This is a genomic window from Acidovorax sp. SUPP2825 (assembly GCF_030158995.1).
GTDB lineage: Bacteria > Pseudomonadota > Gammaproteobacteria > Burkholderiales > Burkholderiaceae_C > Paracidovorax.
Map to the genome: position 1 here is coordinate 1 of NZ_BQXK01000020.1, position 56,863 is coordinate 56,863.

General features: G+C 66.4%; 47 protein-coding genes and 3 tRNA genes (1 of these 50 cut by a window edge). 23 read left to right on the top strand and 27 right to left on the bottom strand.

Features of this window, described 5'->3' with window-relative positions:
- Positions 1-409 precede the first annotated feature (409 nt).
- On the top strand, positions 410-1,513 hold the full coding sequence (locus tag AVAK2825_RS20265) for a BMP family ABC transporter substrate-binding protein (RefSeq protein WP_284402267.1): 1,104 nt from the start codon (positions 410-412) through the stop codon (positions 1,511-1,513).
- A gap of 50 nt (positions 1,514-1,563) precedes the next feature.
- On the opposite strand, the gene AVAK2825_RS20270 is transcribed toward AVAK2825_RS20265, so the two are convergent.
- Positions 1,564-2,319, bottom strand: a complete 756-nt coding sequence (locus AVAK2825_RS20270; protein ID WP_272564920.1) for a sulfite exporter TauE/SafE family protein — start codon at positions 2,317-2,319, stop codon at positions 1,564-1,566.
- A gap of 153 nt (positions 2,320-2,472) precedes the next feature.
- Between AVAK2825_RS20270 and AVAK2825_RS20275 the strand changes: the two genes are divergently transcribed.
- From AVAK2825_RS20275 to AVAK2825_RS20315, 9 genes are all read left to right on the top strand, one after another.
- The gene (locus AVAK2825_RS20275; protein WP_284402268.1) at positions 2,473-3,444 is read left to right on the top strand and encodes a LysR substrate-binding domain-containing protein; all 972 of its coding nucleotides are present in this window, start codon (positions 2,473-2,475) and stop codon (positions 3,442-3,444) included.
- Between the two features lie 202 nt (positions 3,445-3,646).
- The gene (locus tag AVAK2825_RS20280) at positions 3,647-6,934 is read left to right on the top strand and encodes a 3-keto-5-aminohexanoate cleavage protein (protein ID WP_284402269.1); all 3,288 of its coding nucleotides are present in this window, start codon (positions 3,647-3,649) and stop codon (positions 6,932-6,934) included.
- Positions 6,935-6,971: 37 nt separating this feature from the next.
- The gene (locus AVAK2825_RS20285; protein WP_284402270.1) at positions 6,972-8,432 is read left to right on the top strand and encodes an FAD/NAD(P)-binding protein; all 1,461 of its coding nucleotides are present in this window, start codon (positions 6,972-6,974) and stop codon (positions 8,430-8,432) included.
- 68 nt (positions 8,433-8,500) lie between these two features.
- Positions 8,501-9,784: a guanine deaminase gene (guaD, locus tag AVAK2825_RS20290; RefSeq protein WP_284402271.1), complete on the top strand. Its 1,284-nt coding sequence runs from the start codon at positions 8,501-8,503 to the stop codon at positions 9,782-9,784.
- A 96-nt stretch (positions 9,785-9,880) separates the two neighbouring features.
- On the top strand, positions 9,881-10,447 hold the full coding sequence (gene dcd, locus AVAK2825_RS20295) for a dCTP deaminase (protein WP_272564912.1): 567 nt from the start codon (positions 9,881-9,883) through the stop codon (positions 10,445-10,447).
- A gap of 157 nt (positions 10,448-10,604) precedes the next feature.
- A complete protein-coding gene (locus AVAK2825_RS20300; protein ID WP_284402272.1) occupies positions 10,605-10,928 on the top strand; it encodes a hypothetical protein in 324 nt (107 codons plus the stop codon).
- A gap of 155 nt (positions 10,929-11,083) precedes the next feature.
- Complete coding sequence (locus AVAK2825_RS20305) at positions 11,084-11,317, top strand: hypothetical protein (RefSeq protein WP_284402274.1); 234 nt, start codon at positions 11,084-11,086, stop codon at positions 11,315-11,317.
- Positions 11,318-11,414: 97 nt separating this feature from the next.
- Positions 11,415-12,293 (top strand): KPN_02809 family neutral zinc metallopeptidase, encoded by an 879-nt coding sequence (gene ypfJ, locus AVAK2825_RS20310; RefSeq protein ID WP_284402275.1) that lies wholly within the window; start codon positions 11,415-11,417, stop codon positions 12,291-12,293.
- Positions 12,294-12,460: 167 nt separating this feature from the next.
- Positions 12,461-13,930, top strand: a complete 1,470-nt coding sequence (locus AVAK2825_RS20315) for a DEAD/DEAH box helicase (RefSeq protein WP_272564908.1) — start codon at positions 12,461-12,463, stop codon at positions 13,928-13,930.
- Between the two features lie 91 nt (positions 13,931-14,021).
- Here the strand turns inward: AVAK2825_RS20315 and AVAK2825_RS20320 are convergent, their stop codons facing one another.
- A complete protein-coding gene (locus tag AVAK2825_RS20320; RefSeq protein WP_284402276.1) occupies positions 14,022-14,867 on the bottom strand; it encodes a symmetrical bis(5'-nucleosyl)-tetraphosphatase in 846 nt (281 codons plus the stop codon).
- A 247-nt stretch (positions 14,868-15,114) separates the two neighbouring features.
- Between AVAK2825_RS20320 and AVAK2825_RS20325 the strand changes: the two genes are divergently transcribed.
- The 6 genes from AVAK2825_RS20325 to AVAK2825_RS20350 all read left to right on the top strand — a co-directional run bounded on the left by AVAK2825_RS20325 (position 15,115) and on the right by AVAK2825_RS20350 (position 26,608).
- Positions 15,115-15,405, top strand: coding sequence for an H-NS histone family protein (locus AVAK2825_RS20325; protein WP_272548868.1), 291 nt, complete (start codon positions 15,115-15,117; stop codon positions 15,403-15,405).
- A gap of 533 nt (positions 15,406-15,938) precedes the next feature.
- Positions 15,939-18,854, top strand: coding sequence for an aconitate hydratase (locus AVAK2825_RS20330; RefSeq protein ID WP_284402277.1), 2,916 nt, complete (start codon positions 15,939-15,941; stop codon positions 18,852-18,854).
- A gap of 74 nt (positions 18,855-18,928) precedes the next feature.
- Positions 18,929-22,267, top strand: a complete 3,339-nt coding sequence (locus AVAK2825_RS20335; RefSeq protein WP_272564902.1) for an EAL domain-containing protein — start codon at positions 18,929-18,931, stop codon at positions 22,265-22,267.
- Between the two features lie 77 nt (positions 22,268-22,344).
- Positions 22,345-24,867: a putative bifunctional diguanylate cyclase/phosphodiesterase gene (locus AVAK2825_RS20340; RefSeq protein WP_502870574.1), complete on the top strand. Its 2,523-nt coding sequence runs from the start codon at positions 22,345-22,347 to the stop codon at positions 24,865-24,867.
- A 101-nt stretch (positions 24,868-24,968) separates the two neighbouring features.
- Positions 24,969-26,180, top strand: a complete 1,212-nt coding sequence (locus AVAK2825_RS20345) for an FAD-dependent monooxygenase (protein ID WP_502870572.1) — start codon at positions 24,969-24,971, stop codon at positions 26,178-26,180.
- A 233-nt stretch (positions 26,181-26,413) separates the two neighbouring features.
- Positions 26,414-26,608 (top strand): hypothetical protein, encoded by a 195-nt coding sequence (locus AVAK2825_RS20350; RefSeq protein WP_284402280.1) that lies wholly within the window; start codon positions 26,414-26,416, stop codon positions 26,606-26,608.
- A gap of 129 nt (positions 26,609-26,737) precedes the next feature.
- On the opposite strand, the gene AVAK2825_RS20355 is transcribed toward AVAK2825_RS20350, so the two are convergent.
- From AVAK2825_RS20355 to AVAK2825_RS20390, 8 genes are all read right to left on the bottom strand, one after another.
- Positions 26,738-27,979 carry an MFS transporter gene (locus AVAK2825_RS20355; protein ID WP_284402283.1) on the bottom strand — a complete coding sequence of 414 codons (1,242 nt, stop codon included), beginning with the start codon at positions 27,977-27,979 and terminating at the stop codon, positions 26,738-26,740.
- A gap of 53 nt (positions 27,980-28,032) precedes the next feature.
- Positions 28,033-28,638, bottom strand: a complete 606-nt coding sequence (locus AVAK2825_RS20360) for a hypothetical protein (RefSeq protein ID WP_284402284.1) — start codon at positions 28,636-28,638, stop codon at positions 28,033-28,035.
- 101 nt (positions 28,639-28,739) lie between these two features.
- Positions 28,740-30,173, bottom strand: coding sequence for an amidase (locus AVAK2825_RS20365; RefSeq protein WP_284402285.1), 1,434 nt, complete (start codon positions 30,171-30,173; stop codon positions 28,740-28,742).
- A gap of 17 nt (positions 30,174-30,190) precedes the next feature.
- Positions 30,191-31,681 (bottom strand): ABC transporter substrate-binding protein, encoded by a 1,491-nt coding sequence (locus tag AVAK2825_RS20370; protein ID WP_284402286.1) that lies wholly within the window; start codon positions 31,679-31,681, stop codon positions 30,191-30,193.
- A gap of 125 nt (positions 31,682-31,806) precedes the next feature.
- Positions 31,807-32,745 (bottom strand): ATP-binding cassette domain-containing protein, encoded by a 939-nt coding sequence (locus tag AVAK2825_RS20375; RefSeq protein ID WP_284402287.1) that lies wholly within the window; start codon positions 32,743-32,745, stop codon positions 31,807-31,809.
- Positions 32,742-33,761, bottom strand: coding sequence for an ABC transporter ATP-binding protein (locus tag AVAK2825_RS20380; RefSeq protein WP_284402346.1), 1,020 nt, complete (start codon positions 33,759-33,761; stop codon positions 32,742-32,744). The genes AVAK2825_RS20375 and AVAK2825_RS20380 overlap by 4 nt, the downstream gene beginning before the upstream one ends.
- A 28-nt stretch (positions 33,762-33,789) precedes the next feature.
- Positions 33,790-34,677 (bottom strand): ABC transporter permease, encoded by an 888-nt coding sequence (locus AVAK2825_RS20385; protein WP_284402288.1) that lies wholly within the window; start codon positions 34,675-34,677, stop codon positions 33,790-33,792.
- Positions 34,677-35,639 (bottom strand): ABC transporter permease, encoded by a 963-nt coding sequence (locus tag AVAK2825_RS20390; RefSeq protein WP_272548856.1) that lies wholly within the window; start codon positions 35,637-35,639, stop codon positions 34,677-34,679. Before AVAK2825_RS20390 ends, AVAK2825_RS20385 begins: the two co-directional genes overlap by 1 nt.
- Before the next feature lie 300 nt (positions 35,640-35,939).
- Here AVAK2825_RS20390 and AVAK2825_RS20395 point away from each other — a divergent pair, with 300 nt between their 5' ends.
- The gene (locus tag AVAK2825_RS20395) at positions 35,940-36,209 is read left to right on the top strand and encodes a YfhL family 4Fe-4S dicluster ferredoxin (protein WP_272564890.1); all 270 of its coding nucleotides are present in this window, start codon (positions 35,940-35,942) and stop codon (positions 36,207-36,209) included.
- A gap of 60 nt (positions 36,210-36,269) precedes the next feature.
- Here the strand turns inward: AVAK2825_RS20395 and pth are convergent, their stop codons facing one another.
- From pth to AVAK2825_RS20430, 7 genes are all read right to left on the bottom strand, one after another.
- Complete coding sequence (gene pth, locus AVAK2825_RS20400) at positions 36,270-36,878, bottom strand: aminoacyl-tRNA hydrolase (protein WP_284402289.1); 609 nt, start codon at positions 36,876-36,878, stop codon at positions 36,270-36,272.
- A gap of 139 nt (positions 36,879-37,017) precedes the next feature.
- Positions 37,018-37,653, bottom strand: coding sequence for a 50S ribosomal protein L25/general stress protein Ctc (locus AVAK2825_RS20405; RefSeq protein WP_272564888.1), 636 nt, complete (start codon positions 37,651-37,653; stop codon positions 37,018-37,020).
- 147 nt (positions 37,654-37,800) lie between these two features.
- Positions 37,801-38,775: a ribose-phosphate pyrophosphokinase gene (locus AVAK2825_RS20410; RefSeq protein ID WP_272548852.1), complete on the bottom strand. Its 975-nt coding sequence runs from the start codon at positions 38,773-38,775 to the stop codon at positions 37,801-37,803.
- A gap of 44 nt (positions 38,776-38,819) precedes the next feature.
- Positions 38,820-38,896: transfer RNA gene (locus AVAK2825_RS20415), tRNA-Gln, on the bottom strand.
- 24 nt (positions 38,897-38,920) lie between these two features.
- Positions 38,921-39,784 carry a 4-(cytidine 5'-diphospho)-2-C-methyl-D-erythritol kinase gene (ispE, locus tag AVAK2825_RS20420; RefSeq protein ID WP_284402290.1) on the bottom strand — a complete coding sequence of 288 codons (864 nt, stop codon included), beginning with the start codon at positions 39,782-39,784 and terminating at the stop codon, positions 38,921-38,923.
- A gap of 5 nt (positions 39,785-39,789) precedes the next feature.
- Entirely contained in the window at positions 39,790-40,209 is a 420-nt protein-coding gene (locus AVAK2825_RS20425; protein WP_284402291.1) for a lipoprotein insertase outer membrane protein LolB, read from the bottom strand.
- Between the two features lie 119 nt (positions 40,210-40,328).
- Positions 40,329-42,119: a tetratricopeptide repeat protein gene (locus tag AVAK2825_RS20430; protein ID WP_284402292.1), complete on the bottom strand. Its 1,791-nt coding sequence runs from the start codon at positions 42,117-42,119 to the stop codon at positions 40,329-40,331.
- A 29-nt stretch (positions 42,120-42,148) separates the two neighbouring features.
- On the opposite strand from AVAK2825_RS20430, the gene mutM reads away from it, so the two are divergent.
- The 3 genes from mutM to mutY all read left to right on the top strand — a co-directional run bounded on the left by mutM (position 42,149) and on the right by mutY (position 46,072).
- The gene (mutM, locus tag AVAK2825_RS20435) at positions 42,149-42,964 is read left to right on the top strand and encodes a bifunctional DNA-formamidopyrimidine glycosylase/DNA-(apurinic or apyrimidinic site) lyase (protein WP_284402293.1); all 816 of its coding nucleotides are present in this window, start codon (positions 42,149-42,151) and stop codon (positions 42,962-42,964) included.
- Positions 42,965-43,073: 109 nt separating this feature from the next.
- Positions 43,074-45,035, top strand: a complete 1,962-nt coding sequence (locus AVAK2825_RS20440) for a dynamin family protein (protein WP_284402294.1) — start codon at positions 43,074-43,076, stop codon at positions 45,033-45,035.
- Positions 45,032-46,072, top strand: a complete 1,041-nt coding sequence (gene mutY / locus AVAK2825_RS20445; RefSeq protein WP_284402295.1) for an A/G-specific adenine glycosylase — start codon at positions 45,032-45,034, stop codon at positions 46,070-46,072. Before AVAK2825_RS20440 ends, mutY begins: the two co-directional genes overlap by 4 nt.
- A gap of 40 nt (positions 46,073-46,112) precedes the next feature.
- Here the strand turns inward: mutY and rapZ are convergent, their stop codons facing one another.
- From rapZ to AVAK2825_RS20460, 3 genes are read right to left on the bottom strand one after another with little or no spacing between them, the layout of a single operon-like run.
- A complete protein-coding gene (gene rapZ / locus AVAK2825_RS20450; RefSeq protein ID WP_284402296.1) occupies positions 46,113-46,976 on the bottom strand; it encodes an RNase adapter RapZ in 864 nt (287 codons plus the stop codon).
- 4 nt (positions 46,977-46,980) lie between these two features.
- Positions 46,981-48,648 carry a DNA repair protein RecN gene (gene recN, locus AVAK2825_RS20455; RefSeq protein ID WP_284402297.1) on the bottom strand — a complete coding sequence of 556 codons (1,668 nt, stop codon included), beginning with the start codon at positions 48,646-48,648 and terminating at the stop codon, positions 46,981-46,983.
- The gene (locus AVAK2825_RS20460) at positions 48,649-49,545 is read right to left on the bottom strand and encodes an NAD kinase (RefSeq protein ID WP_284402298.1); all 897 of its coding nucleotides are present in this window, start codon (positions 49,543-49,545) and stop codon (positions 48,649-48,651) included.
- 28 nt (positions 49,546-49,573) lie between these two features.
- Between AVAK2825_RS20460 and hrcA the strand changes: the two genes are divergently transcribed.
- The 3 genes from hrcA (at position 49,574) to AVAK2825_RS20475 (ending at position 50,984) form a co-directional block, all read left to right on the top strand.
- Positions 49,574-50,578 carry a heat-inducible transcriptional repressor HrcA gene (gene hrcA, locus AVAK2825_RS20465; protein WP_284402300.1) on the top strand — a complete coding sequence of 335 codons (1,005 nt, stop codon included), beginning with the start codon at positions 49,574-49,576 and terminating at the stop codon, positions 50,576-50,578.
- A 19-nt stretch (positions 50,579-50,597) separates the two neighbouring features.
- Positions 50,598-50,674 (top strand) — tRNA-Ile (locus AVAK2825_RS20470).
- A 233-nt stretch (positions 50,675-50,907) separates the two neighbouring features.
- Positions 50,908-50,984: transfer RNA gene (locus AVAK2825_RS20475), tRNA-Arg, on the top strand.
- A gap of 57 nt (positions 50,985-51,041) precedes the next feature.
- Here AVAK2825_RS20475 and AVAK2825_RS24830 read toward each other — a convergent pair.
- The 7 genes in view from AVAK2825_RS24830 to AVAK2825_RS20510 are tightly spaced (each overlapping or abutting the next) and all read right to left on the bottom strand, a layout consistent with a single transcriptional unit that may run on beyond the window.
- Positions 51,042-52,223 (bottom strand): tyrosine-type recombinase/integrase, encoded by a 1,182-nt coding sequence (locus AVAK2825_RS24830; protein ID WP_349817186.1) that lies wholly within the window; start codon positions 52,221-52,223, stop codon positions 51,042-51,044.
- On the bottom strand, positions 52,106-52,504 hold the full coding sequence (locus AVAK2825_RS20485) for a hypothetical protein (RefSeq protein WP_284402302.1): 399 nt from the start codon (positions 52,502-52,504) through the stop codon (positions 52,106-52,108). The genes AVAK2825_RS24830 and AVAK2825_RS20485 overlap by 118 nt, the downstream gene beginning before the upstream one ends.
- Positions 52,501-53,478, bottom strand: coding sequence for a phage Gp37/Gp68 family protein (locus AVAK2825_RS20490; RefSeq protein ID WP_284402303.1), 978 nt, complete (start codon positions 53,476-53,478; stop codon positions 52,501-52,503). The genes AVAK2825_RS20485 and AVAK2825_RS20490 overlap by 4 nt, the downstream gene beginning before the upstream one ends.
- Positions 53,475-53,867 (bottom strand): ASCH domain-containing protein, encoded by a 393-nt coding sequence (locus tag AVAK2825_RS20495; protein WP_284402304.1) that lies wholly within the window; start codon positions 53,865-53,867, stop codon positions 53,475-53,477. The genes AVAK2825_RS20490 and AVAK2825_RS20495 overlap by 4 nt, the downstream gene beginning before the upstream one ends.
- Positions 53,864-54,376, bottom strand: coding sequence for a hypothetical protein (locus AVAK2825_RS20500; protein WP_284402305.1), 513 nt, complete (start codon positions 54,374-54,376; stop codon positions 53,864-53,866). The genes AVAK2825_RS20495 and AVAK2825_RS20500 overlap by 4 nt, the downstream gene beginning before the upstream one ends.
- Complete coding sequence (locus AVAK2825_RS20505; RefSeq protein ID WP_284402306.1) at positions 54,373-55,437, bottom strand: hypothetical protein; 1,065 nt, start codon at positions 55,435-55,437, stop codon at positions 54,373-54,375. Before AVAK2825_RS20505 ends, AVAK2825_RS20500 begins: the two co-directional genes overlap by 4 nt.
- Positions 55,430-56,863, bottom strand: the 3' portion of a protein-coding gene (locus tag AVAK2825_RS20510; RefSeq protein ID WP_284402307.1) for a ParB/RepB/Spo0J family partition protein. Its footprint extends 735 nt past the window's final position; 1,434 of the gene's 2,169 nt are visible here — the last part of the coding sequence; its start codon lies beyond the right edge, outside the window — the gene reads right to left on this strand; it ends in the stop codon at positions 55,430-55,432. Before AVAK2825_RS20510 ends, AVAK2825_RS20505 begins: the two co-directional genes overlap by 8 nt.

Here is a 56,863-nt window from a genome sequence, read left to right on the forward strand (position 1 = left end):
CGGGCCTGCAAGGCCCCTCATGCACCCAGGCGCAGACCGCTGCTGGGCCTCATCACGCTCAAACGGCTACTGGCGCCCACTCCTCCCTATTCGGATTCGTCAAACATGGGGTTGTGAGAGGCTCCCATAACTGGGGCGTAGTGAGAAAAAGTGACATTCCCCGAAGTGAATTTGTGCTATTGAAAATATAGCGGTATGCCCTAGTTCCAATTGTGCTGGAGGCACTTTTTACCCCTGATCGGTGAAGGGTTGCCCGTCCATGCCTCGGCCCGGTGGCCGCAGGGGCGCCCGCCCGCATGGCCCTGCCGGCACGCGGGCCGGGCCGGCTGACTACAATCGCGCTCCCCGAAAGGCGGCTGTCCCGGCCGCCTTTTGCGTTTCCGTCCCCGGGACCATGTAGAGGACCACCATGTACAAAAACCTCGCAGCCACGCTCGTGGCCGCTTGCTGTTGGCTTTCCCCCGCCTTTTCCCAAACCAGCCACACCGCCCAGACCGCCCAGACCGTCCCCCCGGCCGTGGTGAAGGCCGGCTTCGTCTATGTCTCGCCCATCACCGAAGCGGGCTGGACGCGCCAGCACGACGAGGGCCGCAAGGCCGTCGAAGCCGCCATGGGCGACCGCGTGCGCACCACGTTCGTGGAGAACGTGGCCGAGGGCGCGGACGCCGAGCGCGTCATCCGCGACTTGGCCGCCACGGGGCACCAGATCATCTTCACCCCCAGCTTTGGCTACATGGAGCCCACGCTGCGGGTGGCGCGGGACTATCCCGGTGTGAAATTCGAATCCATCACCGGCTACCAGACCGCGCCCAACGTGGCCACGGCCAACGCCCGTTATTACGAGGGCCGCTACTTGGCCGGCGTCGCCGCCGGGCGCATGACGCGCACCAACGTGGCGGGCTACGTGGCCGGCTTTCCCATCCCCGAGGTGCTGCAGGGCATCAATGCGTTCACGCTGGGCCTGCGCTCGGTCAATCCCCAGGCCACGGTCAAGCTGGTGTGGCTGGACGTGTGGTTCGACCCGCCCAAGGAACGCGATGCGGCCATGGCGCTGTTCAACCAGAACGTGGACGTGGTGGCCTTCCACACCGGCTCCACGGCGGTGATGGCCGCGGCCCAGGAGCGTGGCAAGCTCGCGATCGGCTACCACTCGGACATGCGCCGCATGGGGCCGGATGCGCAGATCCTCGCCGTCACGCACCAGTGGGGCGGCTACTACACCGAACGCGTGCGCGCCGTGGCGCAGGGCACGTGGAAAAGCGGCAACCTCTGGGGCGGCGTGCGCGAGGGCATGATCCGCGTCGAGGGCTTCGGCAGCAAGGTGCCGCCGGCCGTGAAGGCCGAGGTGCTGGCTCGCCAGGACGACATCGCCAAGGGGCGCTTCCACCCGTTCCGCGCGGGGGCGACCCCTGTGCGCGACAACACCGGCCGCGAGGTCATCGCCGCGGGCCAGACCCTCGGCGATGCGCAGATATTGCAGATGAACTGGCTGGTCGAGGGCGTGCAGCGCTGAAAAGGGCGGGGAGGGGCCTTGGCGAGGCCCCGTCCTCTCTCTTTCGGCTGCTACAGGTGGCGCGCCACCAGCTGCGGCAGCGACGAGGCCAGCAGGGCCACGCCCGATGCCGTGAGCAGGCCCAGCACGATCTGCCGGAAGGCCACGTCGCTCAGCCCGATGTACAGCCGCGTGCCGAGCAGCGTGGGCACCAGCATCGCCGGCGCCACGATGGCGAAGAACGGCAGCATGTCACGCGTGACCATGCCGGTGCCCAGGTAGGTGCCCATGGTGACCAGCAGCATCGACAGGTTGAAGTTCTGGATCACGGCGCGCTGCTGGTCCTTCTCGTAGCCGCGCAGGGTGCACCACAGCGTGGGCAGCGTGCCGGTGAACCCGCCGATGCCGCCCATCACGCCGCCGGCCAGCCCCACGACGCCATCGGCCACGCGGCCTCCAGAGCGGATGCGCGGCAGGCGCTTGGCCATCAGCATGGTCGGGCACCACAGCACCAGCAGGGCGCCCAGCAGCGTCTTGAACCACACCATGTCCAGGCGCGGCAGCAAGGCCACGCCCAGCGGAATGCCCAGCAGCCCGCCCAGCACGAACGGCGCCAGCGTGCGCACGTCAAAGCCGCGGCGCACCGACACCGCCGCGACGATCTGCCCGGTGAGCGCCCCGAACACGGCCAGCGCCGCCGCCAGGCGCGGCTCCAGCGTCCAGGCCCAGAACGACATGGCCACCATGCCGAACGCGAACCCTGACAGCCCCTGCACGAACCCGGCCACCACCGCCCCGATGCCCACCACCCAGTAGATCGTTTCCATTGCGCGCTTCTCCCCCCATTTTTTTGATCGGAAGGCGTCCGGCCCCGCAGGGCCGCCGCCGCATGGGCTGCGATTGTGAGGGAGCCACATGAGCCAATCTTTCTCATTTAGTATTGCCCCATAAGCCAATGGATATGGCTCTGGGAACGTTCGATGACCCCTGCCGAGATGGAGGCCCGGCTCGCGTCGCGGCTCAAGATGCGCCACCTGGTGCTGCTACGCATGATTGCGGAACACGGGTCGCTGACCCGCGTTTCGCACCGCATGGCGACCAGCCAGCCGGCCGTCACGCACGCGCTGGCCGAGCTGGAATCCATGTTCGGCGGCGCGCTGTTCCACCGCTCCGCGCGCGGCATGGCGCCCACGGCGCTGGGAGAGCTGGTCATCGCCCGGGCCCGGGCGATGCTGGAGGACCTGGGCCATTGGGTGCGCGACATCGAGGCCGTTGGCCTGGGCCGCGCCGCGCACCTGCAGGTGGGCGTGATCCCTTTCGTGTCCGGGCGGCTGCTGGCGGCCGCTATCGGCCAGACGCGGCCGCAGGGCCTGCAGGTGACCGTGACCATCCACGAAGGCACCAGCGACCGCCTGCTGGAGCGCCTGCGCCAGCATGAACTGGACTGCGTGATCGGCCGTGCATCGGCCGTGCTCGACATGCAGGGGCTGGAGCATGAGGTGCTCTACCACCAGGCGCCCCGCCTCATCACCCACCGCCGCCTCGCCGCGCGGCTGGGGCGCCAGCCCCTGGCCTGGCAGGAGCTGGCCCGGCTGGAGTGGATTCTGGGCGCCCGCCAGACGCCCATGCGCGAGCAGATCACCGATTTCTTTCTGCGCGCAGGGGTGGCGCCGCCCGCGCCGTTCGTCGAGAGCCTGTCGTCCAAGCTCATCGGCGAGTTGATCGCGGCCAACGAAAAAGCGGTGTCCATCGTGCCCGCCGACATCGCGGAGGAACTGGCCCGCATCGCGGGCGTGGGCATCGTCGCCCACCGCTTCGGCTGGACGCTGCCGCCCATCACGCTGTTCCAGCGGACCGAGGGCGCGCGCTACGAAGAGCAATCGCTGTTCGTGGCGGCGCTGCGCGCGGTCTGCGCCCGGCAGGCGGCAGCGCAGGCCGGCGACGCCGCATAGCGCCAAGCGCGTCGTTCGCAGGGCTCCGCGCTGACCTGGAATGCATCTGCGCCGGTCTGGCAACTACCCGAAGGGATAGTTTCCGGGCGCCCCGGGCATTGCTGTAATGCCATCGACATGCCCGCCAGGCACGCGATGCGCTGGCCCGCGCGGCCCGCGGTGCGCCCGGCGGGTCCAGAAAAAAACCAAGGGGAGAAGGTCGATGCGAATGTTCATCACGGCGGCGCCTGTGGGCGCCGTTCCACAGCAAGCCCTGGCCCGGGAGCCGAAATTCCTGCCTGCCCGGTCGATCGAGGCCGCGGACGCCCAGGGCATGGGCCTGGCCCATCGGCTGGCCGCCGATGGCTGGGAGGCGGTGCCGGCCGGCGGCCTGGGGATCTGCGACAGCCTGGACGCCCTGCAGGTGGCCAGCGCGGCGGACGGGCACGAGGCGCCGGGCCGCCGCCTGGGCGACGTGGAGGCGCGCCGGCACCTGCCGGGTGAGGCCCTGCACCGCATCGCATCGGCAAAAACGGCGCGCGAGCTGGTGCTGACGCTCACCTCCCAGGGTTGGGACGTGGCGGGCGCCGGCGATCTGGCATGGCGCGCGGAAACGATCGAGACCTACCTGCCGCCCGCATTGGTGGCCGCGTTGCAGGCCGAGGCGCCGCAACTGCTGGACGCCCTGCGCAAGCGCGGCTGGGCCGACCACGGCGCGGGCCACTGGAACCCGGGCAGGACGGCATCGCCGCACCTGCCCATCGCACCCGAAGCCATCGTCGCGCACAGCGTGGCGGCGGTGCGCGAAGGGGCCGCCATCGTGCACCTGCACACGCGGGACTGCAGCGGCCAGCACCCGGTCCACGTGCCCGGGGTGGCCGTGCCGGTGCGCCTGGGGCGGCAGGCCAACCACATCGACGAAGCGCAGTATGCGGCGATCGTGCCCCGGCTGCACCAGGCGGCGCCCGCCGCCATCCTGAACCTGTCCACCAGCGTGCGGGGCGGTGCCGCCGACTTCGAAAGCCCCGTGCGCCGGGTGCATCTGCGGGCTTACGGCGCGCAGCAGCGCGCGCCGGAGATGGGCTCCTTCAGCCCGGGGCCGGTGGTCTTCCAGGCGGGCGGCGGCTATGAGAATCCCCCGGCCTTCCTGGCGGCGCAGATCGCGCACTGCCGGCAATGGGGCGTGCGGCCCGAGGTGGAGGTGTTCAACGGCGCGATCCTGGACGGTGCGCTGGGGCCGTATCAGGCCGGCCTGCGCTCGGTGGGCGGGCCCGTGCTGTTCATGCTGGTGGTGGGGGTGGACCAGCACCGGCGCCTGCCCGATGGCGGAGTGCAGGACGATTCCCTGCTGCCGGTGCAAGATCGCAAGGACATCCTGCGCCTGCTGGCCGAGGGCTCCGCAGAGGCCTTCGAACAGGCCCTGGCCCAGGCGGTGGCGCGGCTGCAGCCGGTGGTGGCGCGCATCCGCGCGGAGTGCCCGGGTGCGAAGGTGTCCGCCCTCGTGCCCGGACCGATGATCGTGCTGCTGCCGCGCCTGGCCGTGGCCCTGGGCCTCGACGGCGTGCGGGTGGGCCTGGAAGATGCCTTGAACGTGCCCGATCCCGAGGTGGCGGGCGGCTGGCGCCGCGGCACCACGGCGGAGCAGGTGCGCTATGTGCGCGAGCAACTGCAGGCCCTGGGGGCCACGGTGCTGACCGCCGAGGAAACGCGCGTGGCGCTGGACATGCCCCATCCCGATGTGGCGCTGCTGCAGGCCGCGATCGCCCGGCTGCAGCCGCTGGCAGCGACTGTGCCGCTGGACCGCCCCCGGGCCATGGCCAGCGCGGTGCTGGCGGCGCTGGCACCGCTGCAGCCCGCGTACGCAGCCCGGGAATCGCGGTTCCTGGACGCGCTGGAGGCGGCGGCCAACCACCTGCCGCCCGATGCGCAGGCACCGGGTGCGGGCGACCTCGCGCTCGCGGCCCTGCGCGACCATGGGCTTTACGCGCGCTTTTTCGTGGAGGAGCGGGACCGCTATCCCCGTGAAGGTGCGGCGGCGTTCCGGCACGTCTATCCGCTGCAGGCCCTGAACTTCGTGCGCGAGTTGCTGGCCGAGCGCCAGCGCCCCGGCGGGCGGTGGGACGCGGCGCTGCAGGCCATGGCCGCCGAAGCGGGCCTGCCGCCCCATGCCTACCAGGTGCCGCCTGCGCAGTTCAAGGGGCCGCAGGGGCGGTTCCTCGAATTCCTCACCGCCATTCCCTGCCACTACACGGACGACCGCACCGACATCGTCCACACCGCCGTGCGCAGCGAGCCCGGCTACAGCGCCGCCATGGCCGTGCTGTTCGAGGCCATCCACGAGCGGGCGGTGGCCCTGCGGGCCAATTCGGAGGCCGAGCCCAAGAGCGCCGGCATCCGGGTGTACCGGGACGCGCCGCGCAGCGGCGGCCTGGCGGTGCCCATCGACATGGACGTGGCGGCCGTGCAGGGCGCCATCGCCCGCGGCGCATGGATCGTCCTGCCGAGCACGCCCACCACCCACTACCCGGAGGGTCTGAAGCTCTCCACCGGGCTCACGGCCACGTTCGCCCGGTTCCTGGAGCGCACGCAGGCCGCCGCCGAGGTGCTCGGCATCGCGCACGCCGGCCTCGATGCCGACGGCACCGTGCTGATCGAATCCAGCATGCTGCACAACCGCTTCACGCTCAACACGACGGCGCATGCGCAGGTGGTCAGCCACTCGTCCCGCCTCATCTACGAGCGCGTGGTGCTGCCCCGGCTGGTCGCGTTGCCGCGGGCGCTGGCCTGGACGGCCACCGGGCTGGTGGAGCGCGATGCGGCGGGCCGGCCGCTGAACCGCGACGGGCAGCCGGCGGGGCGGCTCTCTTTCCAGGGCATCGAAGACCTGGTGCGGCTGCATTTCCTGGCGCACAGCTCCGGCATCGCGACCATCCAGCAGATCGACAACGCCGCCCGGGCGGACCTGCAGCGGCTGGGCTATTCGGTGCAGGAGCAGGAGGAAATCTTCAACCGCTCCGTCGCCCTGTCGTTCGCGTCGGCCTGCGATGTGAACCTGTCCGTGCTCGGCACCCCCACCGTGGACGTCACCGCGCTGAACGATGTGCGCAGCGTGGCCGGCACGACCACGCCGGACTACCTGTGCGGCAGCGGCAACGGGCTCTGGAGCCTGGCGCCGCTCCTGCCGCACCGCGATGACGAGGCGTTCCGCTACGGCAGCGCGCACTGGATCTTGCGCAAGGGCGAGCAAAAGAAGCTGCTGCTCCGCCTGGCGGGCGTGGTGCTGCGGGAAGACCCCGTGCGCCTGCACGACGGGCACTCCATCCGCCGTTATCTGGAAGGCGCGCCCGCTTCGCTGGTCGAGCTGGTGGCACTGCTGCAGACCGCTCCCGCCTCGCTGCGTGCCGACATGTTGCTGCGCCAGCATTTCGCACGGCATGGCTCCCCGGCACGCCCCGTGCCCGCGGCCCGGGATCGCGCGGCGGACCTGGCCCTGGCCGGTGGTACCGCCTGATGCGTCGGCGCACCGCACCCGCGAAGGAGACATGAGCATGGCCAGGATCGCCATCATCGGGGGCGGCTGCAGCGGCACCCTCGTCACGCAAGCGCTGAGCCGCATGGGCGGCCAAGCCGGGATTTCCGAGGTGCTGCTGTTCGACGAGTCCGGCGGGTTCGGCCCGGGACTGCCTTACGGCCGGGACACCAACGACGGCGAGTTCATCCTCAACATGGCTTCGTCGTTGCTGAGCGCCCGGGCCGGCGAGCCGGACGGGTTCGACCGCTGGCTGCAGCAACTCTGCGCGGGGCAGGCCGATGCGCCGGGCGGATACGTGCGGCGCTCGCTCATGGGGGCCTACCTGCAGGATGTCGCCCACCAGGCCGAGAGCGCGTTCGCCGCGCGCGGCGTGAAGCTGGTGCGCGTGGCGCAGGCGGTGACCGACATCGAGCGCGGGGCCAGCGGCTTTCACGTGGCCACAGCCCAGCATGCCTGGCATGTGGACCAGGTCGTGCTGGCGCTGGGGCATCTCAAAAAACGTTCGCCCTTTCCGGGCGTGGCGCACTACCACGCGAACCCGTACCACGACCTGGGCGCCATCAAGGCCGAACTGCCGCGGCATGCACGCATCGGCATCCTCGGCACCAAGCTCACGGCCATCGACATGGCGCTGCTGCTCGGCCGGCTCGGTGTGGAGCGCATCCACATGTTTTCCCATTCCGGCCAGCTGCCCCTGGTGCGCGGCGCCCTGCCCACCACGCCCCTGGTGCGCCCGGAGCACCGCTATGTGGGCGACACGCTGCGCGGCTTCCTGCGCTGGTTCCGCGAAAGCCATCCTTGCGGGCACGAATACCCGGGCCTCATGACGATCCGCGATCCCCTGGTCCGCATCGGCCGGGAGATCGAGGCGGCCCAGGCCGTGCGCAACTGGCAGCTGCAGCTGGACGCCACCAAGGAGGACATCGACCGTTACTGGACCGCGCTGCGTCCGGACCAGAAGCGCCGGTTCTTTCGCAAATACCAGGGCCTTTGGATGAGCTACCGGCACCCGATGCCGCTGGACAACGCGCGCAAGATCCAGGCGCTGCTCCAGGCGGGCCGGCTGACCGTGCACCCCGGCTACCGGGCCACACGGCTGGCGGAGGGCCGGCCGGGATTCCAGGTGGAGCTGGCCAGCGGAACGCTGGCGCTCGACGGCATCCTGGATGCGACCGGCGTGGCCGGCAACCTGGCGCGCATCGATTCGCCGCTCATCGAGAACCTCATCGACCGCGGCCTGGTCCGCCAGCACGAACTGGGCGGCATCGCGATCGATGCCCAAAGCCTTCAGTTGCTGGGCCAGCCCGGCCTGTTCGCCATCGGGGCGCTGACCCAGGGCGCGCTGTTCTACGTGTCTGCCATCGAGCGGCTTTTACTGCACGCCCAGCGCATCGCGGGGCAACTGGGCCGCTTTGGCGCCCTGACGGCGGTCGGAGACCGCGAGGCGTTGCCGCACCGGGAGCGGGTGGCGGTGTAGCGCCGCTGGTATGGGCCCCATGCGCTGCGGCGCATGAAAGGCGCCGTGCCCGGCGTTAAGCTGCCGCCATGCAAATCTACCGCTCCGGCCTGCTGCGTTTCGCCGACGACCATTCGGCCCTGTATGAAGAAGACGGCCTGCTGGCCATCGGCCCCGATGCCCAGGGGCGCCAGCGCGTCCAGGCCGCAGGCGCCTGGAACACCCTGGCGGCCCAATACGCACAGTGGCCGGTGGTGCACTGGCCCGGCCGCATCATCGCGCCGGGGTTCGTCGACATGCACGTGCATTTTCCGCAGACCGATGTGATCGGCTCGCCCGCCGACGGCCTGCTGCCCTGGCTGGAAAACTACACCTTTCCCCACGAATCCCGCTTTGCCGATCCGGCCTATGCCGCCGGCGTGGCCACCGTGTTTCTGGACGAACTGCTGCGCAACGGCGTGACGACTGCGCTCACGTTCGCCACCTCGCACCCGGCGTCGGTGGACGCGCTGATGGGCGAGGCGAAGGCGCGCGGACTGCGCCTGATCGCCGGCAAGGTGCTGCAGGACCGCCACTCGCCTGATGGCGTGCGCGACCAGACCGAGCAGTCCCTGCGCGACACCGAGGCGCTGATCCGCCGCTGGCACGGCCAGGACCGGCTGGGCTATGCCATCACGCCGCGGTTCGCGCCCAGTTGCACCGAAGCCCAGTTGCGCGGCGCGGGCGAACTGGCCGCGCAATACCCCGACGTGTGGATCCAGTCGCACGTGGCCGAGAACCTGGACGAGATCCGATGGGCCCGCGAGCTGTTTCCCGCGGCCCGCAGCTACCTGTCGGTGTACGACGACTTCGGGCTGATGCGCGAGCGCGCCGTGTACGCCCACTGCATCCACTTTGACGATGCCGACCGGGCGCTCATGCGTGACACCGGGGCGGTGGCGGCGGTCAGCCCCACCAGCAACCTGTTTCTGGGCAGTGGCTTCTTCGACTACGCCGGGGCCGACCGGGTCGGCTTTCGCTATGGACTGGCGAGCGATGTGGGGGGCGGCACGAGCTTCAGCCCGTTCCACACCATGCTCGCCGCCTACTACGTGGGGCGTGAAGGGCAGACGAAGCCCGGCCTGTCGCTTTCGCCGCAGGCGCTGTGGTGGCAGCACACGGCCGGCGCGGCGCGCGCGCTGGGGCTGGCGGGCGTCATCGGCAACCTGCAGCCCGGGTGCGAGGCCGACTTCGTGGTGCTGGACCCGCGCGCCACGCCGCTGCTGGCGCGCAAGACCGCGCACGCGGCCAACCTGGACGAACTGCTCTTCGCGATGATCGTGCTGGGCGACGACCGGGTGATCGAGCGCACCGTGGTTTCCCAATCCGAATAGGCCCCTGGCGCAGGTTGCACTAGCGCATGTCGCTATGAAAAATATAGTGCCTGCCCGCGCGTCCTCTCTACAATGGCGGCCCAGCAGGAGTGAGCAATGAGCATCAAAAGCGACAAGTGGATTCGCCGCATGGCGGAGCAGACCGGAATGATCGAGCCCTTCGAGCCGGGCCAGGTCCGTGAAGCGGAAGGCCGCAAGATCATCAGCTACGGCACCAGCAGCTATGGCTACGACATCCGCTGCGCGCCGGAATTCAAGGTGTTCACCAACATCCACAGCACCGTGGTGGACCCGAAGAACTTCGATGAAAAGAGCTTTGTCGACTTCGAAGGCGACAGCTGCATCATCCCGCCCAACAGCTTCGCGCTGGCACGCACGGTGGAGTACTTTCGCATCCCCCGCAACGTGCTGACCATCTGCCTGGGCAAGAGCACCTATGCCCGCTGCGGGATCATCGTGAACGTGACGCCGTTCGAGCCCGAGTGGGAGGGCTATGTCACGCTGGAATTCAGCAACACGACCCCGCTGCCGGCCCGCATCTATGCCGGCGAGGGATGCGCCCAGGTGCTGTTTTTCGAAAGCGACGAGGTTTGTGACGTGAGTTACAAAGACCGGGGCGGCAAATACCAGGGACAAAGCGGCGTCACCCTGCCCAAGGCCTGAGGCGCGCCTGATTTTTCGGGCGGTGGAGTCCTACACCGCCACGGCTTTTTTACCGTGAGCGAGGGTGGCTACGGTTTTTTACGATTCAGCCAGGTTCTGTGTTGCATCCGGTTGGATGCTGTAAATCCCACGCAGAACGCTGCCTGAGGAGCCCACCATGCCTGCCACCCACCACGCCGTATCGTCTCACCAGGCCGAGCGCACGGGCCTTTCGCATGTGCTGCACGAGGCTTCGGGAGGCAGCATCCACCGCTGCTATTGGCCCGCCGAAGCGCTCGATGCCTTCCTGCTGCAGATGGCCGCCCGTGGCCATTGCATCAGCGCCGCCATGATGCTCGGCGACCGCACCTACGCCCTGCAGCAGATCGAACGGGCCCGTGCCCTTCCGGGATGCGCCCTGCATGCCCTGGTGCAGGAGTTGTCCGGTTATTTCGAAGACGCCGAGCCCGCCGCTGCCAGCGTGCATTGGTGCACGCGTTGATACAGGCAGGGAGCGCCTGAAGGTCGGCGCGTTGCGTGGATGCCTCTGGACCGGTCCCGTCCTACGCCCCCGCAGGCCATCGACCGGGTTTTCGACCCTGGCGCGCTGCCGAGCATCCCACCCATCCATTTCAGCCCCATCCGCAAGAGACTGCCATGCACGACGATTTCCATCCCCCTGTGTCCTCCGCACCCAGGCTGCGCCCGTGGCCTATCCTGATCGGCAGCGTGGTGATCGCGGCGCAACTCGTCGCGCTGGGCTGGGTGGTGCAGGGGCAGGTGCAGCAGGCATCGGAGCGCCAGGCGCACTGGGCGCCCCGGGGCCTGCAGAGTTCACCGGCCACCTATGCAGCGGTGGACGCGCCCTCGTTCAGCGAGCCGCAGCCTTGATGGCGTCGCGAATCGACCCATGGGAACTGCTGCCCGGCGTGCGGCACGGGCGTAACATCCGGCGCACCGCACCCGCAGGTGCGAGCAGGAGAACCGTATGAAATGGGAAGGCAACCGCGAGTCGGACAACGTCGAGGACCGCCGCGATGGCGGCGGCGGTGGGGGCATGCCGGTGTTCGGCGGCCGCAGCATCGGCATCGGCACCATCGTGGTGGCGTTGCTGGGGGGCTGGATTTTCGGGATCAATCCCTTGACGATTCTGGGACTGCTGAGCGGCGGCGGAGGCGCTCCCGCCCAGGTCCAGCAGGCGCCGGCACATCGCCCGCCGGCCGACGACAAGATGGCGCGCTTCGTCTCCACCGTGCTGGCCGACACCGAAGACGTGTGGACCGACATCTTCCGCCAGGGTGGCAACGCCTATCAGGACCCGAAGCTCGTGCTGTTCCGTGGTTCCACACCCACTGCCTGCGGCACCGGCCAGGCGGCGATGGGCCCGTTCTACTGCCCCGGCGACCGCAAGGTGTACATCGACCTGGGCTTCTATGAAACCTTGAAGAACCGGCTGGGCGCACCGGGGGATTTCGCCCAGGCCTACGTGATCGCCCACGAGGTGGGCCACCACGTCCAGAACCTGCTGGGCATCAGCGCCAAAGTGGACCAGATGCGTGGCCGCGTCAGCCAGGTGCAGTACAACCAGTTGTCCGTTCGCCTGGAACTGCAGGCCGACTGCTTTGCCGGGGTCTGGGCCCACCATGCCCAGAATGCCCGCCAGATCCTGGAGCAGGGCGATGTGGAAGAGGCCATGAACGCCGCAGCCAAGATCGGGGACGACGCCCTGCAGCGGGCGGGCGGCGGCGCCGTCGTGCCGGACAGCTTCACCCACGGCACCAGCGCGCAGCGCCAGCGGTGGTTCCATGCCGGCCTGGAAAACGGCAGCGTGAAGGCTTGCGACACGTTTTCGGCCCGCAGCCTGTAGTGTGAACGCCGCAGTGGAAGCGTTCACCCTGCCATGCCTGGGGTGGCGTTTGCGCTTTTACAGCCATCGTATGGTGCTATGAATTGAATAGCATCGTGCCTTTGGCGCACGAATGCCTAGCCGAAAAAACACCCCGTTCAGCCCCTGGTGCGACAATAGCGGGCTAAATGACAAGTTCTTTCTCCAATTTATCGCTGGCTGAACCGCTGGCACGCGCCGTGGCCGAAATGGGCTACGAGTCCATGACGCCCATTCAGGAGCAGGCCATTCCGGTCGTCTTGACTGGCAAGGACGTGATGGGTGCGGCCCAGACGGGCACCGGCAAGACGGCCGCCTTCTCGCTGCCCTTGCTGCAGCGCCTGCTCAAGCACGAAAACAGCTCCACCTCCCCCGCCCGCCATCCGGTGCGCGCCCTGGTGCTGCTGCCGACGCGGGAGCTGGCCGACCAAGTCGCCCAGCAGGTCGCCCTGTACGCCAAATACACCAAGCTGCGCAGCACCGTGGTGTTCGGCGGCATGGACATGAAGCCGCAGACGCTGGAGCTGAAAAAAGGCGTGGAAGTGCTCGTGGCCACGCCCGGCCGGCTGCTGGACCACATTGAAGCCAAGAATGCGGTGCTGAACCAGGTCGAGTACGTGGTGCTCGACGAAGCCGACCGCATGCTGGACATCGGCTTCCTGCCCGATCTGCAGCGCATCCTCTCGTACCTGCCCAAGCAGCGCACCACGCTGCTGTTCAGCGCCACGTTCTCCCCCGAGATCAAGCGCCTGGCGGGCAGCTACCTGCAAGACCCGATCACGATCGAAGTGGCCCGCCCCAACGAAACGGCTTCCACGGTGGAGCAGCGTTTTTACAGCGCCAACGACGACGACAAGCGCCGTGCCATCCACCAGGTGTTGAAGACGCGGGGCCTGAAGCAGGCTTTCATCTTCGTGAACAGCAAGCTCGGCTGTGCCCGGCTGGCCCGCAGCCTGGAGCGTGAAGGCCTCAAGACCGCGGCGCTGCACGGCGACAAGAGCCAGGACGAACGTTTGAAGGCGCTCGATGCCTTCAAGCAGGGCGAAGTCGATCTGCTGGTGTGCACCGACGTGGCGGCACGCGGACTGGACATCAAGGATGTGCCGGCCGTGTTCAACTTCGACGTGCCGTTCAATGCCGAGGATTACGTGCACCGCATCGGCCGCACGGGCCGCGCAGGCGCCTCGGGCCTGGCGGTCACCCTGGTGTCCAGCAGCGACACGCGCCTGGTGGCGGACATCGAAAAGCTCATCAAGAAGAAGATCGATCTCGAAGCCCTCGAGTACGAGGAAGACCGCCCGCGCGGCCGCATCAACGACGGCCAGCGCGCGTGGCGCGAGGATGGCCAGCGCGAAGGTGGCCGGCGGGAGCGGGGCGGCGAGGCGCACGACCCGCGTGGCAGCGCGCCGCGCAGCAGCTACCGCGCCCCTTCAGCACCCCGCGATCCGTTCTTCGACAAGCCGTACGAGGCACCGGCCACCGAGGCGGCGCCCCATTGGGAGTCCGCGGCCAAGGCCCAGCCGGCGCGCAGCGGCATCTCGGCCAACATCAAGCCCAAACGCAAGGTGGCGGCCCTGTTCAAGGCCGTGCAGCCCGAGACCGAAACCTCCTCGCAGTGAGCCCCAGGATCGATCCGTCGGCCGGGGCCTGATTCGCTGAGGCCTTGGGTGAGTCCTTATCGCCGTTGGGCGGCGGGTGGCTCGTTCTTGTTCAGGCCCCAGGCTTTTGCGCCTCCTCGCAATCGACATGGCAATGCTCACGGTCTGCCAGCGTGCGGCCGAACCGGACCGCGCTGAGGCAGCCTCCCCACACGCAACCGGTGTCCAGCGCCAGCAGGTTGGCTCGGTTCATCCAGCCCAGGGTGGACCAGTGCCCGAACGCCACCAGCCCGTTCTGCGTTTTGCGGCCCGGTGCTTCGAACCACGGCACCAGGCCGGCTGGGGGAGCGGTGGCAGCCTCGCTGCTCTCGAAATCCATGGCGCCCTCAGGTGTGCAGAAGCGCAATCGGGTGAGGGCATTGACGATCACGCGCAAGCGGTCCGTCCCGGTCAGCGTGGGGTCCCAGCGGTCGGGCGTGTTGCCGTACATGGCGTGAAGGAATGCGGGCATGTCGGCACCGCGCAGCACGGCATGCACCTCGTCGGCATGCGCCAGCACGTCCTGGGCCGACCACGAGGGCAATACGCCCGCGTGGACCATCAACAGGGGCTCTCCGCCATGCACATGCTGGCGTGCCAGCGGCTGATGGCGCAGCCAGTCCAGCAGGGCCTCGCGGTCGGGTGCCTGCAGCACCTGGTCCAGCGTGTCGCGGCGGGAAGGCTTGCGGGCCCCGTGGGCGGCCGCCAGAAGATGCAGGTCGTGGTTGCCCAGCAGGCTGCGCAGGCTGTCGCCCTGCTGCATGCAGCGGCGCAGCACGGCGGCGGAATCAGGGCCCCGGTTCACCAGGTCGCCCAGCAAATAAACCGTGTCGCGGCTGGGAGAGAACCCGATGTGGTCCAGCAGGCGCTGCAATGCCGTGTCGCAGCCTTGAATATCCCCGATGCAGTAGAGCGCCATGGCGTTTCCGAAGGTGGTAAACCCGCATTGTCGCGGCTGGACGAGGCTGTGCCAGGTAATCGCCCAGGCTACGATGGCCGGGCCGGTGCAAATCAGGGCGCGCGCTTCGATATGGCTGAGCTGGCAGAGTTCCCCGAAATTCCAGAAATCAGCGGGTTATTCAAAGGGTGGATTGCGCCCGCTTTCTCTGCACGATATTGAAAGATACCTATAATGCGGCCTTCGTTATTAATCTCCGTACATCACCATGAGCACTAGCTACAAAGACCTGCTGAAACAGCGCGAAGAACTTGAGCAGCAAATCGGCGAAGCACGTCGCCGCGAACTTTCCGATGCCATCAATCAGGTTCGCAATCTGGTGGCGGAGTATGGTTTGACCGCTCAGGACGTATTTCCCACAGGCCGTGCCCGCAGTGCCAGCGCCGGCGTCAAAGTCGCTCCCAAATACCGCGATCCCGCGACGGGCCAGACGTGGACGGGCCGTGGCAAGGCGCCCAAGTGGATCCAGAACCAAGACCGCGAGCAATTCGCCATTTGAGTGCAAGCCTTGAATTCCAGATCGCGCGCAGGCACGGCCCGCACTGCGGATTGGCAAGAGCAACCCACGCAATAAAAAGCCCGCCTTGGCGGGCTTTTTTCATGACCGCGAATACCGTGCCGTTCGGTTTGACTGCATGGGCAGCCCAGGCGGGTTTCCTGGCTTCCCTTTCATCGGTGCACTGGCCGCTTTCGGGCGCTGCGCTCTGTCTCCAAATCCCAGCCATTGGGAGTTGGCTTAACCTTCTTGAGCGGCAATGCTGCCCAGCCGATTAATTTCAAGGAAAGCGATCGGATAAAAATGAAGATTCCGCAGGGCGGTATTTTATTAATCGAATGGCACGCGATATATGGCGTTGTACCTACCCGTGCTGCTGCTCCCATGGCGTAGGACGGCAGGCCTTGCGATCGGGCGTTTCTTCTGGAGTTTGGCGGTGCACTCTCTGAAATGTCCTGCATGCGATTACCCCACGATTGCATCGATATGTAGGACTGCCAGAATAGGTGCTCTCGTCCCCACAGGAGTAGCACTACATGGCCTCGATGTCACCCCCGGTTTCCCGCCACGCGTTCGCATCCACCCTGAAGAATTTCACGACGGGGTCCGGCAAAAGCGGCAAGTTCTATTCGCTTCCGGCACTGGCCAAGCAATACCCGTCGATCAAACGGCTCCCGGTTTCGATTCGGATCGTTCTGGAATCGGTGCTGCGCAACTGCGATGGCCGCAAGGTCACGGCGGAACACGTGGAGCAGTTGTCGCGCTGGCAGCCAGTGGCCGACCGCAAGGACGAGATTCCCTTTGTCGTGTCGCGCGTGGTGCTGCAGGATTTCACCGGCGTGCCCTTGCTGGCCGATCTGGCCGCCATGCGCAGCGTGGCCCAGCGCCTGGGCAAGAAGCCCAAGAAGATCGAGCCGCTGGTGCCCGTGGACCTGGTGGTGGACCACTCCATCATGGTGGACCACTACGGCACGAAAAAGGCGCTGGACCTGAACATGAAGCTGGAATTTCAGCGCAACCGCGAGCGCTACGAATTCATGAAGTGGGGCATGCAGGCATTCGATACCTTCGGCGTGGTGCCGCCCGGGTTCGGCATCGTTCACCAGGTCAATCTGGAATACCTGGCGCGGGGGGTGCACAAGAGGGCCGATGGCGTGTACTACCCCGACACGCTGGTGGGCACGGACAGCCACACGACCATGATCAACGGCATCGGCGTGGTGGGCTGGGGCGTGGGCGGCATCGAGGCCGAGGCGGCGATGCTGGGCCAGCCGGTGTATTTCCTGACCCCGGACGTGGTGGGCTTCGAGCTGACCGGCCAGTTGCGCGAAGGCGTGACCGCCACCGACCTGGTGCTGACGGTGACCGAGATCCTGCGCCAGCACAAGGTGGTAGGCAAGTTCGTGGAATTCTTCGGCGAGGGCACGCGCACGCTGTCGCTGCCCGACCGGGCCACCATCGGCAACATGGCACCCGAGTACGGCGCGACGATGGGGTTTTTCCCGGTGGACGAAAAGACCATCGATTACTTCAAGGGCACCGGCCGCACCGACAGCGAGATCGAAGCGTTCGAGGCGTATTTCCGCGCCCAGGGCCTGTTCGGCGTGCCGCTCGCCGGCGAAATCGACTACTCCAAGATCGTGCGCCTGCACCTGGGCGATGTGACCCCCAGCCTCGCCGGACCGAAACGGCCCCAGGACCGCATCGAGCTGGGCAACGTGAGCAGCGACTTCGTGTCGCTGTTCAGCAAGCCCTCGGCGGAAAACGGCTTCAACCGCCCGGCCGAACTGCTGCACACGCGGCACCACATCCACCGGGGCGACGAGGGCGTGAGCGAGGCGGTCCCGGCCGAGAAGCCCGCCCCTGCGGGTGGACCGCGCTTCCTGGTCGAGATGGAGCACAACAAGCCGCCGCTGGCGGTCACGCATGCCGATGCCGCCGTGCGCCTGCCGACCAAAGGCGTGGACCCCACCATCGGCAACGGCGACGTGCTGATCGCCGCCATCACGAGCTGCACCAACACCTCCAATCCGAGCGTGCTGCTGGCCGCCGGCCTGCTGGCCAAGAAGGCCGTGGAGGCCGGCCTGAAAGTGCGGCCGCACATCAAGACCTCGCTCGCGCCCGGCTCCCGCATCGTCACGGAATACCTCACCGAAACCGGTCTGATGCCCTACCTGGAAAAACTCGGGTTCGCGCTGGCGGGGTATGGCTGCACGACCTGCATCGGCAACGCCGGCGACCTGGCGCCCGAGCTGAACGAGACCATCACCGGCAACGATCTGGTCTGCGCGGCGGTGCTGTCGGGCAACCGCAATTTCGAGGCCCGCATCCACCCCAACATCAAGGCCAACTTCCTGGCCAGCCCGCCGCTGGTGGTGGCGTACGCAATCGCCGGCACGGTGCTGCGTGACCTCATGACGGAGCCGGTGGGCAAGGGCAAAGGCGGGCGCGACGTGTACCTGGGCGACATCTGGCCCACCAGCGATGAAATCCACGCGCTGATGCGCTTCGCCATGAACGGCAAGGCCTTCCGCGACAACTACGGCAAGGTCAAGACCGATCCGGGCGCGCTCTGGAACAACATCAAGGGCGTGAAGGGCGACACCTACGACTGGCCCGCCAGCACCTACATCGCGGAGCCGCCCTTCTTCGCGCGGTTCACGCTGGAGGCCAAGGAGCGGGCGGTGGGCGCGGACGGCTCCAAGGCATCGGAGTCGGTCGTGGGCGCACGCATCATGGCGCTGTTCGGCGACTCGATCACCACCGACCACATCTCGCCGGCGGGCTCCATCAAGGAGACCTCGCCCGCCGGGCAGTGGCTGCTGCATAACGGCGTGATGAAGCAGGACTTCAACAGCTACGGCGCGCGCCGCGGCAACCACGATGTGATGATGCGCGGCACCTTCGCCAACGTGCGCATCAAGAACCTGATGATTCCGCCCACCGCCGACGGCTCGCGCGAGGAGGGCGGCGTCACGCTGTTCCAGAACGAGGGCGAGTTGCAGGGCACGAAGATGTTCATCTTCGATGCGGCCATGAAGTACATCGCCCAAGACACCCCCACCGTGATCTTCGCGGGCGAGGAGTACGGCACCGGCTCCAGCCGCGACTGGGCGGCCAAGGGCACGCAACTGCTGGGCATCAAAGCGGTGGTGGCCAAGAGCTTCGAGCGCATCCATCGCTCCAACCTCGTGGGCATGGGCGTGCTGCCCCTGCAGTTCAAGGCGGGCGATTCCTGGGAGTCGCTGGGCCTGACCGGCACCGAGACGATCGACGTGGCTCCCGATTCGGAACTCACCCCGCAAAGCGACGCGCTGCTGACGATTCGCCGGGCCGACGGATCGCGCCAGGAGGTCACGGTCACGCTGCGTATCGACACGCCGATCGAGGTGGACTACTACCGCGCCGGCGGCATCCTGCCCTATGTGCTTCGGCAGTTGTTGACCGCTTGATTGGGGGACATCCACCCGGGGGGCGAGCGGCCCGATACACTTGTGACGATATGTTCAGGTAACCCGCCGCCGCCATGACCCCCCCTCCCCACCGTCCGGTCACTGCAGCCATCGCGCGGACGCTTCTGTCGGAGGCGCCCGCGGTCACGCTGATGTTGGTGGTGGCGGTGTTGGCGCTGCTGCTGGTGCCGGTGGTGCAACTGCTGGGCTCGGGCCTGCAGGGGCTGCACGGCCTCGAGCCTTTCCTCGACATGGTGGTGGTGCTCATCGGCCTGCTGGCCGTGGCGGTGTCCCTGCACATGCTCGACGATACGCAGCAAGGCCGCGCCAACGTGCTCGTGGCCGGGCTGGCGACCGCTGCGGTCTGTAATTTCCTTCACGCTGTTCTGCTGCACCAGATGGAAAGCATGGCGTCCGTCACGCGGGCGAATGTCTCTTCCTACTTCGGATTGCTGGCCCATGGGGTCGAGGCGCTGACCCTGCTGCTTTTCGCCTTAAGGGTGTCGTTCCACGGGCCCGGCCGGGCCTGGGCCGTGGCCTCGGCCGGTGTGTCGCTGGTGCTCGTGTGGTCCGCTTCCAGCGGATTGCCCGAGCAGTTCGGGCTGGCGCACGGCGAGCGCTTCGCCATGGGGGCGGACGCGCTGCTCGGAGGCGTCATGGCCGTTGCCGCCTGGGTGATGTACCGGGTGCACGACACCGCCGGCAGGGAGCGCGGCCGGGGGCGCCGGCGCATCATGGCCTGCGCGGCGGCGGCCCTGGCGCTGGCGGAATTCGCCATGCTGCTGTACCCGCTGCATCCGGTTTTCGTCGACACGTTCGCGCACGCCTTGCGCGTGCTGGGGTATGCGCTGATGTTCCAGGCGGTGTTCATCGCCGGCATCCGCATGCCGTTCGCCCGGGCGCGCGAGGCCGAGGCCCGGCTGCTGGAAAGCGAACGCCGCCTGCAGCTGCTGGGCCGCAACCTGCCCGACAGCGTGCTGTACCAGCGCGTGCGCGAGGCGGACGGCCGCTGGCATTTCGTGCACATGGGCGATGCGATCGAGCGCTTGAACGGCATTTCGGCCCAGGCGGTGGTGAACGATGCCACCCTGTTCTTCGAGCAGATGGAGCCGCAGGACCGCCTGGCCTGCGCCGCTTCGGACGAGGCGTCCTACCGCACCATGGGCGTCGGCGACTCGGTGGTGCGCATGCGCGTGGCCAACGGCCAGTTGCGCTGGATGCGGATGAGCTCCACCCCCCGGCCGCTGGACAAGGGCCGCGTGATCTGGGACGGCGTGCTGACCGACGTCACCGAGCAGCGGGAGGCCCAGGACCTGAGCCGCGCGCACGAGGTGCAACTGGCGAGCCTGCTCAGCCACCTGCCGGGCGGCGTCTCGCGGCTGGACCGCGATCTGCGCATCGTGTACGTGAACCCATCGCAGGCGCACTGGCTGCGCCGCCCGGTCGATGAGCTCGAAGGCCAGTTCCTCGTGGACGTGCTGCCTGCCGACCTGATGGCCCCGATCCAGCCGCATTTCGACCGGGCGCTGCAGGGCGAGACGGTAGTGTTTGAGCACCGCATTCCCAAAACCCATGGCGCCCAGTTCTGGCACACCACGCTGGTGCCGGAAGTCGCCGCCGATGGCCGCACGGTGGCCGTGGTGGTGTTCGCGTTCGACCTGACCGAGCAAAAGCGCATGGCGCTGGAACTCACGCAGCAGCGCACCCGCCTGGCCAGCCTGGTGAGCGCGATTCCGGACGTGGTGTTCCTCAAGGATGCGAACGGCTGCTACCTGTCGTGCAACCCCGTGTTCGAGCGTTTCATCGGGCGGCGCGAGCGCGACATCATCGGCCTGTCGGACGACGATCTCCTGCCCGCCGTCGAGGCCCAGCGGGTGCGCCAGCTCGACCAGCGCGCCATGGCCGCCTGGCAGCCACTGGTGTACGAAGAGACCCTGACGTTCCAGGAAGACGGCTACGAGGGCTACTTCGAAACCATCAAGACCCCCATCCGCGATCTGCACGGCCATGTCACCGGGCTGCTGGGCGTGTGCCGTGACATCACCGACCGCAAGAAGGCCGAGCAGCAGATCGAACTGCTGGCCTTCTTCGATGCGCTCACCGGCCTGCCCAACCGCCGCCTGCTGCTGGACCGCCTGCAGCGCGCCAGCGCCGTCTGCCAGCGCAACGGCCAGCTGGGCGCGCTGCTGTTCATCGACCTGGACAACTTCAAGGACCTGAACGACACGCTCGGCCACGACATGGGCGACCAACTGCTGGCACAGGTCGCCACGCGCCTGGTGTCGTGCGTGCGGGCCACCGACACGGTGGCGCGCTTTGGCGGCGACGAGTTCGTGGTGATGCTGGAAAACCTCGACGCCGGTCTGACCGAGGCGGCCACGCAAGCCGAGCACGTGGCCGACAAGCTCTTGCTGCAGCTCAACCAGCCCTTCATGCTGGGCACGCAGCAGCACTACAGCACGCCGAGCATCGGCATCACGCTGTTCGGCGACCAGCCGCGCAGCGTGGACGAGCTGCTCAAGCGCGCCGACCTGGCCATGTACCAGGCCAAAGCCGAAGGCCGCAACACGCAGCGCTTTTTCGACCCGGAGATGCAGGCCCAGGTGCACGCCCGTTCGCACCTGGAAGCCGACCTGCGCCAGGGGCTGGCCCGCCAGGAGCTCGCGGTGCACTACCAGCCCATCGTGGACCACCGCGCGCAGCTGTGCGGTGCCGAAGCCCTGGTGCGCTGGCACCACCCCGGGCGCGGCATGATCAGCCCCGGCGACTTCATCCCGCTGGCCGAGCAGACCGGGCTCATCCTGCCGCTGGGGCGCTTCGTGCTCGAATCGGCGTGCGAGCAACTGGTGCGGTGGGCCGAGCACCCCGACACCGCGCGGCTGACCATCGCCGTCAACGTGAGTGCCCGGCAGTTCCGGCAGCCGGCCTTCGCGGCCGAGGTGCTCGAGACCCTGCAGCGCACGGGCGCCAATCCCCAGCGGCTCAAGCTGGAGCTCACCGAGAGCCTGCTGCTGGGCGACATCGAGGACGCCATCCAGCGCATGGCCCAGCTCAAGAAGCAGGGCGTGGGCTTCTCGCTCGACGACTTCGGCACGGGCTATTCGTCGCTCAGCTACCTGAAGCGCCTGCCGCTGGACCAGGTCAAGATCGACCAGGGCTTCGTGCGCGACGTGCTCACCGATCCCAACGACGCCGCCATCGTGCGCACCATCCTCGCCCTGGCCAAGAGCCTGGACCTGCAGGTGGTCGCCGAAGGGGTGGAAACCACCGGGCAGCTGGCGTTTCTCAAGCTGCACGGCTGCGAAGGCTTCCAGGGCTACCTGTTCGGCCGGCCGAGCCCGGTGGCCCAGTTCGAACGCGACCAGCAATTGCCGGGCGCCCTGCCCACGGCCGCAGAAGCTGGCATGGCATGAGCGCGCTGCCCACCGTTTCCTCTGCCGCCGCCGCCCCGTGCCCTCTGGGAACGGGCGGCGCGCCGGTATCCACCGCCATGGCCGCGCGGCCGCGAATCGGCTGGGTGGGCACCGGTGCGGCACCGGCCCGCGCGGCGATGCGATGGCTGTCCAGCCACCGCCCCGACTGGGAGGTGTCCCCCGCGGATTTCGCGGCCGGCTGCGATGGCGTGGCGCGGTCTCCCGCGTTCGCCGTGCCGGAGGCCTGCCAGGCGCTGGTGCTGGACCTGGAACGCGGTGCCACTGCCTTGCCGGACTGGGCGGCCCAGGCGCGCACCCAGCCGCTGGTGCTCTGCCTGGACCCGGCGCAGGAGGCGCTCGCCGCGCGTGCCCTGCGCCTGGGCCCCGGGGATTACGTGCTGCGCGCCGAAGGCGGCGCGCACCTGCCGCAACTGGCCCAGCGGCTGGCGGCGCTGCTGCAGGCGCATGCGCCGCACGGTCCGGTGCCCGCCGCCGTGCCCGCGCTGCCGTGGCCGGACGAGCCCCCTTCGCAGCGCGCGCTGCTGCAGACCACGCTGGCCAGCATGAGCCAGGGCCTGTACACCGTGGGGCCCGACGGCCGCATCACCGTCTACAACGACCGGGTGCTCGAGTTGCTGGAGCTGCCGCGCGCATTGCTCGATGCCCGGCCCACGCTGATGGAGCTCAAGCAGCTGCAGCAAGCGCGCGGCGATTTCGGCGAAAGCGCGGAACTGGTCGATGCGCAGGCGCGGGCCTATGTGCAAAGCGCTGGTGGCATTCCGTCGCCCGCGGTGTACTGGCGCCGCACGCGCCACGGGCGCACGCTGGAGGTGCACACCACGCAGCTGCCCGATGGCGGCATGGTGCGCACCTTCACCGATGTGACCGACCACGTGCGCACCCAGGCCGAACTGCGGGTGAGCGAGGCACGCTTTCGCAGCCTGAGCGATCTTTCCTCCGACTGGTACTGGGAGCAGGACGCATCCTTCCGGTTCATCCACTTCGTGGGCGGGCGCAACCCCGTGGGCATGGAGCCCGGCGAAGTCGTGGGACGCACCCGCTGGGAGCTGGGCGCCCTTAACATGACCGAGGAGGACTGGGCGGCCCACCGCCGGCTGCTCGATGCGCGCGAGCCCTTCCGGGAGCTCGAGCTGCAGCGGCTGGCATCGGACGGCACGGCCTACTGGGTGTCGATCAGCGGCGTGCCCGTGTTCGACGAGGCCGGTGCGTTCCAGGGCTACCGGGGCGTCGGCCGCAGCATCACCGACCGCAAGCAGGTCGAGGCCGAGATCGAGCGGCTGGCGTTCTTCGACGTGCTCACCGGCCTGCCCAACCGGCGGCTGCTGATCGACCGGCTCTACCGCGCCACGCTGTCCGTCGGCCGCACGGGGCGGCACGGCGTGCTGCTGTTCATCGACCTGGACAACTTCAAGGACCTGAACGACACGCTCGGCCACGACATGGGCGACCGCCTGCTGGTGCAGGTCGCCCAGCGCCTGCAAGGCTGCGTGCGCCAGAGCGACACCGTGGCCCGTTTCGGCGGCGACGAGTTCGTGGTGCTGGCCGAAGGCCTGCCCGCCGAGGCCTGGGCGGCCAGCGCCGATGCCTCGCTGCTGGCGCGCAAGATCGGCAACGCCCTGAGCCTGCCGTATCTGCTGGACGGCATCAGCCACCACAGCACGCCGAGCATCGGGCTCACGCTCTTCGGCGAATCCGCCGGCAGCGTGGACGACCTGCTCAAGCACGCCGACATGGCCATGTACCAGGCCAAGGCGGCCGGCCGCAACGCCGTGCGCTTCTTCGACCCCGGCATGCAGGCCGCCGTCAGCGCTCGGGCCGCCCTGGAAGCCGAGCTGCGCCGCGCGCTGCAGGTGGGCGAGCTGATGCTGCACTACCAGCCCATCGTGGACCGGCGCGGCCAGATGCTCGGCGCCGAGGCGCTGGTGCGCTGGCAGCATCCGCAGCGCGGCATGGTGTCGCCGGGCGAGTTCATCCCGGTGGCCGAGCAGAGCGGACTCATCGTGCCGCTGGGGCAGTGGGTGCTGGAGCACGGCTGCCGGCAGCTCGTGGCCTGGTCCCGCAGCGCGGCCACGGCGCACCTGGTGCTGTCGGTGAACGTGAGCGTGCGCCAGTTCCGCCAGCCCGACTTCGTCGATCAGGTGCTGCAGGCGCTGCGCGGGAGCGGGGCGCAGCCGCGGCTGTTCAAGATCGAACTGACGGAAAGCCTGTTGCTCACCGACGTGGAGGACGTGATCGCCCGCATGGAAAAGCTGCGCTCGCACGGCGTGGGCTTTTCGCTGGACGACTTCGGCACCGGCTACTCGTCGCTCAGCTACTTGAAGCGCCTGCCGATTGACCAGCTCAAGATCGACCAGGGCTTCGTGCGCGACGTGCTCACCGATCCCAACGACGCCGCCATCGTGCGCACCATCCTCGCCCTGGCGCACAGCCTGGACCTGGACGTGGTGGCCGAGGGCGTCGAAACAACGGGCCAGCTGCAGTTCCTGCAGCGCCACGGCTGCCATGCGTTCCAGGGCTACCTGTTCGGGCGCCCGGCGCCGGCCACGGTGCTGGAGCGGGCGGTGCGGCCCGCGCTCTGAGCCCCTGTGGGCCGGCGCCCGGCCCTTGCGAAGGGCGGGATCGCTTCTTCCTTGATCTGCCCCCTGCGGGTGCCAGCCCTGCCGCGGGCACAATCGCCGGCATGCAGAAACAACAGGTGTTGGTCGCCGGCGGCGGCATCGGCGGGCTCGCGGCGGCGCTGGGCGCCTCCCGGGCGGGATGGGACGTGCGCCTGTACGAGCGCGCCGAGGCCTTCAGCGAAGTGGGCGCGGGCGTGCAGCTCGGCCCCAACGTCGTGCGCCGGCTGCAGGCCTGGGGCCTGCAGCACCGGCTGCAGTCGGTGGCCGCGTTCCCGGAGCGTCTGCAGGTGCGCAGCGCGCTGAGCGGCGCCGAACTGGCCGTCTTGCCCCTCGGGCCCACGGCCGTGGCGCGCTACGGCGCGGCCTACGCCACCATCCACCGCGCCGACCTGCACGGGCTGCTGCTCGCCGCCGTCACCAAGTACACCGACACGCAGATCTCGCTGGCCCACGCCATCGACCATTTCTCCGATGCCGAGGGCGTCGTCACCGTGCGCACCAGCCGCGGCAAGGCGGTGGAGGGCGATGCGCTGGTGGGCGCCGATGGCCTGTGGAGCCGCACGCGCGCCGCGCTGCTGGGGGACGCGCGTCCGCGCGTGACGGGGCACCTGGCCTACCGCGCTCTGGTGCCGCAGCACGCCCTGCCCGACGTGCTGCGCACCCGCCAGGTCACCGCGTGGCTGGGGCCGCGCCTGCATGCCGTGCAGTACCCGGTGCGCCGGGGCGAACTGCAGAACCTGGTGGTGATCGTGCAAGGGCCGGCGCCGGACGACCTGGAGGGATGGGACCATGCCGCCAACGCCGCCGGGCTGGCGTCGGCGCTGCGCGGTGCCTGCCCCGCGCTGCAGCAGGCGGTGAGCGGCGTGGCCGACGCCGGCGGCGGCTGGCGCCTGTGGCCGCTGTGCGATCGCCCGCCCTTGCGCGGCGCCGAGGGCATGGCGCGCGGCCGGGTCGCCCTGCTGGGTGATGCCGCGCACCCCATGCGGCCCTACCTCGCGCAGGGCGCCGGCATGGCCATCGAGGACGCCGCCGAGCTGCAGCGCGCCCTGTCCATGCACGACCTCGACGTGCCCCTGCGCCTGCGCCGCTACGCCCTCAACCGCTGGCAGCGCAACGCCCGGGTGCAGGCGCGCTCCACGCGCAACGGGCGGATCTTCCACGCCATCGGCCCGGTGCGCTGGGCGCGCGATGCCTCGCTGCGGCTGCTGGGCGAGCGCCTGCTGGACGTGCCCTGGCTTTACCGGGGCGATGGCTCCAGCGCCAGCTCCTTGTAGTTTGCTATTGAATTTATAGCGATATGCCCTAGTGTTGATTGTGCTGGAGGCCGATTGGGCTTGAAGTCCTCCCCGACGCGGCGCGCCGTCAACGCCCCGTGTTGGCATCACGGCAGGAAGTCGGTTCGCACAGCGCTGTGACCTTTTCGGTTTTTGCGCAGCGATTGCGCTTGACGGAAAGTAGCGATCCTCGTCTGACGCACATGTGGGCACCGCTGCGGGCCTACATTTCCATGCACGACGTCAAGGTAAAAGCCAAGCAGGAAGCCGCGACCAAACTGGCCATGGCGCAGTTCGAGAAAGCGGAGAAGGGCGGCATCAGCGAAGCGAAAGCGATGCAGGAGTCTAAAAAGGCGAAGGCCAAAGTGAATGACTCCATCGACCGGCGGGCCCGGGCGCTGGTGGACGGTGAATGGCGCATCCGGTAGGCAGCGCCAGCTCCTTTTGCTTGCTATTGAATTTGTAGCGGTATGCCTTAGTGTCGATTGTGCTGGAGGCCGATTGGGCTTGAAGCCCGGTTGCGGCCTGCGGCGCAGTGGCCGGCCGCGCCCTCCCGCTCAGGCGTGCGCCGGCGCGGGCAGCCGCAGGAACGCCAGCACGCCGGCGGCCAGCAGCGCCGCGATCGTCAGCATCACGGCCGTGTACGGCTCCACGCCGTGCGCCGCTGCCATGGCCGCGGCCACGCCGGTGAGCCACTGCATCAGCGCCACGCCGAGGAACATCGCCATGGTGAACACGGCCATGGCGCGGCCCGTCATCGCGGCGGGGTAGGCCGAGCGCACGTCGGCGTACTGCAGCACCATGTAGCCCGACAGCAGCCCCACACCGATGGCGCCGCCCACGTCCAGCCAGGCCTGGTGCACGAGGCCGATGGCGAGGAACACCAGGGCCAGCACGCCGGTGAACCCGGCGATCCAGCGCCGGCGCCGCGCGGGGCCCGGGTCCAGCCGCCCGAACAGCGCGGGGCTGAAGAGCGACACGAGCGACACCACCACGGCCACGTTGCCGCTTTGCACCAGCGAGAAGCCGTGCCGCTCGATCAGCAGCGGCCCCAGCCACAGCCCGCGCAGTGCGAGAAACGATGCATAGGTGTTGAGCGCCAGCAGCACGATGCCTGCCGTGTGCGGCAGCAGGAACAGCGCCGCGAAGCCACGCACGGCGGCGCCCACCGATTCGCGCGGGGCGCCGTCAGCGTGCGGCCGCGCGGGCTCGTGCACCTTCCAGAAGATCAGCAGCCACGCCAGCGCGGCCAGGCCCGCCAGCACGCCGAACCCCCAGCGCCACGACGCGTGCTGCACCAGCCAGGCCAGCGGCGTGCCCGTGAACAGCATGCCCAGGCCGCCGACGCCCATGGCCACGCCCGACACCACCGCGAACCGCTGGGCCGGAAAATGCCGCGCGATGAACACGGTGCACACCAGAAAGGCCGGGGCGCAGCCCACGCCGATCAGCGCCTGCCCGAGCAGCACCAGTCCGTAGCCCGGCGCCAGCGCCGAGAGCAGCGCGCCCGCGATGGCCAGCGGAAACGCCGCCAGCAGCGTGCGCCGCACGCCGTACAGGTCGATCCCGATGCCCATGAACAGCTGCATGGTGCCGAAGGCGAATGCGAAGGCCCCGGCGAAGGCGCCCAGCGCCGCGGCCGACAGCCCGAACTCCGCCCGCAGGCCCGTGGCGATGATCGCCGTGATGGTTCGAAACGCCTGGCTCAGCGCGAAGCCCGACACCAGCGCCAGCAGCATGCCCCAGGCCGCGCGCGGCGCCAGGGCGGCAGGGGGCGGTGCGGCGGGCGCGGTGGGCATGGGCGATGGCGGGGTGGGGTGGGGTGGGGGCGGGGTGTGGACGATGAGGGCGGTCAGCCGTTGACCAGCGCCAGATAGGCCTTGCGCGTCTCCGGCGACACCGAGGCCACGAGCTGGTCGTAAGGCGTCTGGTGCCGCGCCATCATGCGGGCCGATGCGATGGTCTTCGATTTGCAGAACCAGTGGCAGGTGTGCTGCATCAGGAACAGCTCGGCCGACAGGGTGAAGGCCTTGTCGCGCGCATCGCGGCCGGCTTCGTTGCGCACCGCGCGGTCGATGCCCTGGGCATGCACCAGCAGGGCCTTGCGCATGTCGAACGCGGCCGATGGAAACAGCTGGTGGGCGAGCGGCAGGCTGATCGCGATGCGGCTCACGCGGGTCAGCGCCGGGTCCAGGCGCGAGAACTCGGCCGTGAAGCGGTTGAACTGCTCGGTCAGCTGCGATTCGGTGGTGGTCAGCAGGCTCCAGATCTGGTCGCGCCGCTGCGGCTCGCTCTCGCCCAGGGCGCGCAGGTAGCCCTCGGTGAGGTTCTCCATCAGCTTCTCGATCTGGTAGTTGGCCAGGTGGCGCGCCAGCAGCGCGATGCGCCGGCGCTGCTGGCGGGCGTTGAGGGCGTAGGTGCCGGTGGCGATCAGGATCGCCAGAAGAAAGGTGTCCATGTGCGGGGTCGGGCCGTGGTGTCGGAAAACGGGGGTGAAGGAAAGCAGGGCAGGCGTTGAAAGGAACATGGGCCTGAAAGGCGCGCCCGCGGGCGCACCCGTCAGGCCCCGGGGGGCTGGGGCCAGGGGCGTTGCGGCCCGCGGATCTGCTCGAAGGCATGGGCGACCTGCAGCACGCCCAGGTCGTCGAAGCGGGGCCCGGCGATCTGCAGCCCGATCGGCAGGCCCGCCGCCGTGTACCCGCAGTTCACCGAGGCGGCGGGCTGCTCGGACATGTTGAACGGCACGGTGAAGCCGATGTGCTCCAGCGGGCGCAACGGGTCGTCGGTGGGCGAGGGCAGCTCGGCCGCGAAGGCGGGCATGGGCGCGACGGGCGAGAGCACGTAGTCGAACGCGCTGCAGGCCTGCACCGTGGCCACGCGCGTCGCGTGGAACTGCTGGCTGGCGTGGAACACTTCGATGCCCGACAGGCCCGCGGCGCTGTCGGCCCAGGCACGGATGTAGGGCAGCACGCGGGCGCGCCGCTCCTCGGGCAGGGTCTGCAGGTCGGTGTAGGAGCGCATGCGCCAGAAATGGTCCATGCCATCGAGCATGCCCGGCGTCATGAAGGGCGCCATGGGCGCCACCCGGGCTCCGGCCGCCTCGAACCAGCGCGCGGCCTGCTCGACGGCGGCGCGCACCTCGGGGTCCACCGGCAGGCCGCAGCCGGCATCCAGCAGCAGCCCCAGGCGCAGCCCGCGCAGTCGCTCGGGCCCGCGCGCGGCATCGCCCCAGGCGATGGGCTGGAACGGCAGTCCCATGCTGTCGCGCCCATCCGGCTGGCTCAGCACCTGCATCATCAGCGCGGCGTCGGCCGCGGTGCGCGTCATCGGGCCGGCGGCGCGGCCGGTGTAGGGCGGATCGATGGGAATGCGGCCCAGGCTGGGCTTCAAACTGAAGATGCCGCACCAGCTGGCCGGCAGGCGCAGCGAGCCGCCGATGTCGGTGCCGATGTGCAGCGGCCCGTAGCCCGCCGCCGCGGCCGCACCGCCGCCGGCGCTGGAGCCGCCCGGGCCCTTGGAGCGGTCCCATGGGTTGCGCGCCAGCGCATGGAAGCTCGACAGCCCGGACGACAGCATGCCGTAGTCGGGCATGGTGGTCTTGGCCACGATCACCGCGCCGGCCTCGCGCATCCGCGCGGCCGGCGGGGCATCGGCCGTGGCGGGCACCAGCACCGTGGCGGCCGTGCCCAGCGGCGTGGGGTCGCCAGCGGTGGCGATGTTTTCCTTGATGGTGGCGGGCACGCCGTCCAGCAGGCCCTGCGGGGCGCCGCGCAGCCATCGCGCCTCGCTCGCGCGGGCCTGCTCCAGGGCCGCTTCGGGGCGCAGCAGGTAGGTGGCGCACAGGTGGGGCTCCCACCGGGCGATGTGGTCCAGCACCGACTGCGTGACCTCCACCGGGGACAGGCGGCGGCTGCGGTAGGCGTCGAGCAGGGCGTGGGCGGGCAGGTCGTGCAGTGCGGACGATGCGGGCGTTGTGGAGGCGGCCTGGGGCATGGCGGGCTCGTTCACGCTCAGGCCCAGGACAGGGCCGACAGGTCGTTCACGAAGATCGGCATGTCCTTCCACAGCCCGCGCAGGTTCTTGTTGGCCACCGTGACCCATTGCGGCTGGTAGAGGAAGGCATGCACGGCATCCTCGGCCAGCAGGCGCTGCGCATCGCCCAGCAGGCGCGCCCGGTCGGCGGGGCGGGCGGCGTTCTTGATCTGCTCGTACAGCGCGTTGAATTTGGGCGAGTTGTAGCCCCAGTAGTAGTCGGGCTTGGCGAAGTTGCCCAGGTCGAACGGCTCCACGTGCGAGATGAGGGTGAGGTCGTAGTTCTTGTTGCCGTAGGTGCCGCTCAGCCACTGCGCCCACTCCACGTTCTGCAGCTTGGCGACGATGCCCACCTTGGCCAGCTGCGCCGCGATGACCTCGCCGCCCTGGCGCGCGTAGGGCGTGGGCGGCAGCGTCATGGTCAGCTCCAGCGGCGTCTTCACGCCGGCCTCGGCCAGCAGCTTCTTCGCCTTTTCGGGGTCGAAGGGGTTGATGCCCGTGGTGTCCAGGTAGCCGAAGGCGCCCGGTACGTAGTGGCTGCCGATCGGCACACCCAGGCCGTCCCCGGCGCCCTGGATCACGGCCTTGCGGTCGATGGCGGCCGCGATGGCGCGGCGCACGCGCACGTCGTCCAGCGGCTTCTTCTGCTGGTTGATGGCCAGGATGGTCTTGGCGCGCGAGCCGCTCACGATCACCTGAAAACGCGGGTTGGCCTTGAACTGCGCCACGCTGCGCGGCGTGACGCGCGGGAACGCGTCCACGTCCCCCGCCATCAGGGCCGCCACCTGTGCGGCCGGGTCCGAGATGAAGCGGAAGGTCGCGCGGCGGATGTGCACCGCGTTCGCCGTGCGGTAGCCGTCCCAGCGCGCCAGCGTGACCGAGGCGCCCTTGCTCCACGATTCGAGCCGGTACGGCCCCGTGCCGACGGGCTTGGTGGCGTTGGTGTCGGCGCTGCCCGGCTCCACGATGACGGCGGTGGCCTGGCCCAGCAGGAAGAGCAGGTCGGGGTCGATGTCCTTGTTGATCACCACCACCGTGAGGTCGTCCACCACCTGCGTGGTGAGGTTGGCGAAGGTGCGCTTGTCCTTGTTGGTGCTCTTGTCGCCCGCCGCGCGCTCGAACGAGAACTTGACGGCTGCCGCGTTGAACGGCGCGCCGTTGTGGAACTTGACGTTCCCGCGCAGCTTGAAGGTGTAGGTCTTGAGGTCGGGCGAGACCTCCCAGCTCTCGGCCAGCAGCGGCGAGACGCTGCCGTCCGCGTTGATCTTGGTGAGCGGCTCGAACACGTTGTACAGCGTGATCTCGCCGATGGACGAGGCCGCGCCGGCCGTCGGGTCCAGCCCCGGGGGCTCCAGCGTCATGGCGAGGGTGACGGCGTCCTTCTTGCCCTGGGCCAGTGCCTGCAGGGGCGCGGCGAGCGGCACGGTGGCCAGGGCGCCGGTGGCGAGGACGGTGCGACGGTTCAGCATGGGCGGATTCTCCGGATAGGAACAGACCAGGGGCAGGACGGAAGGCGAGGGGGCGGGCGGCGGCATCGGATCGGCGGGGTGGATCGGCCGGCGGCGCGCGCCCTCGGCGGCGAACAGGCTTTTTACTACACCCCGGGCCTGGCCGGGGGGCGCCGCGCCGCCGGCGCACGCGCCCGCCCGGGTTCGATGGATGGCACGGCGGCCACCAGCGCGCGGGTGTAGGGGTGCTCGGCCTGGGTGAACAGCGCCTGGGGCGTGCCGCGCTCCACGATGCGGCCCTGGTAGAGCACCACCACCTCGTCGCACAGGTGGTGGACCACGGCCAAGTCGTGGCTGATGAGCAGGTAGGTGATGCCGAAGCGCTCCTGCAGGTCCTGCAGCAGGTTCAGCACCTGGGCCTGCACCGAGACGTCGAGCGCGCTTACCGGTTCGTCGGCCACCACCAGCCGCGGCCGCGTGACGATCGCGCGCGCGATGGCGATGCGCTGGCGCTGCCCGCCCGAGAACTCGTGCGGGTACTTGTCCAGGTCGCTCGTGCGCAGACCCACCTGGGCGAGCGCCTCGCCCGCCCGCTCGCGCTGCTCGGCGCGCGACACCTTCGCCGTGCCCGGCGTGGCGGGCAGCGCCTGCAGCGGCTCGGCCACGATGCGCGCCACCGTCTGGCGCGGATCGAGCGAGCCGTAGGGGTCCTGGAACACCATCTGGAAGTCGCGCCGCGCGGCCCGCAGTTCGGCCGCCGGCAGCGCGTGCAGGTCGCGGCCCAGCAGGTGCACGCTGCCGGCAGTGGGCGCATCGAGCGCCATCACCAGCCGCGCCAGCGTCGATTTGCCCGAGCCGGATTCGCCCACCACGCCCAGGCTGCGGCCGGCGGCGATGGACAGGCTCACCCCGTCCAGCGCCCGCACCATGGGCGGCGGCGACCACAGGCGCTCGCGCGGCAGGGCGTATTCGCGCACCAGGCCGGTGGCCTGCAGCAGCGGGGGCTCTTCGGGGTCGAATCGGTCCTGTGCCCTAGTACTGATTGCCGTGGTTGCTATGTTTTTGATAGTAGCATCCAAGGTCATGCCCGGCCCTCCTGCACCGCCGCTGCCGCCACCGCGTCCAGGCGAATGCAGCGGGCCGAATGGCCGTCGCCCAGCGGCACGGCCGCCGGCATGGCCGGATAGCACGCGGGCACCGTGAAGCCGCAGCGGCCCGCGAACGGGCAGCCGGGCGGCAGGTCCACCAGTTCCGGCACCGTGCCGGCGATGGTGGGCAGGCGCACGCGCGCACCGTGCGCGCCCCTTCCCAACGCAGCCGCATCGAGCCGCGGGCGGGCTGCGAACAGCCCCCGCGTGTAGGGGTGGGCCATGGCCGCGAACACCGCCGCCGTGGGGCCGCGCTCGACCACCGTGCCGCCGTACATCACCAGCATGCGGTCCACGTTCTGCGCGATCACGCCCAGGTCGTGCGAGATCAGGATCAGCGCCATGCCGCGCTCGGCCACCAGTTCGCCGATCAGCCCCAGGATCTGCTGCTGCACCGTCACGTCCAGCGCGGTGGTGGGTTCGTCGGCGATCAGCAGGTCCGGCCCGCAGGCCAGCGCCATCGCGATGGTGATGCGCTGGCGCTGCCCGCCCGAGAACTGGTGCGGGAACGCATCGAAGCGCTGCGCCGCCCGGGCAATGCCCACGCGGTCCAGCAGCGCCACGGCCTGTGCGCGCGCGGCGGCGGCGGGCAGTCCCAGGTGCCGCCGCAGCGGCTCGGCCACCTGCCGGCCGATGGTGTGCACCGGGTTGAGCGCCGTCATGGGCTCCTGAAAGACCATGCCGATCCGGCGCCCGCGGATGCGGCACAGCGCCGCTTCGTCCTGGCCCAGCAGCTCGGTGCCGTCGAAGCGGATGCTGCCCCGCGTGGTGGCGCGGTCCGGCAGCAGGCCCATCAGCGCCATGGCGGTGAGCGACTTGCCGCAGCCCGACTCGCCGATCAGGCCCAGCGTCTCGCCGCGTTCGAGCGTGAAGCCCACGCCCCGCACGGCATCGGCCGGGCCGCGATGGGTTTGCAGCCGCACGTGCAGGTCGGAGACTTCGAGCAGGGGCATGGTGGGCGATGCGTGGGGATCCATGGCGTCAGCGCTGGCGCGACAGGCGCGGGTCGAGCAGGTCGCGCAGGCCGTCGCCCAGCAGGTTCAGCCCCAGCACCGCCAGCGCGATCGCCACGCCGGGCCACACGGCCAGCAGCGGCGCCTGGAACATCAGCGTCTGCGCCTCGCTCAGCATGCGGCCCCAGGACGGCTGCGGCGGCTGCGTGCCCAGGCCCAGGTACGACAGCGCGGCCTCCGCCAGGATGGCCAGCGCGAACTGGATCGTGGCCTGCACGATCAGCGCCGCCGCGATGTTGGGCAGCACGTGCTCGCGCGTGATGCGCCACGGGCCCTTGCCGCAGGCGCGCGCCGCCAGGATGAATTCGCGCGACCACACGGCATTGGCCGAGGCGCGCGTGACCCGGGCGAAGGTGGGAATGTTGAAGATGCCGATGGCGATGATCGAATTGACCACGCCCGCCCCGAATACGGCGGTGAGCATGATGGCCGAGAGAATCGCCGGGAACGCGAAGGTGAAGTCCGCCATCCGCATGATGAGTTCTTCCACCCAGCCGCGCCGTGCCGCCGCCAGCAGCCCGAGCGCCGTGCCGATGGACAGGCCGATGCCCACCGCGATCACCCCCACCAGGATGGAATTGCGCGCCCCCACCAGCAGCAGCGAGGCCACGTCGCGCCCGAACGCATCGGTGCCCAGCCAGTGCGCGGCCGAGGGGGGCAGCAGCTTGGCCTCTATGTCCATGTCGTAGGGCGAGCCGGGCGTCCACACGAAGGACACCAGCGCCGCCAGCACCAGCAGCAGCGACAGCATCACGCCGATGGCGAAGCTGCGGTGGCGCAGCGCGCGGCGCAGGCCGTACGGCGCGGCCCCCACCGCCGGGACGGGCTGGGAGGGCGTGGCGGGGGACGGGGGCATCACAGGTCGCTCGCTTTCACGCGCGGGTCGATGGCGGCATACAGCAAGTCCACCACGAAGTTCACCACGATCACCATGGCCGCCAGCAGCATCACGCAGTTGCGCACCACGATCAGGTCGCGGTTGGCGATCGACTGGAAGATCAGCCGCCCCAGGCCCGGCAGGTAGAACACGTTCTCCACCACGATGGTGCCCGCCAGCAGGTTGGCGAACTGCAGGCCCATCACCGTCACCACCGGAATCATCGCGTTGCGCAGCACGTGGCCCCAGAGCGCGGCGCGGCGCGACAGGCCCTTGGCACGGGCCGTGCGCACGAAGTCTTCGCGCAGCACCTCCAGCACCGACGAGCGGGTGATGCGCGCCAGGATCGCCGCCTGCACCACGGCCAGCGAGATCGCGGGCAGCAGCAGTGCCTTCAGCGCCTCGAGCGGGCTGCCGCCGCTGTCCTCGGTCCAGCCCGGAAAGCCGCCCGCCGAGAACCACTGCAGCTTCACCGAGAACAGCAGGATCAGCAGGATGGCGAACCAGAAATTCGGAATGGCGATGCCGATCTGCGCCAGCCCCATCACGCCCACGTCGCCCCAGCGGTTGTGGCGCGATGCCGCGTACACGCCCGCCAGCAGCGCCAGCACGGTGGTGATCGCCATGGCCATCAGCGCAAGCGGCACGGTGAGTGCCAGCCGCTCCAGAACCAGGTCACGCACCGGAGTGCCGTAGGCGTAGCTGTCGCCCAGCTGGCCCGTGAGCAGCCCGCCCACCCAGTGGCCGTAGCGCTGCAGCGCGGGCTGGTCCAGCCCCAGCTTCGTCGCCAGGGCGGCCACGGCCTCGGGCGAGGCATCCGGTCCCATCAGCATCTGCGCCGCATTGCCGGGTAGGATCTCCAGCACCACGAACACGACCACCGACGCCCCGGCCAGCGTGGCGATGAGCGTGAGCAACCGTTTGAGGAGGAAGGGTCCCATGGGATGGATCGGAAGGGCGCCGCAAGGCGTCCGGGCTGCCGAAAGGGGCAGGGCGGTGTGGGTGCAGCATAGCTGCAAACACTGTGCGGCGGTCGGAGGCGGGGCGCGTGCGGTGCACCGGTACCCGTTGCGGCGCGGGTCCGGATGGGCCGGCGCAGGGGCGCGCGGGGATGGGGCAGGGGGGCAGACCTCCCCGCCTGCGCCAGGGACTTGCCGGGGCGGGGATAATCCCGGCATGACGTCCGCCCTCCGTGCCCTTGCGGCCTTTCGCGCGCCCCAGGCCTGTGCCAGGAGATCGCCATGGCTTTGATGATCACCGACGAGTGCATCAACTGCGACGTGTGCGAGCCCGAGTGCCCCAACCAGGCCATCTACCTGGGCGAGGCCATCTATGAAATCGACCCGGCCAAGTGCACCGAGTGCGTGGGCCATTTCGATGAGCCGCAGTGCGTGCAGATCTGCCCCGTGGCCTGCATTCCGGTCAGCCCGCAGCATGTGGAAAGCCGCGAAACCCTGTTCCAGAAGTACGAGCGCCTGCAAGCCGCGGCGGCCCAGGGCGCGGCGTCCTGATCCAGGCGGTTCCGTCTCCCACGCAAGAAGGTATTGCGCGGGCAGCTCTCAAAATAGCAGTTAAACGCCGTCCGGCCGCGGCGGCTTGGGGCGCGGGGGCTTGGTCGTGTGCACCAGCAGCGTGGCCTTTTCCATATCTCCCGCCAGCATCGCCGGGTGCGCCTTCAACGAATGGGCGATGCTGTCTTCGATCAGTGTGCGCTGGTCGGGCGATGGCTTCTTGAGCACCCAGTTCGCCACTTCCGCCTTGATGCCCGGGTGTCCGATCCCGATGCGCAGGCGCCAGTAATCCGCCGATCCCAATTGCGCATGGATGTCGCGCAGCCCGTTGTGGCCGGCATGGCTGCCGCCGCGCTTGAGCTTCACATGGCCCGGGGCGATGTCGAGTTCATCGTGCGCCACCAGGATTTCGTCGGGCTGGATCTTGAAGAACCGCGCCAGCGCCGCCACCGACTTGCCCGAGAGATTCATGAAGGTCTGGGGCTCCAGCAGCCAGACGCTTTGCCCATGCACGTTCGTGCGGGCGACAAGGCCGTAGTAGTTGCGGTCCGGCACCAGCGTGGTTTTCAGTTCGCGGGCCAGTGCATCGATCCACCAGAATCCGGCGTTGTGGCGGGTGGCGTCGTAGTCGGGCCCTGGGTTGCCCAGGCCCACAAACAGTTTGATCATGGTGTCCGCGATTATCCGTGTGTGCCCAAGAAAAACGGCCCACGCAGGTGGGCCGTTCGGAGCGGTGCCGCTAGCGCGGCCCGCCAGGAGGTTGCCCTCCGCCTGCCGCCGGGACGGCGACAGTTGGGGCGAAGATTAATTACTTCTTCTTGCCCTTGCCGCCCTTGGCGTCGGCGGCAGGTGCTGCGTCGGCAGCAGGTGCTTCCACTTCGACCACGGGGTTGGTCACGGACACCAGAACGGGGTTGTTCTGGCCGCCACGGATCACGGCGCTCACGCCGCGGGGCAGCTTGATGTCCTTCAGGTGCAGCGATGCACCCTTCTTCAGCTTGGTCAGGTCCACGGCGATGAATTCGGGCAGGTCCGAAGGCATGCACGACACGTCGAGTTCGTTCACGACGGGGTTAACCAGGCACTTGTCCACCTTCACGGCGTCGGATTCTTCAGCGCCACTGTAGTGCAGTGGCACCTTCATGTGCAGCTTGGTCTTGGCATCCACGCGCTGGAAGTCGATGTGCAGCACGAGTTGCTTGTAGGGGTGGTATTGCACGTCACGCAGCAGCACCTTGGAGGTGGTGCCGGCCACTTCCATGTCCAGCACGCTGGAGTGGAAGGCTTCCTTCTTGAGGGCGTGCCACAGCGCGTTGTGGTCGATCTCGATCAGTTGGGGCTCGGCGGCACCGCCGTATACGATGCCGGGCGTCTTGCCCGTGTTGCGCAGACGGCGGCTCGCACCCGTACCTTGCTTGGCGCGCTCAAAAGCGACGAAGTTCATGGTTAGCTCCTGTGAGGGCCGGCCGCGACCAGCTCGGCCCTGTTGAAAAAGACCCGTGCCACCTGGCAGCGGACCTGCTTGTGTTCCCGAACGAACAAACCTCCCGAAGGAGGTTTGCCATCCCTTCCGCCCCGAGGGCGGACGTCATCAGAAAAGGTTGTCCTGGTCCGAGAACAGACTCATCACCGACTCTCCCTTGGCGATGCGCTGGATCGTTTCTGCGATCAGCGGTGCCACGGAGAGCTGGCGAATCTTGGTGCATCCCTTGGCGGCTTCGCTCAAGGGGATGGTGTTGGTCACGACCACTTCGTCGAGTGCGGAGCCCTTGGCGATGCGCTCGATGGCCGGGCCCGAGAAAATGGGGTGCGTGCAATAGGCGTACACCTTCTTGGCGCCGCGCTCCTTGAGCACTTCGGCGGCCTTCACGAGCGTGCCGGCGGTGTCGATCATGTCGTCCATGATCACGCAGTTGCGGCCGTCGATCTCGCCGATCACGTGCATCACTTCCGATACGTTGGCCTTCGGGCGGCGTTTGTCGATGATGGCCAGATCGCAGTTCAACTGCTTGGCCAGGGCCCGTGCGCGCACCACGCCGCCCACATCGGGCGACACGACGATCAGGTCGTCGTATTGTTTCTGGCGCAGGTCGCCCAGCAGCACGGGCGACGCATAGATGTTGTCCACCGGGATGTCGAAGAAGCCCTGGATCTGGTCTGCATGCAGGTCCATCGTCAGCACGCGGGCCACGCCCACGGCCTGCAGCATGTTGGCCACCACCTTGGCGGAGATCGGCACGCGGCTGGATCGCGGACGGCGGTCCTGGCGGGCATAGCCGAAGTAGGGGATCACCGCGCTGATGCGTTCGGCCGAAGCGCGCTTGAGCGCATCGACCATGATCAGCAGTTCCATGAGGTTTTCGTTGGTCGGCGCGCAGGTCGACTGCACGACGAACACATCGCGGGCACGGACGTTCTGCTTGATTTCGACAGTGACTTCGCCGTCGGAGAACCGGCCTACGTCCACTGCACCCAGCGTGGTGCCGAGGTGCCGGGCAATGTCCGCCGCCATCCCAGGATTGGCGTTGCCGGTGAAAACCATGAAGTCGGGGTGATTGGCTTGCATGAGCGACCCAGCAGTCTAAAAAAAAGCCCGTGTGCGAAAGTATTTGGCAGGGGAAGAAGGATTCGAACCTTCGCATGCCGGAATCAAAATCCGGTGCCTTAACCAGCTTGGCGACTCCCCTACACAGGTCAATCACTGAAAGTAATCAACCGAAATCCTGATCCGAGGCCCATCCTGCCAGAGGATGAATCATCAGATTTTCACATGCCTTCACTTGCCACGCGCCGGGCGCGTCTTGCAAGTTCACTGCCTGTGGCATCTGCGCAAACACTGCACTTCCCGAGCCAGTCATTCGGCCTTGCAACCCTTTCGATTCCAGCCACTGAAGGGCTTGACCGATCTCGGGGCACAGTGCCTGAGCAACCGGCTGCAGATCGTTACTTCCAAACTGGTAGTGTGCTGCAGCAAAGCCTAAGATTGTAGCACAGCCAGAATCGCGTTTTAAGAAAGGGTGCGAAAAAATCGATTTCGTATCCAATCCCGCTTCTGGTTTGACCACCAGGAATTGTGTTCTTGGCAGTGCATGCGCTTTCTCAAGCGGGCGTATTGTCTCACCAATTCCTTCCACCCAAGCGTTATGGCCGCGTAAAAAAAATGGCACGTCAGCGCCCAGCGACAGCCCGATGCGCTCCAGTTCCCCACGCGTCAGTTGCAGGTTCCACAATCGGTTGAGGGCCAGCAGGGTCGAGGCCGCATCGGACGAACCACCCCCCATACCCGCCTGCGCTGGAACTCGCTTTTCAATGCCTATGTGTGCGCCCAGCGTGCATCCGGTGGCAAGCTGCAAGGCCGAGGCTGCGCGCACGCAAAGGTCTTGTGGGGGCAGCGCCTCCGACAGGTCCTCCCGGGTGATCCCGCCGTCCTCGCGCAGTTCGAAATGGAGCGTGTCGCACCAATCGATCAGCATGAACACCGATTGCAGCAGGTGATAGCCGTCGGCGCGTCGCCCGGTGATGTGCAGAAAGAGATTGAGCTTGGCCGGCGCCGGCACATCGTGCAAAGACCGCATGGGTATCAGCGGTCCAGGGCAATGCGCAGTGTGGCGTGCGGCAAGGGGCTGCGACGGTGAGCGACGAGCCTTCCACGGTCCATGCCGTCGAGTTCTGCTTCCCAGCCATCGACCGCGATGGGTTCGCGTTTGAGCCAGCCGAACAAGGCGGAAACCGGCACCGTGCTGCCTGTCAGCTGCAGGACCAGTGCGTCCAGTGAGTCGGATCGGCGCGTTTCCGATCCGTTGGTCAGTGTGGCCAGCCCGGGCGACCACGCCAGCTTGGCCATCACATTGCCGAAGGGGTTGAGAAGCGTCAGTTCCCCTTGTTCGGGGGCGCCTCGCAATTCGAATGCAGCGTTCAACGGTTGTGCGGCGGGATCGTCCACTTGCAGCGAGAGCCGGCCGCTCCATGCATCGCTGGGCGCTGCATCCTGCGTGGCCAAGTGGGCGTGCTGCGCACAACCCGTGAGGAGCAAGAAGGCCACCGTTGCCAGCCAGGTGCTCCAGGCAGGCCAGGCGCTTTTGGCATCTGCGCGGCGAACACCGCTTGCGGCATGCCGCATCAAGGGTTGGCCCCCAGGCGCTTCAAAGTCTGGCGCAGGGTGTCGTTGTCCTTGTTCAGCCGCAGGCCTTCTTTCCAGACAGATGTCGCGCGATCGCGCTCTCCGAGCGACCACAGCACTTCTCCGAGATGGGCTGCGATTTCCGGATCGGGCTGCGCCTTGAATGCATCGCCGAGCAAGCGCGCGGCTTCTTTGCGATTGCCGAGCCGAAACTCGACCCAGCCAAGGCTGTCCATGATGAACGGGTCACCGGGCGCGTATTCCAGCGCCTTGGCAATCAGCTGCTTGGCTTCCGGCAGTCGGATGTCACGCTCCGCGAAGGAGTACCCCAAGGCGTTGTAGGCATGGTGGTAGTCGGGCTGGCGGGCAATGATCTGCCGCAGCAGCTTTTCCATCTCGTCCAGCAAGCCCGCTTTTTCGGCCAGCATGGCTTGGTCATAGACGAGTTCGTTGTCTTGCGGAGCCAAGGCAACGGCCTTGGCTTGGGCTTCATAGGCTTCCCGGTATTTCTGTGCATCGCGCAGCAGCTGGACCTCGGCGAGCAATTTCATTCGCTCTTCCTGGGGCGTCTTCGCGGGCAGCGCGCGAATGAGCGCAAGGGCTTCGGGCAACTTGCCCTGGCGAGCCAACAGGGATGCCCTGCGGCTTTGCACCGTCAGCAGTTCTGCGGAGTTCTCGACCCGGCCCAGCCAAGCTTCCGCTTCCGCCAGGTTGCCCCGCTTTTCTGCGATCTGGGCTTGCAGCAGGAATGCCTGCGTCATCGCGCTGCGGCGCGGATCGCTCGCAGGCAGTGCCTCGAGGAGTTTCTGAAACTGCGTCAGGGACGCATACGCCTCATCGAGGCGGTTGGCCTGCAAATGCAGGCTGGCTTTGACCAGCCAGGCTTCTGCCATGTCCGGCGTGCTCTGGGTCAGCAGATCCGCCTGCTTGGAGGCTTCCGCATAGCGTTGTGAGTCCAGCAGGGTGCGAACGTACACCATGCGGATTTCCGGCTTGGGTGTCCCGGCCAGATAGCGGGCAACCAATGGCTCGGCCTCTGTCTCGCCGGCTTCCAGCAGTTGCAGCGCCAGCAAGGCGACGCCTTCGGCGGGCGCATCCATGGTCTGGGCCTGGCGTGCGGCTTCCAGTCCACCCTTCTTGTCGCCCGCGGCCAGACGCATTCGGCCGATGGTGATCCATGCGGACGGGCCGGATGCCGGGTTGCTAAGCTGATCTGCCAGCGCCTGCTCGACGACCTTGGCGGCCATGGCCTTGTCGCTGGCCCGTCCGTACAACTGCGGAATGGCCTGGAGCGTCATCGCCCTGTCATTCGCAGGCGATTGATCCAATTCCTGCTTGAGGAGGTCGGACGTCTCCTCGATGCGATTGAGCGCAATGAGGATCTGCAACACGTACCGGTTGGCCTCGCGCGACTGAGGCTGTGCGCTTTTCCATGCCCTCGCTGCCGCCAGCGCATATTCGGCCGAGCGCGATTGCAGGGCAATCTCGACGGCCCGTCGATAAAGCTGGCCATCGCCGCTGCGGCGGGCTGCTTCGAGCATGAGCGAATAACCGGTGCCGGGATCCCCTCCCGTGGTGCTGATCTCCCCGAGCAGGATTTCATAGAACAGTTCTGCGTCGAGCGCGGCGGCTGCATCGCTGGAAGTCTCCTGAGACGCTCGAAGCCCGGCTTGCGATGTCGGTGCCGGCGAATTTTGCGCCTGTGCAGAAAGAGTTCCCGTCACCATGGCGCATGCCAGGGTGATGGTCCAGAGTCGATGTGATTGCGCCATCAACCCATAATAATCCATGGTTCAACGTCTTTGTGGAGCGTGCAGGCATGCCTGAGTTGCCGGAAGTGGAAGTAACGCGACTCAGCATCGCGAAGGGGATTTCCGGCGCGGTAATCCAGTCGGTCACGGTGGGCAAACCATTGAGATGGCCACTCGGTTGCCCGCCCGAGGGGTTGATTGGCCGCACCATCACGGCAGTGCGGCGCCGGGGCAAGTATTTGCTCCTGGACCTGGACGGAGGGCTTCTCCTGATCCATCTCGGCATGTCAGGGAGCCTTCGTCTGGGGCAATCGCTGGAAGCGCGTGGTCCACACGACCATTTTGAAATGGAAACGACCTTGGGGACCTTGCGCCTGCGGGATCCTCGAAGGTTCGGCGCAGTGGTTTGGGCGCGAGACGAGGGCGCTGAAGAAGCGAAGAAGCTGTTGGGTTCACTGGGGGTGGAACCCCTTTCCGACCTGTTCACCGTCGACGGTCTATTTGCCGGTTTGCGTGCGAGCCGGGCGCCTGTGAAGCAGGTCTTGCTCAGCGGCAAAGTGGTGGTGGGGGTTGGAAACATCTACGCATCGGAAGTGCTGTTCCTGGCGGGCATCCGCCCGACCGTGAAGTCATCGACCATCGGCTTGGCGCGGGTTCGCCGCCTGCACGTAGCCATCCGCGAGGTACTGGCGCGCGCGGTGGAGCGCGGCGGCAGCACGCTGCGGGACTTTGCCAGCGCGGACGGCAGTGAGGGCCATTTCCAACTGGAGGCGCATGTCTATGGACGGCACAACGAGGCGTGCCGGGCCTGCGGGTCTCCAGTGCGAATGATCCGGCAAGGCCAGCGCAGCACCTACTATTGCATCCGTTGCCAGAAGGCATAGGGTTAAGAGGGGTGGCACCACGCCGTTTCGAGCTTTCAAGAAGTTCGTGGGGTGCTATATTTTGCGAAGGCTCCTGCACGTGCGGGGCGCAGCGACACTCGGGAGCAAAGTGGGACCCTCTTTTAACGAACAGTTCGACCAGCACGGCGCGTGGCGCCGGGCATTCGCACTTCAACTGAAGCAGTTGGCCGACTGGATGGCGTCGCATTCCCTCATGGATGCGGCTGTTGGCGAGAAGCTCCAGCGACTGGAGGGTCAAGTGCGCAGCGACAAAGTCATGGTGGCTTTCGTCGCGGAGTTTTCCCGGGGCAAGTCCGAACTGATCAACGCCATCTTCTTTGCCGACTATGGCCGCCGGATCATGCCTGCCAGCGCGGGACGAACGACGATGTGCCCGACGGAATTGGGCTACGACCCCGGCGTGCCTGTGAGCCTGCGCCTGCTTCCCATCGACACCCGGCTGCAGGTGCAGGGACTGGCCGAGTGGCGCCTGAAGCCCGAACGCTGGGTGCAGATTCCCTTGGATGTCAATGATGCGGGGCAGATGGCCCGCTCGCTCGAGAAGGTGGCCGAGGTCCGGCGCGTCACCTTGGATGAAGCGCGAGCGCTGGGTTTCTGGCACGACGACCTGCCGCAAGAAAACCCGGTGCCGGACGCCAGCGGCCTGGTGGAAGTTCCGATGTGGCGCCATGCCCTTATCAATATTCCCCATCCGTTGCTCAAGCAGGGCTTGGTCATTCTGGATACGCCCGGACTGAACGCAGTGGGTGCGGAGCCCGAACTCACCATTAATCTGATTCCACAGGCGCATGCGGTGGTCTTCATCCTGGGGGCGGACACCGGGGTCACGCGGTCCGATCTCTCGATCTGGCGGGAACATCTGGCAGCCCCGTCTGAAAATGCGGATGCCCGCTTGGTGGTCCTCAACAAGATCGACACACTGTGGGACACCCTGAACTCGCCTGAGCAGGTTCAAGAACAACTTGAGCGCCAGCGCCTGACCTCTGCCGAGATGCTGGGTATCTCGCAAGAGCACGTCATGCTGGTGTCAGCCCAGAAAGGGTTGATCGCCAAAATCCAGTGCGATGACCTGTTGCTGGAGCGCAGCGGCTTGCCTCTTTTGGAAGAAGCGCTGGCACAAGGGGTGATGGGCAAGCGCCAGTCCATTCTCCGCTCTGCCGTGGCAGCGGGCATTGCCGGCCTGCGTTCGGAAACCTCCCGCGTGATCAACATCCGCCGGCGCGATCTCGATGACCAGATGCTGGAATTGCGGAGTTTGCGCGGAAAGAATGCTTCCGTCATCGATTCCATGCGCACTCGGATCGAGCAGGAGCAGCGGGAGTTCGAGCTGAGCACCGCGAAGATTCAGGCGGTGCGTGCGGTCCATCTCAAATTGCTGCGCGATATCTTCCATGAGCTCGGAGCCCGTTCGCTGAAGGCCGAACTGGCGCTGCTCACAGACGCATTGCAGCAAAAGGGACTGAAGCTGGGCGTGCGCAAAGTCTACGCGGAGACCTTCCAGCGGCTGCAGGCCATCGTGGACAAGGCGCAATCTTCGGGCACTGAAATCCATGCCATGTTGGGCGGTACATTCCGACAGCTCAACACGGACTTCGGCTTTTCACTCCAAGTGCCTCCGACTCCGCAACTGGAGCCCTTCCTGCAGGAAATCGCGCAAATTGAGCAGCGGCATTTGCAGTACCTGGGCGTGGGCAATGCCCTCAAACTGGCGCAGCCTGAGTTCGCGCAGCGATTGGTCCGTGCGCTCGGCATGCGGCTTCGTACGGTGTTTGAATCGGTCGCCAACGATCTGGAGCTTTGGAGCAAATCCGCAACAGCGCAACTGGATGCCCAATTGAGAGAGCGCAAACGGAGCTTTGCACGTCGCATCGAAGCGGTGGACCGCATTCAGCACGCAGCAAGCGGTTTGGTGGAGCGCATTGCGGAGATTGAAATGGCCGAGCAGGAGTTGGGGCAAATGGAAACGCGCTTGAATGAGATGACGGAGCAACTCGCAGCCGTCCCGCGCGCCGAGCCGCCCCAGGTCAGCCCGCAAACTGCCCTGGCATGAGCGACACCCCGGAAATCGCCACCGATGTGGTTCGGTGGCAGGCGGTGCATGGCCGCAACCATTTGCCTTGGCAGCAAACACGAGATCCTTATCGAGTGTGGCTGTCTGAAATCATGCTGCAGCAAACCCAGGTCGTCACCGTCTTGGGCTATTACGAACGCTTTCTGGCGCGATTTCCAGATGTGCAGTCGCTGGCTGCGGCAACGAAGGGTGAGGTGCTCGCCTTGTGGAGCGGTTTGGGCTATTACAGTCGCGCCCGCAATCTGCACCGTTGTGCTCAGCAAGTCGTGGATTTGCACGGGGGCGAGTTTCCCCGGACCGCCGAGGTATTGGCACAGTTGCCGGGAATCGGCCGCTCGACGGCAGGTGCGATAACCGCCTTCTGCTTTTCCGAGCGTGTTCCCATATTGGATGCAAATGTTCGCCGGGTGCTGACGCGAGTGCTTGGCTTCACGGCCGATTTGGCAATCGCCAAGAATGAACGTCTTCTTTGGGATCAGGCCTGTGCCTTGCTGCCAGTCAGTGATCTGCAGCATGCGATGCCGCGCTATACCCAGGGTCTGATGGATCTCGGGGCGACGGTGTGCACGCCAAAGAAGCCGACCTGCATGGTCTGCCCTTTGAACCGGCAGTGCAAAGCCCGCCGCGACGGAGACCCCGAACGCTATCCCGTGCGGACCCGCAAATTGTCGCGTCGTGCGGAGTCGTGGTGGCTGATGCTGCTGCAGGACGGCAATGGGCGTGTCTTGCTCCAGCCGCGTCCCTCGAGCGGCATTTGGGCAGGTCTGCATTGCCTGCCGGTGTTCGAGGAGCGCGCAGCACTGCAAGCAGCATTGGCATCACGGCCTGCGCCGCTTCAGGATTTGGAGGGCTTTCTTCATGTCCTGACCCATCGGGATCTGCACCTCCATCCCGTGCGAATCCCGTGGCAGGCGGATTGGGGCCTTCCGGTGGACGGTGCCTGGTTCGGTGCTTCCGACTGGGACCGCTTGGGTATGCCAACGCCCATCCGGAAATTGCTGCTGAACCTATCCTGATTTTTTTCACGTCTCGCCACTCTGTGGCGAGACGTGAAAGTCACAGGCCGTCCAACTCACGATGCCGCCGCAGGGTGGTCCAACGCTGGCTGAAGTGCACCGCCAGGCGCTCCACCAAATAAACCGAGCGGTGTTGCCCCCCCGTGCAGCCAATGGCCACGGTCACGTAGCTTCGGTGATTCTGCGCCAAAGGCTCCAGCCAGTGAGAAAGGAACTGCGCGATGTGCTCCTGCATCAGTTTCACATCAGCCTGGTGCTGCAAATAGTCGATGACAGGCTGGTCTTTGCCCGTCAATGCCTTTAACGCGGGCTCATAGTGGGGATTGGGCAGCATGCGCACGTCGAAGACGTAATCCGCATCGACAGGCACCCCGCGTTTGAATGCAAATGATTGGAAGACCAGCGTCAATTGCCCGGGCAGGGCGGGCATCAGGCTTTTGACGTAACCCTGCAATTGCGCTGCTCGAATGGCGCTCGTGTCGATGACATGGGACTGCTCACGCAACTCGGCCAGCAGTTCACGTTCCAGTTCGATGGTTTGCAGCAATGCGCGTTGGCCTTCCGTCCATTCGTCTCTGGAGAGGGGGTGGCGTCGGCGCGTTTCCGAAAATCGCCGGATCAATGTGTCGGTGGTGGCATCCAGAAACAGCGAATGGACGACCACGCCCTCGCCGCGCAGGCGTTTCAGTTCCTGCGGAACCAGCGGTAACGCGGTGGCGCTGCGAACATCCATTGCGATGGCAATCCGGTTGCCATGGTGCTGATGCTCCAGCGCCACGAAGGCGGCCAACAATTCCGGTGGCAGGTTGTCTACGCAGTAGTAGCCTGCGTCTTCCAATGCATGCAAGGCAACGGATTTGCCGGAACCCGCCATGCCTGTGATCAATACGACCTCTAGCGTCATTTCGTCATGCCTTGATCTGTGCGGGTTGGTTGCTGCTGAGCATTTCGCGTGCGTGCGCCATGGTCGCCTTCGACTGGCGTTCCCCTCCTAACATCCGAGCCATTTCGATCACGCGTTTTTCTCCCTTCGCCACGGTCACCTGACTGATGGTGTGCTGATCCTGACTGGTTTTTGCCACGATCAGATGGTGATCCGCACAGGCTGCCACCTGCGGAAGATGGGTAACGGCCAGCACCTGTCGATCGCGGCCCAACTGCTGCATCAGCCGACCCACCGTCTCGGCGACGGAGCCTCCGACGCCTGAGTCCACCTCGTCAAAAATCAGGGTAGGGGCCTCGCCCAACTGGCTTGTCGTCACGGAAATGGCCAACGATATGCGAGACAGTTCCCCCCCCGAAGCGACTTTGCCAACAGGCCGGGGCGTGGCGCCAGGATGCCCTGCGACCAGAAAAGAAACACTGTCGAGACCTTGAATGCCGGGTTCCGGTGTCGGTTCCAAAAGCACCTCAAACCGCCCGCCCACCATGCCCAGGCCCTGCATGGCTTGTGTGATTGATTGGGCAAGCCTTGGTGCTGCGGTCGTCCGCTGCCGGGACACGGCCTGCGCCGCCTTGCGATAGGCTGTGCCACTGGCCTGTTCGGCCGCATTGAGCGCTTCCAGGTCTGCTGCCGTCTCCAGTTTGGAGAGTTCCGCTTTCCATCCCTCCAGCAGGGTCGGCAGTTCCGATGGCGTCCGCTTGTATTTGCGTGACAACGAAATCCACAGCGACAGGCGTGAATCCAACTGTTCAAGTCGCTCGGGATCGAGTTCCGTGTGCCGGAGATAGCTTTGCAAGGAGTGAGCCACATCGGCCGCTTGGTCCATGCACGACTGAAGCACCTCTCCCATCGCCTTGAATTCGGGATCGAGGGTTTGCTGCTCCTGCAGCAGATGGCAGGCGCGGCTCAACTGAGTCTGTGCACCGGACTCTTCATCCTCCAGCGCGGACAGGGCCGTTTGCGCGCTGTCCAGCAAGGCTTGGGCGTGAGAAAGGCGGCTGTGCTGGGTGTTGAGTTCTTCCCACTCGCTGGATGCCGGGCCCAGCTTTTCGACTTCACTGATCTGCCACTGCAGTCGTTCCCGCTCCTGTTGCAGGGTATTTCTGGCCGCTTCTGCTTGCGCGACCGCTTTGCGGTCGTCACGCCAGCGAGTCCAAAGCGGCTCCAGCGCCGCGGTGCTGATGCCGCCATAGGCATCCAACAGGCTGCGAACGGCATCCTGGCGCGTCAAGCTCTGCCATGCGTGCTGGCCATGGATATCGAGGAGATGCGCCCCCACGGTCCGCATTTGGGTGGCGGTTGCTGGAATGCCGTTCATCCACGCACGGCTTTTTCCTTGCCGATCGATGGTTCGGCGAAGCAGCAGGCTTTCCTCCTGCGGGATGCCTGCTTCATCAAGCCATGCAGACAAACTGGGTGGGCAATCGAATTCAGCGCAGATGTCCGTACGCTCGGTTCCCTCACGAATCACCCCAGCATCGGCGCGGCCGCCGAGCAACATTTGCAAGGCATCGATCAGGATGGATTTGCCTGCACCCGTTTCTCCGGTCAGCACCGTAAATCCTTTGTGAAGATCCAGGTCCAGGACATCCACGATGACGAAATCGCGCAATGCGATCCGTTTGAGCGCCATCTATGAGCCCCCTTCATTCCAGCGCAATTTTTTGCGCAACGTAGCAAAGTAGTTCCAGCCTCGAGGGTGCAAGAAGCGCACGCAGTGCTCCGACCTCCGAACCACGATCCGATCGCCATGCTGGAGCGATGCCAGCGACTGCATGTCGAAATTGGCGCTGACGTCCCGGCCCCCTACGACTTCTACCGCAATGTCCGTCGAATCCGGCAGCACGATGGGTCGATTGGACAGCGTATGGGGTGCGATGGGGACCATCACCCAACCAGGAATTGCAGGGTGCAGCATTGGGCCTCCCGCGGAGAGCGCATAGGCCGTGGACCCAGTGGGCGAAGCGATGATCAGCCCGTCTGCCCTTTGGTTCGAGACGAAATGCCCACCCACTTCCACCCGCAATTCGACCATGCCGGAAGTGGATCCACGATTGACGACGACGTCGTTGAGCGCCAGGGCTTCAAATACGCATTCGTCCTGACGCATCACGCAGGCATGCATGAGGGGCCTGGCGTCTTCTTCGTACTCGCCATGGAGCATCGGCCTCAGTGCTGAAGCGTGCTCGCCCAAAGGGATATCGGTGATGAAGCCCAGCCGTCCCTGATTGATGCCGATCAGAGGAATTTTGTAGGGGGCCAATTGCCTGCCGATGCCCAGCATCGTACCGTCTCCCCCGATCACCATCCCCAGATCACACTCCTTGCCGATCTGTTCCACCTGCATCGCAGGATAGTCAGAAATGCCGGTGTTGTGCGCCGTTTCCTGTTCCAGAATGGGTTCACAGCCTTCATTTCTGAGGAACTGGGCAACCTCTTGTACGGCATTGCGCGAACTGTCAGAAATAACGCTGGAAGTGAGCGGCTGGTACTTGCCGAAGAGTGCGACCCGTGTGAACCTGAGCTTCATTGGGAAATTAGATCATTAAAATGATTCAATGCTTGATGACCGTGCCAAGTTGTTGCTGAAGGCGCTCGTAGAGCGCTACATAGCCGATGGCCAACCCGTGGGTTCGCGTACGCTGTCGCGCGCGTCCGGTCTCGACCTCTCTCCCGCCACCATCCGTAACGTGATGGCCGATCTCGAAGAGATCGGACTGATCGCAAGCCCGCACACGTCTGCCGGCCGAATTCCGACGGCCAAAGGGTATCGCCTGTTCGTTGACACCATGTTGACAGTGCAGCGCGAACAGCTGTATTCGCCGCAACTGGCTGCAGAGCAGCCGCAAAAGGTGATTGCCAACGCGGCGCATTTGTTGTCCAGCCTGTCCCAGTTCGTGGGCGTTGTCATGGCGCCCCGACGTGCCTCGGTGTTTAGGCACATCGAATTCTTGAGATTGTCCGAAAAGCGGCTTCTGGTCATCATCGTCTCTCCTGAAGGAGACGTGCAGAACCGCGTGATCTTCACCGATGTGGACTACTCACAATCGCATCTCGTGGAGGCGGCCAATTTCCTGAACAGCCACTATTCCGGAATGGACATGGAGCAGGTGCGCGAGCGCTTGAAGACGGAGGTGGATCAGCTGCGGGAGGAAATCGGCTCGCTGATGCAGGCGGCTGTCAACGTCGGGTCCGAAGCGATGGCGGAGTCTCAGGACAATGTGGTGATTTCCGGCGAGCGCAACCTGCTGGCAGTGAGTGATTTTTCCAACGACATGGGCAACCTGCGGCGTGCTTTCGACCTGTTCGAACAGAAGACGCAGATCCTGCGTTTGCTCGATGTTTCCAACCGTGCAGATGGCGTACGCATCTTCATTGGGGGAGAGAGCCAGATCGTCCCTTTTGAGGAGCTTTCGGTAGTCACCTCTCCATATGAAATAGACGGGCAAGTCGTAGGCACACTGGGGGTCATCGGCCCCACCCGAATGCCGTACGACAGGATGATCCAGATCGTGGACATCACGTCCAAGCTGGTTTCCAATGCGCTGAGTTACCGCAAGTAAGCACATACAATTGGCGCGGGGGGCGTTAGCTCAGTTGGTTAGAGCAGAGGACTCATAATCCTTTGGTCGCGGGTTCAAGTCCCTCACGCCCTACCAGTTCAACGGGCTTGATTGCTGTTCATGGCCATTCCTCGCGTGCCTGTTCAGGCGCACTGCGTGGACATGAGAGTTGAGATGCCTGCGTTTTCTGCAAACGAAGCCAAGCGGCCATCAAAAGATGGGTTAGAATTTAAGTCTTGCTTGATTGCGAAGTTCTTCACAGAGTTCGCGTAAAAATCAAAACAAGAATTGAATGATGGCGTTGAAAACATGCTATAATTCAAAGCTTAGCGGCTGTAGCTCAGCTGGATAGAGTACTTGGCTACGAACCAAGGGGTCGTGGGTTCAATTCCTGCCAGCCGCACCAAACGGTAAGCCCTAGAACAGTGATGTTCTAGGGCTTTTTCCGTTGTGGGGAGCGTTTTCACGCTACCCGCTCCAGTAGTCCTTGGGGGACTTTCGGGGGAGTTGCCTCCCCAGCCAGGCGCGCCTGGTGCTCCGCGCGCAAGGTTGTCAGCGTCTTGTTCCAGGTGCCGGTGTCGGCCTTTATCTTTTCGAGCGCGGCATGCAACTCGACGATCTGGGCCATGCTGTAGTGCGCCGTCATCGATTTCTTCGTGTGCCACAGCAGATCCGACACCGTGCTCTCCGCCACGCCAGCCTCCCGAAGGCGCATGCCGACGGTGTGCCGAAGGTCGTGCACGTGCAGATCTGACATGCCAGCCTTGGCCCTTGCCGTCTGCCAACCCGTGTTGTTCATCGCAGTGATCGGCCGGTATGGCATCGAGGGCTCCAGGTGGGTGTTTTTCACACGCTCGCGGCGATAGACAAACACGAACTCTGGATGCTTCCCTCGCATCGATTCGACGACGGACTGCGCCACGCTGTTGCACATCACCAGCCGCGTGCGGCGCTTGCCCTTCACGTGCTCGCGTGGCACGTCGAAGACGCTCACGCCCAGTTCAGGAATGGGAATTTCCCACTCCCAGCGCAAGTTGCAAACCACGTCATCACGCACGCCCGTGTTGAGCACGAACAGCGCCATCCGGCCCAGGTGATCCGGCAGCAGGGGCAGCAGCTTGCGCTGCTGGGCCCAGCTGATGGGGTAGGGCTCTCGCTGGTGTCCAGCAAGAGGCAGCATGGTGATGTGAGGCGGGGTTTCCAGCCATGTGGTGCCGTCTGAGTCGCGCCAGGACGTCGCTGCCAGATTCAAGATCCGGCGTACGACGCCCAGCGCGAGGTTGATGGTCTTGTGCTTCCGGCCTTCTTTTTTCCGCGCAGTCACGTACGGCAATAGCGTGCCATCGTGAATTTGTCGCAGTGTGAGTTGGCCGATGAAGGGCATGATGGATTTCAGCAAGATGGCTTCGGTGACAAGCGATTCCTTGTCCTGATTCGTCACCAAGTAGTGGGCGGCAACGCCGTCGAACAACCGTTCAGGTCGCTCACCGTGGAGCACCACCTGGCGCTTGTCACCGAGCTGTTTGATCAGCCAGCGTTCCGCTTCTTCGTAACTAGCGAGACCGCGCTGGCGAAATCGAGTGCCGCGCCACCACTTGTCGACTTGCCAGGTGTCGGCGTTTTTTTCGGGGTAGATGCCTCGCATTTTTTGGCCCATGTGCTTTTTCCTTTCGTGTTGGGCCATCCGTTCCTGGGCGCATTCTGCGCCACCGGTGCCTCGTCGTCGTTGGCTGCGGGAGTCGGTGCCGGCTGGCCGGCCGCCTCGCTTTTGATTTCATCAAAGAGGCGATCTAGGTCCTGGCGGTCATAGATCAGGCTTACATCCTGGTGCATGCCCGTCAGCCGCGGGGCCCAGTTGGACTCCCATGTGCGGCGCTTGACCCCGACGTAGGCCATGGCTTCCTGCTGCGTCAGGCCCCGTTTCATGAGGGAAACTCGTCGTGTGTGCGGCCGTCGAGTTCACGGCCTGCGGACTTCTTGCCGACTCGCAGCATGGGGGTACTGCCCGCGGAGGCTTGATCGTTGTGAAAGCAATGGACGCTACCGTCGTGCGCGACGATGAAGGCCGGAACACGCTGGGCCATACCGAGGCTGGTGTCGAATTCCTCACCTGGCTGCGGCGCGCGCCAATCACCCCATTGTTTGAACAGGAAGGGCACGCCGGCCGCTTCGCACTGGTTGCGCAGACTGCGGGCCCAGTCAGGGTGCATGGGCCGCGCTCCGGGGCCGCTCTCGCCACCGACAATCACCCAGTCGATGTCGTTTCCAATACCGGTGTAATCGCATGCCCTGCAGCACTCGTAGGCGCCAGTTTCTGGATCCATCACGATGTCATCGGACCAGTTCGGGCACTTCAGCCGAAGATCAATATGTGCCAGCAGCGGTTCCATCGACAGGAATCGCACGCGGGCTGGCACCCGTAGCAACTTCGTGATGTCGCGGTCGGCTTCATCCGGGTTGCAGATCGTCGCGCCCAGCCAGAGGTTGTCAGGCGGCCCATTGAGGAACATCTCTCCCAGCATGGCCCCCGCGTTCCCGATCCGCTTGGTAAGCAGCAGCCAATCCAGGCCGGGCGTGTTCAGAATGAGGGTGGCGAGGTCATCACGCCATTCGCGCTCCACAGCGTTATCGAACACGTCGGCCAAGCTGGCACAAAACACCCGCTGCCGGCGCCCGTGCTGCGCCCTGAACGCCTCGGCCTGGGCGTTCCAGCGGCGTGGAAGGTTCCAGTTGGCGCTGCTAGTGCGACGACGTGCCGCTTGCGGACCCCACTGCACTTGACCGCTCCGCTTGGCCCAGCCTTCGGCATAGCAGTGATCGCAGCCGGGCGATACTTTGGTGCAGCCCGTCCAAGGGTTGAAGGTGTGATCGCACCATTCGATGCTGGTATTGCTGCTCATGTTGGGACCGTTTCCTTCGGCACATTGAAGAACCCCAGCCGTCCTTTCCAGGCAACGAAAGGTATGGGTCGGCTGTCGCGCAGGACGAACCCATGTGTACCGTCTTGCTTCCACGGCGAGGGGTGCTCCAGCAGGCAGTCGACGACGCGCGTCCAGCCGACGAAGCCGCCGCGCTCCAGGACCTCATATGCCGGCATGCTGTCAGGCAGCAGGCCAGCGTGCAGCAGCTCTTCGCAAGTGCTGTCGTAGTAGCGACGCGCCATCGTCTGGCCGGCGTGCACCAGTAGCTTGCCCCGGAAGTTCGTGGGCCAGTCTCGGTTCTCGATGTCCTTGTGCCCGTTGACGATGAGCCAGGCCCAGGGCTGGCGGATGCTGAGCGCGGGGATCATGGAAAGACTCCCAACTCCAGATCTGCCGGATCCACTTGCACCACGCTGCCCCCGCCTTGGCTGCGCATTTGCGCGATGACACGATTGGTGGCTTGCTGCAGCTCGGCAAAGCTGAGTTGACGCAGCTGGTGGTCATGCAGATCGACCATGCAATTGATGGCGTCCATCTCCTGCAGGTGCAGTTGCACGGGTGTCCATGCCCCTGTTGACGATGCGCGATCGTGTACGGTGCTGAGTGCAAGCATCGCCGCCTCGATGTGTCCAGACATGCCACGCAAATAGCCAAGGTGCTCAATCTGGTGGGCAATCAGCATGGTGCTCCGCAGGAGTTCAACCTGCAGCTCTGTAGCAACGCCCTCGCGCAAACGGGCTGCGCATTGGCGGATGACCGACATGATTTCGCTGATCTCTGCCTCCGTCAGACGAGTCGCTCGAAGCTGTGCCTTTCGGAACGTGTCTATGTGAGCGCGGCGGGCAGGGGCAGGTATGCGGTAGCGAGGGCGGTTCATGCTACGTCTCCTTTCCGTGCTGCATCGCGGTCAAGGCGTTCGATCTCGGCCAGCGCCATGGCGGCGCCTTTCACGAGTTGTTGGCGACGGTGACCGAAGCGCGGGGCATCCCAATCGGCCGGCATCATGGCCGCGCCCAGCGTGTCTCCGTAGCCCGTGCTGGTCGTGTCCCAGTCGCGCGCGCCCTCGGGCATGACGTACAGCGCAGCCATGGCTGCGATCTCGTCATTCACGTATTCATCGTCGTGCGCAGGGTCGTAGCCTTCCTCATTGATCTGCCGGCTACGCTCGGCCAGCACGTCGCATTCAGCCTGTGTCAGCGCCTTCTCGTGTCCTGCCAGTGCTCGGGGAGCGGTGAGCCAGACCTTCTGCACGCTGATACCGCCAATCTCGAACTCAATAGACCACTTCCAAGTGTCGCCTTCACGCTTCCACTCTTCCTGCATGTCGGCCAGGGCAGCGGGCAGAGCCTTGGTGCCGTCATCATGTTTGCCGTCTGCGTCTCCAAGCCACATTTCAACTAAAAATGCGCTCACGGCACCCAGGCCTGTGACGATGGCGACGACGGGATAGTCCGTCTCGCCCCAGGCTTGGCACAGGTATTGAGCCTCGCTCGGCACCTCGTCCTGATGCGCAGCGCGCCCGGTTGCCATGCTGTAGAGCACTTCCATGCGCCTGACGAGGGTGCGTAGCGCCACGCCCTTGCTGATGGTGACGTGCCCCACCTTGATCCCACAGGGCAGGGGCCACCCCATAGGATCGGCAGGCTGTACGCTCTTTGGTGCAGCGGGGGCGGTGCCGAGTAAGGGCAGCCAACCAACCGGCTTCCCCACGCCTTGGGTGTATCGGTCTTGGCACCAGTCCCAGCCGGCGAACTGCCATTCGTCGAAATCGTGATGGTTGTCCCAAGTGTTGGAGCCGATTGTGGGTTGCGGACCTTCGCCGTCTTCTGTCGCGTGGTGTTCGAACTCCACCAGCAGGCGCAACAACGTGCCGTCCTTGGGCGCGGTTTCCATCGGGCGCCATTGCTCGCTCGGCACGTGGCCAGATGTATTAGTCATTCAGGGCCTCCAGTTCGGTGTAATCAGCGATCAGCGTCCAGCGCTCCACCTTGTCGGTGTCATTGGCCTTCGAATCCACTGGTAGATCCAGCATCCAAGCGCGGTCGCCAGTCTTGGAGCGGATGACAGCGGTGCGGCCTTTGGTGGGCAGCAACTTGGCTAGCGGCCAATCCTTGTCGGGCCCTTTCAGGTCGATCCTGATGCGCACCTTGTCGCCAGGGGAAAAGCTGTTGGTGGCCGGGGCCTCGTTCATGGCCTGGGCGATCGCAGCTTGGGCCTCTGCTTTGGTGGTCTTCGCTGGCTTGTCAGTCTTGCTCTTCAGAGAAGGTTTCGCCGCGTCGATCTGATTGGGCTTGTCGGAGGTGCCGCGCTCGGCGGCTTTTGATTTCATTTGGGCCTGCACCTTGCTCTGGATGCTCTTGACATCGACCTTTGCGATGGCAGCAGTGGCGTCAATATGCTGAGCTTCATCAACCGGGCGCTCGTAGAGCGGCATTTGGTCGTAGCCAGTGACCAGCATCATCAGCACCATGTTTTGAACACGCAGCGGCTGCTCTGACGCGCTCGACACTGCTGCTCGGAGCGATTCGATCGAGAAGCCGGGTGATAGCTGAAAAGTCTTGCGCACCGTCTCGTCGTCAACATCATTCGCCATCGTCAACATGAGTCGGTAGACCACCTGGCGAGGCAGGCGGTCGAGTGCATCGGGTTCGGCTGCTGTGCGCAAGCCCTCGATGATCTGGTCGATGGCGAGGCGGCGCCATGTCCCTTGGTAAGCCTCGGACAGCTCAGCAGCGGTCGGGCCTTTGTCTTTGCCCTTCGATGCGGCTGGCGTTGATTTGCTTTTGTTTTCCAGTGCAGCGCCAGCAGCGCGCGTGGGGATGGCCTCGACCATGTTTCCGCTCGGTGACTCGATCAGTACCACCTTGTCGGGTGAGACTTCTGCGCCTACCAGGGATCGGAGGGACTCACTCTCCCCGCGGCGCGCTGGCTTGTCCAGCAGCATGTAGCCGGCAGGTGCGACACCTTCATTCGGCATGAGTTCACGCGCTTCCTTGCCAGTGATGACCTTGCGGCCGTTCTGCCGTGCTTGGGCGGCCATCTCTTCGAAGTGGGCCTCTTTCTTGGCTCCGAAGCACGCGACGTCAGTACAGACGTCTGCATGGCTTCGATCGAACAGTTCGGGCGTGGCGCCGGTGCGCTTGGGGCACCGCGAGCAGGCCCCGGCCTTGGCGCAGAGTGCGGCATCGTCTAGGGCAAAGGGCGCGCCGGCCAGGTCGGTCTGATAGCTGCGTGCGGCGAGGTCCTTGGCGCTGCGGTAGCTCATAGGACCACCGTCCGGCCCTCCCGTGAGGACGCGCTGGGTAAATTCGGTCTGCAGCGCTGCAGTCGGGCGCTGCGCTACGATTAAAGCCACGCTGCGAGT

Excerpts from the sequence above, each read along its gene's own strand:
- AVAK2825_RS20265 (WP_284402267.1), top strand. The coding sequence starts at position 410 with ATGTACAAAAACCTCGCAGCCACGCTCGTGGCCGCTTGCTGTTGGCTT.
- AVAK2825_RS20270 (WP_272564920.1), bottom strand. The coding sequence starts at position 2,319 with ATGGAAACGATCTACTGGGTGGTGGGCATCGGGGCGGTGGTGGCCGGG.
- AVAK2825_RS20275 (WP_284402268.1), top strand. The coding sequence starts at position 2,473 with ATGACCCCTGCCGAGATGGAGGCCCGGCTCGCGTCGCGGCTCAAGATG.
- AVAK2825_RS20280 (WP_284402269.1), top strand. The coding sequence starts at position 3,647 with ATGCGAATGTTCATCACGGCGGCGCCTGTGGGCGCCGTTCCACAGCAA.
- AVAK2825_RS20285 (WP_284402270.1), top strand. The coding sequence starts at position 6,972 with ATGGCCAGGATCGCCATCATCGGGGGCGGCTGCAGCGGCACCCTCGTC.
- guaD (WP_284402271.1), top strand. The coding sequence starts at position 8,501 with ATGCAAATCTACCGCTCCGGCCTGCTGCGTTTCGCCGACGACCATTCG.
- dcd (WP_272564912.1), top strand. The coding sequence starts at position 9,881 with ATGAGCATCAAAAGCGACAAGTGGATTCGCCGCATGGCGGAGCAGACC.
- AVAK2825_RS20300 (WP_284402272.1), top strand. The coding sequence starts at position 10,605 with ATGCCTGCCACCCACCACGCCGTATCGTCTCACCAGGCCGAGCGCACG.
- AVAK2825_RS20305 (WP_284402274.1), top strand. The coding sequence starts at position 11,084 with ATGCACGACGATTTCCATCCCCCTGTGTCCTCCGCACCCAGGCTGCGC.
- ypfJ (WP_284402275.1), top strand. The coding sequence starts at position 11,415 with ATGAAATGGGAAGGCAACCGCGAGTCGGACAACGTCGAGGACCGCCGC.
- AVAK2825_RS20315 (WP_272564908.1), top strand. The coding sequence starts at position 12,461 with ATGACAAGTTCTTTCTCCAATTTATCGCTGGCTGAACCGCTGGCACGC.
- AVAK2825_RS20320 (WP_284402276.1), bottom strand. The coding sequence starts at position 14,867 with ATGGCGCTCTACTGCATCGGGGATATTCAAGGCTGCGACACGGCATTG.
- AVAK2825_RS20325 (WP_272548868.1), top strand. The coding sequence starts at position 15,115 with ATGAGCACTAGCTACAAAGACCTGCTGAAACAGCGCGAAGAACTTGAG.
- AVAK2825_RS20330 (WP_284402277.1), top strand. The coding sequence starts at position 15,939 with ATGGCCTCGATGTCACCCCCGGTTTCCCGCCACGCGTTCGCATCCACC.
- AVAK2825_RS20335 (WP_272564902.1), top strand. The coding sequence starts at position 18,929 with ATGACCCCCCCTCCCCACCGTCCGGTCACTGCAGCCATCGCGCGGACG.
- AVAK2825_RS20340 (WP_502870574.1), top strand. The coding sequence starts at position 22,345 with ATGGCCGCGCGGCCGCGAATCGGCTGGGTGGGCACCGGTGCGGCACCG.
- AVAK2825_RS20345 (WP_502870572.1), top strand. The coding sequence starts at position 24,969 with ATGCAGAAACAACAGGTGTTGGTCGCCGGCGGCGGCATCGGCGGGCTC.
- AVAK2825_RS20350 (WP_284402280.1), top strand. The coding sequence starts at position 26,414 with ATGCACGACGTCAAGGTAAAAGCCAAGCAGGAAGCCGCGACCAAACTG.
- AVAK2825_RS20355 (WP_284402283.1), bottom strand. The coding sequence starts at position 27,979 with ATGCCCACCGCGCCCGCCGCACCGCCCCCTGCCGCCCTGGCGCCGCGC.
- AVAK2825_RS20360 (WP_284402284.1), bottom strand. The coding sequence starts at position 28,638 with ATGGACACCTTTCTTCTGGCGATCCTGATCGCCACCGGCACCTACGCC.
- AVAK2825_RS20365 (WP_284402285.1), bottom strand. The coding sequence starts at position 30,173 with ATGCCCCAGGCCGCCTCCACAACGCCCGCATCGTCCGCACTGCACGAC.
- AVAK2825_RS20370 (WP_284402286.1), bottom strand. The coding sequence starts at position 31,681 with ATGCTGAACCGTCGCACCGTCCTCGCCACCGGCGCCCTGGCCACCGTG.
- AVAK2825_RS20375 (WP_284402287.1), bottom strand. The coding sequence starts at position 32,745 with ATGACCTTGGATGCTACTATCAAAAACATAGCAACCACGGCAATCAGT.
- AVAK2825_RS20380 (WP_284402346.1), bottom strand. The coding sequence starts at position 33,761 with ATGCCCCTGCTCGAAGTCTCCGACCTGCACGTGCGGCTGCAAACCCAT.
- AVAK2825_RS20385 (WP_284402288.1), bottom strand. The coding sequence starts at position 34,677 with ATGCCCCCGTCCCCCGCCACGCCCTCCCAGCCCGTCCCGGCGGTGGGG.
- AVAK2825_RS20390 (WP_272548856.1), bottom strand. The coding sequence starts at position 35,639 with ATGGGACCCTTCCTCCTCAAACGGTTGCTCACGCTCATCGCCACGCTG.
- AVAK2825_RS20395 (WP_272564890.1), top strand. The coding sequence starts at position 35,940 with ATGGCTTTGATGATCACCGACGAGTGCATCAACTGCGACGTGTGCGAG.
- pth (WP_284402289.1), bottom strand. The coding sequence starts at position 36,878 with ATGATCAAACTGTTTGTGGGCCTGGGCAACCCAGGGCCCGACTACGAC.
- AVAK2825_RS20405 (WP_272564888.1), bottom strand. The coding sequence starts at position 37,653 with ATGAACTTCGTCGCTTTTGAGCGCGCCAAGCAAGGTACGGGTGCGAGC.
- AVAK2825_RS20410 (WP_272548852.1), bottom strand. The coding sequence starts at position 38,775 with ATGCAAGCCAATCACCCCGACTTCATGGTTTTCACCGGCAACGCCAAT.
- ispE (WP_284402290.1), bottom strand. The coding sequence starts at position 39,784 with ATGCGGTCTTTGCACGATGTGCCGGCGCCGGCCAAGCTCAATCTCTTT.
- AVAK2825_RS20430 (WP_284402292.1), bottom strand. The coding sequence starts at position 42,119 with ATGGATTATTATGGGTTGATGGCGCAATCACATCGACTCTGGACCATC.
- mutM (WP_284402293.1), top strand. The coding sequence starts at position 42,149 with ATGCCTGAGTTGCCGGAAGTGGAAGTAACGCGACTCAGCATCGCGAAG.
- mutY (WP_284402295.1), top strand. The coding sequence starts at position 45,032 with ATGAGCGACACCCCGGAAATCGCCACCGATGTGGTTCGGTGGCAGGCG.
- rapZ (WP_284402296.1), bottom strand. The coding sequence starts at position 46,976 with ATGACGCTAGAGGTCGTATTGATCACAGGCATGGCGGGTTCCGGCAAA.
- recN (WP_284402297.1), bottom strand. The coding sequence starts at position 48,648 with ATGGCGCTCAAACGGATCGCATTGCGCGATTTCGTCATCGTGGATGTC.
- AVAK2825_RS20460 (WP_284402298.1), bottom strand. The coding sequence starts at position 49,545 with ATGAAGCTCAGGTTCACACGGGTCGCACTCTTCGGCAAGTACCAGCCG.
- hrcA (WP_284402300.1), top strand. The coding sequence starts at position 49,574 with ATGCTTGATGACCGTGCCAAGTTGTTGCTGAAGGCGCTCGTAGAGCGC.
- AVAK2825_RS24830 (WP_349817186.1), bottom strand. The coding sequence starts at position 52,223 with ATGCGAGGCATCTACCCCGAAAAAAACGCCGACACCTGGCAAGTCGAC.
- AVAK2825_RS20485 (WP_284402302.1), bottom strand. The coding sequence starts at position 52,504 with ATGAAACGGGGCCTGACGCAGCAGGAAGCCATGGCCTACGTCGGGGTC.
- AVAK2825_RS20490 (WP_284402303.1), bottom strand. The coding sequence starts at position 53,478 with ATGAGCAGCAATACCAGCATCGAATGGTGCGATCACACCTTCAACCCT.
- AVAK2825_RS20495 (WP_284402304.1), bottom strand. The coding sequence starts at position 53,867 with ATGATCCCCGCGCTCAGCATCCGCCAGCCCTGGGCCTGGCTCATCGTC.
- AVAK2825_RS20500 (WP_284402305.1), bottom strand. The coding sequence starts at position 54,376 with ATGAACCGCCCTCGCTACCGCATACCTGCCCCTGCCCGCCGCGCTCAC.
- AVAK2825_RS20505 (WP_284402306.1), bottom strand. The coding sequence starts at position 55,437 with ATGACTAATACATCTGGCCACGTGCCGAGCGAGCAATGGCGCCCGATG.